Origin of the sequence: Billgrantia pellis, from assembly GCF_008297955.1 — a bacterium.
Classification (GTDB): domain Bacteria; phylum Pseudomonadota; class Gammaproteobacteria; order Pseudomonadales; family Halomonadaceae; genus Halomonas; species Halomonas pellis.
Window position 1 is genome coordinate 56,538 of the sequence record NZ_VTPY01000009.1, and the last position, 55,432, is coordinate 111,969.

Genomic DNA, 55,432 nt, shown 5'->3' on the forward strand with positions numbered 1-55,432 from the left:
AGCGCGCCACCGCGTCATGCAAGCTGAGGAACTCGGCCATGATGGAACCTCTTCTCTCTTTACATTTCCTTGTCCGCATAACGAACACAGGTTTGTGATACGAACAACAGTAATCACCCCTTTCGCGATCGTCAATCATGAAAAAGGGGGAAGCCATCGCTTCCCCCTGCACTTCGAAACCCCGCATTACGCCGATGGATCAACCCGTTACGACGCCATGAGCCAATCAATGGCACGCCGGACCTGCCTTTGGGCACTACCAAGGTATAAGGCGGGATCGGCGACACGCTCCAGCTCGGCACGCTCGATACGCCCTGTTATCTCGGTATGCTCGGTCAACACCGTGGCATAGGCACGCCGCTCGATGCGGGCCGTCTCGGCCGCTTCGGCGGAGATCCGCTTGGCGGCATCCTGGCCGACGACAGGTACCAGCAGGCGCGATACCGGTTCGGCCATGATCGCCCCGCCGGTGATCGCCAGGTTTCGCTGCATCGCCTCCGCATGCACTTCGAGCCCCTCGAGCAACCGCGCGAGTTGCTCCAAAGCACCCTCCAGTAGCAAGGCGCTGTCGACCAGCGGCGACCATTCCGCGTGCCATTCGCCCAGGCCACGTTCCAGCGGCTGGGCCGCCGCGTTCATGATCACCGTGGCATGCCCATGAATCTGACGGCAGGCGGCGCGAATCAGCGCGCAGCGCACCGGGTTACGCTTGTGCGGCATGGAGGAGGAGGCTCCCATGCCCTCACCACCCGGTTCGCTGACCTCGCCGATCTCGGTCTGGGTCAGCAGCGCCACGTCCAGCGCCGCTTTCTCGGCGGCCCCGGCCACGGCGTCCAGCGCCGTGGCCAACGCGTGGATCGGCTGACGGTCCGTATGCCAGGGCAGCACGGGAGCCGCGAGCTCCAGTCGCCCGGCCAGGCCGTCCATGAAGTCGAGACCCAGTTCTCCCCAGCCGGAATGCACACCCACGGCACCGCCAAACTGCACCGGCAGCTCGACCTGCGCCAGGCGGCGCCGCGACTGTTCGAGCCCGATGGCCCAATGCGCCACCTTGACGCCGAAGGTGATCGGCAGCGCCTGCTGCATCAGCGTGCGTCCCACCATGACCGTCTGGTCGTGTGTGTTCATCAACTCGACCGCAGCGGCACGACAGCGCAACAGCAGCGCATCCAGCGCGGCCAGGCGCGGCTTGAGCAACAGCATCAGCGCGCTGTCCACCACATCCTGGCTGGTGGCGCCCATGTGCCAGTAGCGCTTGAGCGGCTCGGGCAACGCCGCGCGCCCCTGCTTGACGAAGGGAATCGCCGCGTTACCGCCACTGGCGACTCCTTCCGCCATGGCAGCGAGATCGAAGGCATGCGACTCGAGAGGCTCGCGCATGGCGCGGTGGGTGCCGGCAGGCATAGCCCCATGACGCTCCTGCACCTCGGCCAGCGCCAGCTCGAAAGCCAGCATGGCCTGTACCATGGCCGCGGCGTTGCACTCGCTCAGCGCGGGGCCGTTCATGAAAGGGTGGCGAATCAGGGGTGCAGGCATGAGGGCGTCTCCGAGGCCGCGCTTCTTAACGTACCCGTGTTCGTATTTCGAACAAATGCTAGAGACTGTTCCGTCATCGAGCAACACTCGTCAGCCCGAGAGCCGGTATGTTGAAAGCTTAGACGTTGTCGCAACATCACCGCCGTCATTGAACGAAAGTCGCATTGTGACGATGGTGACGTGGCGCAACCATGTATCGCTTAACGAACTTATGTACGCATAGCGTACTGAAAGGATCCCACATGACCGAATCCTGTGCCATCGTCACCGGCGGCGCCCGCAACATCGGCCAGGCCATCGCCCTGCGCCTGCAACGCGACGGCTATCGCACCTTCGTGCTGGACATCGTCGAGCCCGAGGCCGAGTCGCTCAGGGAGGATGCGCGCCAGGTCGATCTTGCCGACGTGGATGCCACCCGCACGGTGCTGAACGAGATCGCCGAACATCATGCCGTTGACTGCCTGGTCAACAATGTGGGCATCGTCGTTCCCGCCCTGCTCGACGAAACCCATGTGGAGGATTTCGATCGCCTGATGCACCTCAACGTACGCTCGGCGCTGGTCTGCACCCAGGCACTGCTGCCGGGCATGCGCGAGCGCAACCATGGACGCATCGTGGTCAACGCCAGCCGCGTGGTGCTGGGCAAGGAAGCGCGCACGCTCTACAGCGCGACCAAGGGAGCCCTTCAGTCCATGGCGCGCACCTGGGCGCTGGAGCTGGCCGGCGACGGGATCACCGTCAATTGCGTGGCCCCTGGCCCCATCGCCACCACCGCCTTCTGGGAGAACAACCCGCCGGACTCCGAGCGGGCACGGCGCATCGTCGACAACATCCCGGTACAGCGCATGGGCCAGCCCGAGGACGTCGCCCAGGCGGTGAGTTTCTTCTGCGACGAGCGCAGCGGCTTCGTCACCGGCCAGACGCTGTTCGTCTGCGGCGGCGTCACCGTCGGTTGATCGTCAACCGGGGCGCGCGGCCCCGTCAACCTGCCGCTACACGATGCCCCGGTGCCGCAGTGCATCGATCTCGCCCGGCGCCTTGCCGAGCAGACGCGCCAGCACGGCGTCGGTATCCTCGCCCAGCGCCGGCGGCGCCTTGCGGTACTCGATCCGTGTCCGCGAATACTTGATCGGATTGGCCACCCCTGGCACCGGGCCATGAGCGGACTCGAGCTCGACCTTCATGCCCCTTGCCTTGACCTGGGGATCATCGAACACCTGGGCGATGTTCTGAATCGGTCCGCAGGGCACCGAGATCTCACGCAGCAGTGTCATCCAGTCGGCGGCGGTGCGGGAGCGAGTGATCTCGACCAGGATCGGCACCAACTCGAGGCGATGTCGCACCCGCTCCGGATTGGTGGCAAAGCGCGGATCCTCGGCCAGTTCGGGGCGCCCCACGGCCCGACAGAAGCGTTGGAACTGGCCGTCATTGCCGATGGCGATGATGACTTTCTCACCGTCGACGGTGGGGAACGGCTGATAGGGCACCAGATTGGGATGGTATTCGCCGGTGCGGGTGGGCGGCGTGCCGCTGCAGAAGTAGTTCTGCGCCTGGTTGGCCAGCCAGCTCACCTGGACATCGAGCAGCGCCATGTCGATATACTGACCCTCACCGGTGAGATGGCGGTGGTGCAGCGCACCGAGGATGGCGATGGCGGCGTTCATGCCGGTGGTCAGATCCGCCACCGCCATGCCTACCCGCTGCGGCCCGGCGCCCGGCTCGCCGTCGGCCGCTCCGGTGATGCTCATCAGCCCCCCTTGAGCCTGGATCAGGTAGTCGTAGCCGGCCATGGCGGCCATCGGCCCGGTTTGGCCGAACCCGGTGATCGAACAGTAGATCAATCCCGGATTGAGGGCCTCGAGAGCAGCGTAGTCGAGCCCCTTGCGCGCCAGGCCGCCGCTCTTGAAATTCTCCACCAGAATATCGCTTTCGGCGGCAAGTTCTCGGATCAGCGCCTGACCCTCGGGACGACCGATATCGACGGTCACCGAGTGCTTGCCACGGTTGGCTGAAAGGTAGTAGGCCGACTCGCGGGTCTCGTTGTCGTTGCGATCCTTGAGCCAGGGCGGCCCCCAATGGCGCGTATCGTCGCCACTCGTCGGGCGTTCGATCTTGATCACCTCCGCGCCCATGTCGGCAAGTATCTGGGTACACCAGGGCCCGGCCATCACCCGACTCAGGTCGAGCACCCGCAGGCCTGTCAGCGGTCCTGCCATCGTATCGTCTCCCTCAATTGTGATTCACGTCGCCACGGTCGGCGCAGACTCGTCACCCGCGCGCGATCGCCACCCGGTGCGGTGCGCACCGGGAGCGATCGGACAGACGGCGCGTAAAGAATCAGTTCCAGCTCAGCAGGAGCCTGCCCTGCTGCCGTCCGCCTCCCTCCTTCGTCGGCGCTGGATCAGGTACCGCAGCGACGGCCTTCCGGCGAGGCGGCTTCGTTGACCCTGCAGCTCATGGGGCATCCTGGGAGGTGTCGGCCCGGGTCGGCAGGCGCCGTGCGGTCACGTAGCGGTAGAGCGCCAGCACGATGGAGCCCAGCGTCAGGGCAATGAAGAACCAGGTGATGGGACCACGCATAAAGATCGACAGATCGTTACCGCCGATCAACAGCGAGCGGCGCAGGTTGTCCTCGAACATCGGTCCCAGAATGAAGCCGATCAGGAACGGGGCGGCGGGTATCGCCGCGCGATTGAAGATATACCCCAGCACGCCGAAGCCCAGCATCAGCCACACGTCGAAGGTGTCATTGTTCACGGCATAGGCGCCGTAGACGCAGAACATCAGCACGATGGGGAAGAGGATCGCCTTGGGAATGTCGGCGATCAGCGAGAAATACTTGATGGCGCCGTTGCCCACCACCAGCAGCACCAGCGAGCTGAACATGATGCCCATGAACAGCGCGTAGATCAGCGGCAGGTTCTCCTGGAACAAGATCGGACCGGGCGTCAGGCCGTGCACCATGAAGGCGCCCAGGATGATCGCGGTGATCACGTCGCCGGGAATGCCCAGCGACAGCAGTGGGATCATGGTCGCCCCCGCCACGCCATTGTTGCCCGCCTCCGAGGCGGCCACGCCTTCGACCTCGCCCTTGCCGAAGTTGTCGCGGCGGGGCGAGCGGCGCCGGGCGTCGCTGTAGGAGATGAAGGCCGCGGCGGTCGCCCCGGTACCGGGGATGGCGCCTATGATCACGCCGATCAGACTGCCGCGCACGATACTCTTGAGGCAACGCTTGAGTTCAGCCAGCGAAAGCCCGGCCCCGCTGGCCTTGGCCTTGATGTGCGGCACCGCCTTCTTGCGATAGAACTCGATGATCTCCGGAATCGCGAACAGCCCGATGAGCAGCGGGATGAACGAGATCGAGTCCATCAGGTTGTAGTTGCCGAAGGTCAGTCGCTGGGAGCCGAAGACTTCGTCCAGACCCACCAGCGAGAGCAGGATTCCCATCAACGCCGCCAGCAGTCCTTTGATCATCGAGCCGCTGGCCAACGAAATGATGATCGTCAGCGAGAAGCAGATCAGCCAGAAGAATTCAGGGGCGCCGAAGTTCAGGGCGATCTTGGCCAAGTAGGCGGCAAAAAAGATCAGCGCGATATTGGAGATGAAGTCGGCGATGACCGACGAGTAGAGCGCCGTCTTGAGCGCCTTCTTGGCGTGCCCCTGCTGGGCCATGGGATAGCCGTCGAGCAGGGTGCAGGCCGATGCGGGCGAACCGGGCGTGCGGATCAGGATCGCCGTAATCGAGCCCCCGTACATGCCGCCCTTGTAGATGCCGACCAGCAGCAGTATGGCGGCGACCGGCTCCATGGAGAAGGTGAACGGCAGGGCCAGTGCTACCGCCATGGTGGCGGTCAGGCCGGGAATGGAGCCCACCACCACGCCGATCACGACCCCCAGCGCGATGGCCAGGAAGTTCTCCGGATGAAGGAAGAGTTGCAGGACTTCCGAAACGATTTCCATACGTCACCTAGAACCTGGTTGAGCGGTCTGCATCAGAACGGCATCACCGGCAGTGGCACGTTCATGACGTTGACGAAGAGAAAGGTGACGAGCACCGGAAAGACGATGACCAGGCTGTACGCCCACCAGGTGCGCACCGGATGGGCGACGAACAGGATCAGCGTGGCCAGGATGCCGCTGATTACCGCGCCGAACGTCTCGAACAGCGCCACATAGACCAATAGCGCCACCACCATCAGGCCGAAGCGTCGCCGCGGCCCCTTCTCGATGCGTCGCCCGTCCTCCTTGCCGGTGTTGTCAACGAGCAAGCCCTGCATGATCAGCAGGGCGGAAAAGCCGAGCAACAGCCAGCCCACGATGCGTGGCAACCAGCGCGGCGACATCATGGGGTTCTGCAGGACCGGCGGTTCGCCGATGTAGTTGGGCACCAGATAGAACAGCAGGACGGCGGAGGCAATCAGCAGGACGGCGCCCGCCAGGACGTCGCCCGGGTCCCGGATCGGCCCGCCACGCTTGTGATCGGGTGTCGACATAGCCACCTCTCTGAGAAAACAGGTGAGGCGAGGACACGGCCCTCGCCTCATCGATCGCTGGGTCGGCCCAGGTGTTACTGGCGGATACCCGCCTCCTCGGCGACACCCTGCCAGCGCTCCACCTCGGCGGCGATGAACTGCTTGAACTCTTCACCGGCGACCTGGCCGGGCTCGGCGCCCAACTGGTTGGCGAAGTCGAGGAACTCTTCGCGCTGCATCACGGCCTCGAGAGCTTCCTGCATGGCATCCTGCGCCTCCTGCGGGAAGGATTCGTGCGCGATCAGGCCGAACCAGGCGGTGGTGACGAACTGGTCGAGATTATAATCGCCCACTTCGCGCAGGGTCGGCACGTCCGGCAGATGCTCGGAGCGCTCGGCGGAGGTCACGGCCAGTGCCTTGAGATCTCCGGACTTGATGTGCGAAAGCACGGTCGGCATGTTCTCGAACGACACGTCCACGTCACCGCCCAGCAGGGCCGGCAGCGCCGCGCCACTGCCGGCGAACGGCACGGCCGTCATGTTGGTCTCGGTCAGCGTCTTGAACAGTTCGCCCGACATGTGAATGGAACTGCCCACACCGCTGTGGCTGAAGGTCATGTTCTCTTCTCTTGCCGCCTCGACGAACGCTTCCACGCTGTCGTAGGGGCTGTCGGCCGGCACCACCATGACGTTGGGGATATCGATCAGGTTCTGCAGGAAAACGAAGTCCTCGACCGGATCGTAGGCCAGGTCGGGATAGATCGCCGCACCGATGGTATGACCCGGGGACGCCATCAGGATGGTGTGGTCGACATCGCGACCGCCTCGCGCCAGGCGCCCGGTCGCCACGGTGGAGCCCGCGCCGGGGCGGTTCTCGACCACGACGTTGGCGTCCAGCTCCTCTTGGAGCAGATCGGCAACGCGACGGGACAGCACGTCAGTGGTACCGCCCGGCGCGTAGGGCACCACCAGACGCACATCGTCGGACGGCCACTCGTCGGCGTGTACCGTGGAGATGGAAGCCGCCATCGCCAGGCCGCCGCTGCACACCGCCAGGCTCGCTGCTTTCAGGAAATTCTTCATCACGCCACCTTTACGATTGAAGCTTATTATCGATTGAGCCCGCTTGTATTGTTCGTTATACGGACATATATTCGCATTACAGACAGAGAGTACTTTGATCTCTCTTCGGCCAAAAACCCCGACTTTAGTCTTAACAGCACGCATCCCGCCGTTTTGGCGCTTTCTCGGCAAGCACCGTCCCTTTTCCGTTCGCATATCGAACACCGATGCGTTATCGTCTGCGCCGCCTGCCTGGCACGAACCAGCCGCTGGAAAGGAGGATGTCTCCCATGCAAGACGAAGTATTGAGCCCAGACGACCGCGACTTCGTGACCGCCCTGGCCAGTGGCCTGGAGGTCATTCTGGCGTTCGACGAGGCGCATCCGCGAATGACGCTGAGCGAGGTGGCCGCCCGCACCGGGATGAACCGCGCCAAGGCGCGCCGCTTTTTGCTGACGCTGAATGCGCTGGGCTACGTAAGAAAGCAGGGCCGCTCCTTCGAGCTGGCACCCAAGGTGCTGCAGCTCGGCTATGCCTTCCTTTCTTCCAACAACTACCGCAGCGTCATTCAGCAGGTGCTGGAAGATATCACGGCGGAAATCGGTGAGTCGTCTTCGCTGGGAATCATGGAGGGCAACGACGTCGTCTACGTGGCGCGCTCGGCGGCGCGACACCGCCTGCTGGCCATCACTCTTTCGGTGGGCACGCGCCTGCCGGCGGCTCACACCTCGCTAGGCCGGGTGCTGCTCGCTCAACTGCCCGATGCCGAACTCGACGTCTTTCTCGAGAATGTCGTGCTCGAGCGATATACCGACAGGACCATCACCGACAAGGCGGAGCTCAAGCGGCGCATTCTCGAAGTGCGCCAGCAGGGCTATGGCATCGTCGACCAGGAGCTCGACTCGGGGCTGCGCTCGCTGGCGGTACCGGCCTTCGACACCAACGGCAAGCTGCTCGGTGGCATTAACATCAGCACCAATGCGGCTCGCGTGGATTACGACACCTTGGTGAAGCGCTACCTGCCGCTGTTGCAGGAGAAGGCACGACAGATCCGCACCTCGGTCAGCTGACGCCGCGCCCCGATGATCAGCCTCTCCCCCCTGCTCGGGCTGCGCCAAGGCATGGAGGGAGTGACGACGGCCACGCTCATGGTGGCGACCCTCGCCTCCTTCCTTACCTTCAGCCTGCTCATCTGGAGCCTACAGGCTTCGGCCTGCTCGGGGCAGGTTAGGGAAAACACAACAGGCCGGGAGCCCTAATCGGTCGCCTCGTCGGTACGGCCGATGTCTCCGCCATCGCCTCGGCCGCCTTCCACCTCCTGCTCCATCTGCCCCGGCCGGATCGGCTGACGAGGCTCGTCGAGACCGGGATCCTCGACCCGATCGCGGGAAGTCGAATCGCCGTCGGCCGTCGTAGCGGAGCGATCACGGGAACCTTCGGCCTGGCGCTCCTGCGTGTCGGAGTCCGCGCCCGTGCCGTCCCCCGAGATCGGTTCGTCCACGGCACCGGTGCCGAGCATGTCTCGCTCCGGCGCATCCCGAGCGGTCCCGGCATCGTCCTCTCGCTCGGGCACCGTGCCGAGTGTCGGCTCACCCGGGGCCGAGCCGGAACCAGCGGAATTGCCCGGCGGCGGAGACGCATCCTGTGCCCATGCGCCCGAAGAGACACCGATAACGAGAACTGCGGCCAGGGGGCCTATCCATTTGCCTATGTACTTCATCCTTCGTCCTCCAGCCGAGCCCCGCTCGGCGCTTCATTCCCAGCCTTCGACGCCCGCCATGTCGGGAAGCTCATGGGCAATCCCCTTGTGACAGGTGATGCAAGTGGCGTCGCCATCAATCAGCCCGCGCCGATGCGCCGCGGCCGCCCTGGAACTCTGCCGGGTGAAGTCCATGGCACCTTCGTCGTGGCAGTTGCGGCATTCCAGCGAATCGTTGGCCTCGAAGCGACGCCACTCGCGCGAGGCCATCTCGAGACGGTGCTCAAGGAACTTCTCGCGGGTGTTGATGGTGCCGAAGATCTTGCCCCACACCTCCTTCGAGGCCTGCATCTTGCGCGCGATCTTGTCGGTCCAGTCGTGCGGCACGTGGCAGTCCGAGCAGACCGCCCTCACTCCCGAACGGTTGGTGAAGTGAATGGTCGGCTGGATCTCTTCATAAACGTTGGCCCGCATCTCGTGACAACTGATGCAGAACCGCTCGGTATTGGTCGCCTCCATGGCGGTGTTGAAGCCGCCCCAGAACAGCACCCCGCCGATGAAGCCCCCCACGGTGAGAAACCCGAGGCTGAAATAGCCGCTGGGCGAATGGAAGACGCGCCAGAAGACCGAGAACAGGGTCTTGATACGTTTTATCATTCAGCGGCCCTCACTCTTGCGTCTCGCGCCGCTGGCGGAGAATTTCGGCAACATCGACGAAACGGTTCTCGACCGCCAGCGGCGCGTCCGTCTGCGGCACGTGGCACTGGTTGCAGAAGTAGCGTCGCGGCGAGAGTTCGGCGAGGAAATTACCGTCTCGGTCCATGTAGTGGGTCACGCTGATCATCGGCGCCTGGGTGTCGCCGACCCGCTGCCGGCTGTGGCAGCTCATGCAGCGGTTGGCATTGAGATCGACCTGATAGTTGTCGATCTTGTGCGGGATGGTCGGCGGCTGCATCGGATAGGCCCGAATGCGCCGCAGGTCGTTGTTTTCGACGTTGTAGAGCGGCTCGGGAGTGCGCTCCTCGAGCAGCGGCACGTGGCCACGCATGGCATCGAGTTCGCCTTCCTGGGCGAGCGCCCCCAGGCTGGTTCCCAGGATGGCAATGGCGATAGCGATCGTTCGCATGGTTCCTCCCCCCTAGGCCGGTTCGATCCGGCAGGCGCACTTCTTGAAATCCGTCTGCTTGGAGATGGGATCGGTGGCGTCCAGCGTGACCTTGTTGATCAACTGACTGGCATCGAACCAGGGCACGAACACCAGTCCCCTCGGCATGCGGTTGCGCCCACGCGTCTCGACGCGGGAGAGCATCTCGCCGCGAGGGCTCACGATGCGCACCTCGCTGCCGCGACGCACGCCCAGTTCGCGGGCGTCCTGGGGATGCAGGTAGACCACCGCCTGGGGGAAGGCGCGGTGCAGTTCGGGCACGCGCCGGGTCATCGAGCCGGAGTGCCAATGCTCCAGCACCCGGCCGGTGACCAGCCACATGGGGAACTCTTCGTCAGGCGATTCGGCGGGCGGCTCGTAGGGCACGGCGTAGATGACGGCGCGGCCATCCTTGTGGCCGTAGAACTGGAAGTCGCGCCCCTCCTCCACATAGGGATCGTACTCGCCGTTGTAGCGCCATAGCGTCTCCTGCCCGTCGACCACCGGCCAGCGCAGGCCGCGCTCCTCGTGATAGCGATCGAACGGGGCCAGATCGTGGGCCTTGCCGCGGGTGAACTTGGCGTACTCCTCGAACAGCCCCTTCTGCACGTAGAAGCCGAAGTGTCGGGCCTCGTCGTTGTCGTACTCTTCGTCGAGCTCGTCGAGGCCGAAGGCATCCACCTGGCCGTTGCGGAACAGCACGTCGAACATCGACTTGCCGCGGTACGCCGGGTTGGCCTCGAGCAGTTTCTCCGGCCACACCTCCTCGATCTGGAAGCGCTTGGAGAATTCCATCAACTGCCACAGGTCGGAGCGCGCTTCACCGGGCGCCTTGACCAGCTGGTGCCAGAATTGGGTGCGCCGTTCGGCATTGCCGTAGGCGCCCTCCTTCTCGACCCACATCGCCGCGGGCAGGATCAGGTCGGCCAGCTCGGCGGTCACGGTGGGGTAGGCGTCGGAGACAACGATGAAGTTGTCGGGATTGCGGTAGCCGGGGTAGGTCTCTTCGACCAGGTTGGCCGCCGCCTGGACGTTGTTGTTGCACTGCACCCAGTAGACGTTGATATCGCCGTCCTTGAGCATGCGGTTTTGCAACACGGCATGCGCGCCTGGCTGCTCCTGGATGGTGCCCTCCGGCACCTTCCAGGCATTCTCGGCGAAGCGACGGTGATCGGCATTGGTCACGACCATGTCGGCCGGCAGCCGGTGAGAGAAGGTACCGACCTCCCGCGCGGTGCCGCACGCCGAAGGCTGACCGGTCAGGGAGAAGGGACTGTTGCCCGGCGTGGATATCTTCCCGGTGAGCAGATGGATGTTGTAGATCATGTTGTTCGCCCAGACCCCACGGGTGTGCTGGTTGAATCCCATGGTCCAGAACGACATCACGCGCGTGTCGGGGTCGGCGTAGAGTTCGGCCAACTGGTCGAGCTGACGCTTGGGCACGCCGGAAAGCTCGGTCACGGTGTCGGCATCGTACTGCTGCAGGAATTCGCGGTAGCGCTCGAAGTCGATGTCGCGGGCGCCGGCCACGTCCTTGGCGTTCTCGGCGGCCAGCTCCAGACGATGCTCGGGGCGCAGTCCATAGCCGATGTCGACGTTGCCCTCCATGAAGCGCACGTGCTTGTCGACGAATTCCCAGTTCACCCGGTCGTTCTCGATGATGTAGCGCTGGATATAGTTGAGGATCGCCAGGTCCGCCTGGGGCGTGAAGACCATCGGCATGTCCGCCAGCTCGAAGGAACGGTGCTCGAAGGTGGAGAGCACCGCCACCTTGACGTGCGACGCCGAGAGCCGACGGTCGGTCACCCGGGTCCACAGGATGGGGTGCATCTCGGCCATGTTGGACCCCCACAGCACGAAGGCATCGGCCGCCTCGATGTCGTCGTAGCAGCCCATCGGCTCGTCCATGCCAAAGGTTCGCATGAAGCCGAACACCGCCGACGCCATGCAGTGGCGCGCGTTGGGGTCGATATGGTTGGAGCGGAAACCGGCCTTCATCAGCTTATTGGCGGCGTAGCCCTCCCACACCGTCCACTGGCCGGAACCGAACATGCCGATGCCCTGCGGGCCCTTCTCGCGCAGCACCGCCTTGTATTTCTCGGCCATGACGTCGAAGGCCTCGTCCCAGCTCACCGGAGTGAACTCGCCGTTCTTGTCGTATTCGCCGTCGATCTTGCGCAGCAGCGGCTGGGTGAGCCGGTCCTCGCCATACAGGATCTTGGACAGGAAATAGCCCTTGATGCAGTTGACGCCGCGATTGACCGGGGCATTGATGTCGGCGTGGGTGGCGACCACCTGATTGTCGCGTGTCGCCACGTTGACCCCGCAGCCCACGCCGCAGAAACGGCACGGCGCCTTCGACCATTTCAACTGGGACTGGCTGGCGTCGGTCACGACGTTCTGCGCCTGGGCCGTTGCGCTGATTCCTGCCGCCGCGCTGGCCGTCGCCGCCGCCGAGGCCTTGATGAAGTCACGTCGCGTCAGCGTCATCGCTCACCTCCTCCCTCTCCTTATCCAGTTCCTCGGCGCTCTCCGCATGGTGATACACCAGACTCACCGACAGCACGCCGGGCGCTCGCTGAAGTCCCTCGATGAATGCCACTATCTCGCGCTGCCCCGCCGTCTCCAGCAGCACCACCATCTTGCCGCACGGGTCCGTGGCGTGAACCTCGACCCCATCATGCGCCTGGCAGTACAAGCCGATCTCCTCGATACGTTCAGGCCGGAGCTGCACGACGAGGCTCGATATATGCACCTGAGCGTTCATGTCTCATCCTGGGTACTGTGGTTGGCTGGTATGCGTGATAGCTGGACCGACTTCCATCGCCTGCGTGGGGCATACCGACACGCAGGCACCGCAGGCGGTGCATGCCTCGCCATCCACCGTAGGTTCGGGAACACGCTGCGCATTGAACGAAAAACGGATCGCGCCGGCTTCGCAGCTCTCACCGCAGCTTCGGCAGTAAACGCCTTGAAGACCCAGGCATGCCCGGCCGATCGTCGCGACATGTGACCAGGGCGGCTCCCGCTCGGCATCGCGAAAGACCGACTCTGCGCAGACATCCGCACAGGCACGGCAGAACGTGCACTCGCCGTGCTGAAAATCGATCCGGGGAAACCCGGCCTTGTCGCGCGTGATGATGCCCGTCTCACAGGCACGAATGCAGTCGCCGCATTGGCTGCAATTCTTCGTAAAGAGCGGCTCGTCATGTGCCCAGGGCGGGCGCAGTGCAGGGGAGCCATCGAGGTGTCCACGCAGCAGCGCCCGTCGTGATGGATTCACGCCCATGTCGTCTCCCCTGGAGCCCATTGCTTTTTCTTGCTGTCACGTAATGGATTCTTTTTTTCGCTGCTCTGTTGCCAGAGCCTTTAGGGAAGCCTCGTTACCCCGGCGGCCCGGGTGGCCCGGTAAACATCTGGAATATCCACACGGCAAAGCCGTAGCCAGCGACCACCAGCACGGCGAGGACCGGAAACAGGACGCCAGCGAGAAACAGAAAAACCAGTAATTCCCGCTTCTTCTGCTGACGGTCTTGATGAGGGTTAATTTCGTGCTGCGTGTCGCATTCGTCGGTCGTTCTTGGCATGAATTTGGCACCGAAGCGTGACGTCTTGTACTACCGTAGGAAGCAAAGACGATTCGCGCAAACCGGCGCATACCGAGCCCGTCACCGCGGAAAGAATCGGAGTGAGAAATGAAAGCTTTCTTGTCGAAGTGTTCGCTTTTCGCTAAGACGGCGTCGCTCTGCCTGCTGGGCGGACTGGCGCTGGCGAGCGATGATCGCAGCGAGACAAACGCCGCCCTGCGTGCCCTGCATCAACACCAGGCCGAGCTGGCGGAGCTGGGCGAGGAGCGGGCCGAGCATGATGAGATCGCGCAGTTGGCCGATACCCTGCGGCAGGATCATGCCATTCTCGATGAATGGCTGGCCGAGGCCGATGGTGGGGAGGCTTCAGTGGAAACGGGTGATATTGCCCATGACGCCGAGGCCTACGCAGCGCTGCAGCAGCAGGAGGGGGAAGCCTTCGACGCGGCCTACCTGGCGTATCAGGAGCGCCTGCACACCGCGGCGCTCGATTATCTTGAACGGCAGCGCTCTGAAGAGGAATCGGAGCTGACCGAATTCGACAACCACCTGCGGGTGACCCACGAAGCGCTACGCAAGCACCTGGCGCTGATCCAGGCGTTGCGCTAGGTCACCCATCGTGCGCTCGGTTGGCCACTTCGTATGGCAGACTTGCCGATCGGCTCCCTCGGCATCCCCCCTGCACCTGGCGAGGATTGCCTCAGGCGCGCTCGGCGGCCCGGATCACCGCGTCGAGTGCGGCCAGGTAACCTTGACTGCCGAGCCCGGCGATCACACCGTCGGCACGTAGCGAGACGTAAGAGTGATGACGGAAGCGCTCGCGCTTGTGCACGTTGGAGAGATGCACTTCGATCACCTTGCCCTCGAAGGCATTGAGGGCGTCGAGGATCGCCACCGAAGTATGGGTGTAAGCGGCAGGATTGATGATGATTGCCGCGGTACCGTCGTCACGCGCCGCGTGAATCGCGTCGATCAGCTCACCTTCATGGTGGCTCTGCAGCGCCCGGATGTCCCAGCCGTTGACCGCGGCCTTCTCGTACAGCGCATTGTTGATGTCATTCAGCGTCTCGCGGCCGTAGATTTCGGGCTGGCGGGTACCCAGCAGGTTGAGGTTGGGGCCGTGCAGTACCAATACCTTGTTCATCGTGGCTCCATCGGGTGGTGGCGGAATCGACATCCGATCATGATTCGGGCTCGAGCAGGCGCTGCCAGGCGTCTATGACCGCCTGGCGATGCGCCCTGAAGTCCGCGTCGCGGCCGCGGGCGGGCTCGCGTGTCAGCGAAGCGCGATGGGCGGCGCTGCGTAAGGCCAGATAGGCCTCGCGTAACCGTCGGCACTCCTCGGCGGGCAGACGAGCGGTTGCCTCCAAAGTCTCGAGGATACGCATGTTGTCGCTCCACTCGAGCAGCTCGGGGGTCTCGTGGCCCATGGAGAGCACCGCATACTGGCACAGGAACTCGATGTCGACCATGCCGCCGGGGTCGTGCTTGAGATCGAACTCGCCCTCTCCGCTCTTGCCGCTCAAGTGGTCGCGCATCTTCTGGCGCATCTTCACCACTTCAGCTCGCAGTGCCTCACGGTCGCGTTCGCGACCGAGAATCTCGCACCGAATCTCGGCGAAACCCTCCGCCAGTCGCGAATGACCGGCCACCACACGGGCACGCACCAGCGCCTGGTGCTCCCAGGTCCAGGCCTCGCGTCGCTGGTAGTCGGCGAAAGCGTCCAGCGACGCGACCAGCAACCCCGCGTTGCCCGAGGGGCGCAGACGCATGTCGACCTCGTAAAGGGCGCCGGCCGGAGTCACCGCGGTCAGCAGATGAATGATGCGCTGACCCAGACGCGTGAAGAAGACCGGAGCATCGAGGGGCCGAGGGCCATCGGTGCCGCCATGAGTATGGGCGTCGTGGAGGAAGACCAAGTCGAGATCGGAGCCGTAGCCCAGCTCGATGCCGCCCAGCTTGCCGTAACCGACGATCAGGAATTCGGGCTCGATGCCGGCGCGGCTGCCGTCGCGACGCTGCGGATGGCCATGCTTGCGCACCAGATGGCGCCAGGCCATGGTCAGCACCGCCTCGAGCAGTACCTCAGCGATATAGGTGAGGTAATCGCTGACGTTCATCAGGTGTCGGGTACCGGCGATGTCCGAGGCGGCGACCCGCAGCACGTGGGCATGCTTGAACACACGCAGCGCCTCGAGCTGAGCCTCTTCGTCATCTTCGGGAATGCGCGCCAGGGCCTGGCGCAGCTCGTCGGCCAGGCGCGCCTTGTCGGCGGGGGTGTACAGCGTCTCCGGCGTCAGCAGCTCGTCGAGCAACAGCGGATAACGGGCCAACTGCTCGGCGATCCATGGGCTTGCGCCGCACAGCCCCATCAAATGGCTCAACGCTTCGGGGTTCTCGCGCAACAGCGCCAGGTAGGCGGTGCGTCGCAGCACTGCCTCGATTAGCGGCAATACCCGCTCGAGCGCAATGTCGGGAGTGTCACTGCCGGCCACGGCATCCAACAGCAGCGGCATCAGGGCTTCGAGTCGCTCGTAGCCGATGCGCTGCATGGTCTGCACCTGGCGCGATTGGCGCAGGGTCGCCAGCCGCCGCAGCGCCGTCGCGGGGTCGGCGAAACCGGCCTCATCGAGCAGCGCGCAACCCTCGTCGCCGGCGAGTTCGGCCTGCCACAGCTCACGCCAATCGTCGAGCGACACATCGGCGCCGTTCGGCGCATTCTCCTCTTCGAGCTCCGTCTCCGGATCGGCGATCACCGCATCGAAATGTTGGCGCACCTGCGCCCGCACCTCCTCGAGCCGCGCCACCACCGCGGGCCAGTCCTCCATGCCCAGCGCCAGGGCGAGGCGCTCGCGCCCCAGATCGTCGTCGGGCAGGTTCTGGGTCTGGCGGTCCTCCTGCGCCTGCAACGCATGCTCGAGATCGCGCAGGAAGACGTAATCCGGAAGCAGCTCGTCGATCACCGCCGGCGGCAACAGGCCCAGTGCCGGCAGTCGCTCGAGGGCGGTGCGCAGCGAGGTGACCTGCAGTTCGGTATCGCGTCCTCCGCGGATGAGCTGGAAAGCCTGGACCACGAATTCCACTTCGCGAATGCCGCCGGGGCCGAGCTTGATATTGGCTTGCATGCCACGTCGCTTCACTTCGCGATTGATCAGTCCCTTCATCTCGCGCAGCGACTCGATGGCGCCGAAGTCAAGGTAACGACGATAGACGAAGGGGCGCAGATGGCCCAGCAGCTCGGTTCCAGCCTCCAGGTCGCCCGCCACCGGCCGCGCCTTGAGCATGGCATAGCGCTCCCACTCGCGACCCTGGTTCTGGTAATAGGCCGCCAGCGAGGCAAAGCTTCCCACCAGAGGGCCGCCGTCGCCCAGCGGGCGCAGGCGCATGTCGACACGGAAGACGAAACCCTCGGCAGTCACCGCATCGAGCGCGGCAATCAGTTTCTGCCCCAGGCGAGTGAAGTATTCCTGATGCTCGAGCGACTTTCGCCCGCCCTCGGTCTCGCCGTTCTCGGGGAAGGCAAAGATCAAATCGATGTCGGACGAGAGGTTGAGCTCGCCGGCGCCGAGCTTGCCCATACCCAGCACCACCAGCCGCTGCTCGCTACCGTCGGCACGCGCCGAGGGCCGCCCCCAGCGCGGCTCGAGATGCGTCTCGAGCCAGACGAGCGCCCCCTCCAGGCAGACCTCGGCGAGCCGGGACACCGAGGCGGCCGTCGACCACATGTCGATGCCCGTCGGCCGTGTCAGGTCGCGCCAGACGATACCCAGCATACGCGCTCGGCGAAAGCGACGCAGCGCGGCATGCAGCCCCGCCTCGTCCTCGGCGTCCTCCAGGCGATCGGCCAGCCAGGCGGTGAGCGCCTCGGCGGATGGCGGCGCCTCCAGCTCGCCGTTGGCATCGAGGTGCTGTAGCCAGTCGGGATGACGCACCAGGGTGTCGAGGGCGAAATCGGAGACGGTCAGCACCCGCGCCAGATCCCGGCGGCGCTGCAAATCCAGCGCCCGCCAGTTCTCCGATGGCGGTTCCTGGCCGGTCAACTCGGCGAGATTGTCGGCCTGCGCCAGGCTCTCGCTCAAGCACTGCCTGGCCTTCTGCAGGGCAGAGGCAAGCTGAGGAGGGATGTCAGCGGCGGGCAGAAAGTCGTCGGGCAGAGCCATTGGCAGCACGTCTCGTCGCGGCGTATAGAGTCCCAGCATATCGGAGGCGCCGGTTCTCCGGCACCCCCCGAAACGCATCACTCAGCCGACGAACTTTTGCCAGGCGAGAAGCCCCCAGGCCAGCCCGGCCGCCATCAGCGCCAGCATCACTGCGGCCGACCCGATGTCCTTGGCCTTGCCCGACAGCTCGTGATGCTCGGTGCCGATGCGATCCACCACGCTCTCGATGGCGCTGTTGATCAACTCGACGATCAGTACCAGCAGGCAGCTGCCCACCAGCAGGATCCACTCCACCGGCCCCGAGCCGATCCACCAGGCCAGCGGTATCAGCACTGCACAAAGGGCGAGTTCCTGACGAAACGCCGTCTCGTGACGAAAGGCGATCCTGAGCCCCTTGAGCGAGTAGCCGGTGGCATCGATCAGGTGCCGCCAGCCGGTATGTTCCGGTTTCATCGCGCTGCCATCCTCACGTTGGCCATCCCTCTTCCCGAAAGGTGCGAAATCGCTCATCAGTGTGCCTCAACCATGCGCTCCAAATCCCGCGCCAAGGGATCGAGCACCTGGGTCCAGTTGAGCCATGGCGTGTTCGCGGTCCCGTTGACCAGCACCGTGAAGACGCCCCAGCGGCCCGAGCGGGTACGAAAATAGCCGCTGGCGGCACGCACGGCGAACGGCTGGTTGAGCGTGCCGGTCTTGAGCATGACATGATGCTGGAACAGCGAGGACCCGCGGCGGATGAAGCGCGAGACGCCATTGGCCGGCGCCTGGAAACTGGCGACGAAACTAGGAAACAGCGCCGGTCGGTGGAACATGCTCTCCAGCAGGACGTTGGCACCGTGGGCCGAGGTGCGATTCTCGGTGGTCAGGCCGCTGCCGCTGAGCATGACCAGCGGGCCGTGATCGGGCAGCCCGGCGACGTAATGCTGGATCGCCTCGCCCGCCTGCAGCAGGTTGGCTCTGGGCGTATCGACCAGGCCGAGGGCCAGCACGTCGGCCATGAAATTGTTGGAGTAGTTCATGGTCCGCAGCAGCAGCTCCTGCAGTGGCTTGCCCTCCACCTTCGCCAGTGAGCGCGATACTGTCGGCGGTTCGGCGACGGTCGTCACGTAACCTTCGCGGACCGCAATACCGGCCTGCCTCAGCAAGGCCGTCAGGGTATGTGCCGTTTGCCGAGCGGGATCGCCGCTGGCCCGATGAACATCACGAGGCACGGCGTCGAGCGCCATGTGGCCGCGCAGCAGCAGCGTATCGGTTTCGTCGCGGGTGATGCGCTCGGCGCTGAATTCGGTACCGCTTCCCGCCGCCCGCGTCTCGATCCGGTTGTCGACGTCAACGATCAGCGCCTGGCTGTCGCAACTGGTGATCCGGGCCGGCTGGCCGTTCGCCGCCCCCGGCGCCACGTTGACGCACCAGTTGCCGTGATTGACGCCGGCCGAAGAGAGCAACGCGCTGTAGCTGTTGCTCGCCCGCGATTGCGCCTGGCAGCGGTCGGTGGTGATGCAGGCCACCGGCCCGAAACGCCACTGGCTGACCACCACACGCCCCGCCACCTCGCGCACACCGCGCTGATGCAGCCGCTGTACCAACCGCCACAGGTCTTCGCTGGCCAGCGCCGGATCGCCGCCGCCGTCGAGCACCAGGTCGCCTTGCAGCACCCCGTGTTCGTCAAGTTCCGCGTCGCTGACCAGGCGAGTCGTGAAACGATGCTGTGGGCCCCAGCGACCGAGCGCCGCCGCCGCCAGATAAGCCTTGGTCACCGACGCCGGCGACAACTGGCGATGGGGCTCGATGGCGCCGAGCACCTCGCCGGGACGGGCGCCGTCACCCAGCAGGCGGGCCTCGGCCCCCACCTGGAAACCCCGCTCAAGCAGCCCCTTCAACTCGGTAAATCCCGATCCCGACGCCACCAGGGGCAGCGCCAGCCCGACCAGCAGCAGCAGACAGCGCAGCGTGGTCATCCCCTTACCTGTCATGCCAACGGCTCCGTTTGTGAATTCACGATGTCCTCAGTGAGCGGTAACGCGCGAAAAGAGCTGTATCACCAACACGCCGGCCACGATCAGCGCGATACCCAGCACCGCCGGCAGGTCGGGGCGCTGGCCGTACATCAGGACGCCGACCAGGGCCACCAGGACGATACCCAAGCCGGCCCAGAGGGCGTAGGCAATGCCCACCGGAACGGTACGAAGTACCAGCGACAGCAGGAAGAAAGCCACACCGTAACCGACCACCGACACCAGGCTGGGGCCGAGACGACTGAAACCGTCGCTGGCCTTGAGGGCGCTGGTGGCGATGACTTCCGCCACGATGGCCAGTGCCAGGTAGAGATAGGCCATCACGCCTCCCCCTCCGTCGCCGCGGGCACCAGATCGGGCGCGTGCGGTAGCGTCGCCACCAAGCGCCAGAGCGACTGACCGCTGCCATGGTACTTGGTCTCGAAGGGAGTCAGGCAATTCGTGCCGGGGGCATGGGGCTCCACCGTGGCCGTGACACCGGTGGCCTGTGCCAGCGCCAGGGCGAATTCCTCCAGATAGAGTCGCCAGTTGGAGCGCAGTTCCAGTCGTCCCCCCAGCGCCAGCAGCACCGGGAAGACCGGATGGCCATGCCAGCGCAGCTTGAGGCGCGCCGACTTGGGGTAGGGGTTGGGATAGAGCAGATAGTGCCGGGCCGGCTGCCAACCGGCCTCCAGCGCCAGGCGCCAGAAGTCCACCAGATCGGCGCGCACCAGCAAGGCGTTGTCGGCGATGGCGCCATGATCGCGCGACAGGCGGGCGGCGCTGCGGTCCACCCCGATTACCGCGTGGTCGGGATAGCGCTCCGCCAGGCGGCGAGTGGAGAGCCCCACCCCGCAGCCGGCATCGAGAATCAGCGGGCGCGCCCCATTCGCGTCCTGCCGCGCACGCCAGCTCAGGCAGTTGGCGAACGCCTCGCGGGTATGCGCCGCCACGGGCTTGCGCAGCGGATGGCGCAGAGCGCGCTCGACGCGGCGCGCCAGATCCTTGTGTGGGCCGAGCTGATTGGTCGTGATGGTGCGGGACGTGGCATGCATGGCGTTGGGTTCGGTGTGGACGACGAACTGGCCATTCTAGCAGCCGTGACGGGCGACGCGAGGAGGCGAGAAGAGCGGGCGAAAAAAAGGCGCGCTCCAGGGAGCGCGCCCACATACCCACTCGTATGACTCAAACAGCGTGTTCAGCATAGCGCTTCGCGCGACACAGTTCAAACGTTCGTTTCACAATTGTCGATGGTCACGTCACCGGGCGCCCATGACGACGTCCCGAGCCGGGTGCTATGATCGCCACTCTCATACCTACAATATGACTCGCACGAACAGCATACGAGGAAAGCGGCTTGTCACACTTACCGGTGATCGTCGGCATGGGCGGCGTCAATGCCGCCGGTCGTACGTCTGGCCATCAAGCATTTCGTCGCACCGTGATCGACGCCCTTCCCGAAGCCGAGCAGGAGGCCCTACTGCTCGGGCTGGCCGCCCTGATGGGACTGGGCAGTCATCGGGAAGGGGGCTGGTTCGATGCCACCGGCGAGCGCATCGAGGCCAGCCGCCTGGTGGAACGCTGCCGCGGACAGGTGCTCGACCATACCCTGATCCGACGCATCGAGGACCCTCGCTTCAACGACGAGGGGCTGCCGGCCAACCGGCGTGCCAGCCTCGAACTCGGCGCCGAGCTTGTCTTTCGTATCCGCCGTCGCCAGCTTCCCGAGCGTCTACCGCCGACCTGGCAGGTGCGGGAGCTGGATCGTCATACACTGGAAGTCACGGTACCTCCCGGTGAACTCGACGTAATGCTGCCCGAGGCCCGTCCGGCCCAGGTGCGAGCCGCTGGACAACTGCCCAGCGGCTTCGACCCCAGCCGCTACTATCGCAGCGTGCACCACCCTCGTGGGCTGTCGATGTCGATCTTCGCCGCCAGCGATTGCCTGGCCGGCAGCGGCCTGTCCTGGGAGAGCCTGCGCGACCGCCTCGATCCCGACGAGGTCGCCGTCTACGCCGGTAACTCCATCGGCCAGCTCGACGACGAGGGCTGGGGGGGATTGCTCAAGAGCTTCGTCTCGGGCAATCGCGCCACGTCCAAGCAGATGCCGCTGGGCTACGGCCAGATGCCCGCCGATTTTCTCAACGCCTACGTGCTGGGCAGCGTCGGCGGTACCGGCGCGGCGCTGGGCGCTTGTGCCAGCTTTCTCTACAACCTGCGCCTGGGTGTCGAAGACATCCGCAGCGGCCAGCGCCGCGCTGTGATGGTGGGGACCTCCGACGCCCCGGTGACGCCGGAGATCATCGAAGGCTTCCGCGCCATGGGGGCCCTGGCCGATGACGAGAGCCTCAAGGCGCTGGACGCCCTGGAGCTGCTCACCGACGCCGACTATCAGCGCGCTTGCCGCCCCTTCGCGCGCAATTGCGGCTTCACCATCGCCGAATCCAGCCAGTTCGTTCTGCTACTCGACGACACGCTGGCGCTGGAAGTCGGCGCCGAGATACTGGGCAGTGTACCCGGCGTCTTCGTCAATGCCGACGGCTGGAAGCGTTCGATCTCCGCCCCCGGCATCGGCAACTACATCACCCTGGGCAAGGCGGCCGCGCTGACGCGCGACATGCTCGGCGAGCGGGCGCTGCGCGAACGTACCTTTCTCCACGCCCACGGCACCAGTACGCCAAAGAACCGCGTCACCGAATCCCACGTCTTCGATCTGGTGGCTCGCGCCCACGGTATCGAGGCGTGGCCTGTGGTCGCGGTGAAGGCCTACGTCGGCCACTCCCAGGGCAGCGCCGCCGGCGATCAACTAACCAACGCACTGGGCAGCTTCGCCTATGGCCTGCTGCCGGGCATTCCCACTCTCGATGCCGTCGCCGATGACGTCTATGCCGAGCGGCTGCGCTTCTCGCGTGAGCCGATGCCCTTCGCCGCCGATGCCGCTTTCATCAACGCCAAGGGCTTCGGGGGCAACAACGCCACCGGCGTGGTACTGTCGCCGGCCGTCACCGAGCGCCTGCTGGAGAAACGCCACGGCGAAGCCGCCATCGAGGCCTGGCGGGAGCGGCGCGCGACGACCCGTGACGCGACCCGGGCCTATCTGGCCGACGCCGACCGCGGCGTCTACCAGGCACGCTACCGCTTCGGCGAGGGAGTCCTGGAAGGGTCCGAGCTCGACGTCAACGCCGAAGACATCCGTATCCCCGGCTATGCCCGTCCGGTGTCACTCAGGGTGGACAATCCCTTCGGCAAACTGGAAGACTGATACCCCGTCCGGCCGGCATTGTCGGCTGGCTCGCCGACGTTTACCCTAGGTTTCCTTTTCAGATGAAGCCTAGCCTTCTTGAGCTGTGCAAGTGAGCCAAGCGCCATGAAAATCGCGGTCTACCCCGGCACTTTCGATCCTATTACCCATGGCCATTTCGACCTGATCGAGCGCGCCTCGCTGCTGTTCGACAAGGTGGTAGTGGCGATCTCGGCCAGCCCCGGCAAGAATCCCGCGCTGGACCTCGATACTCGCATCGCCCTGGCCCGTGAGGTCGCAGCCAAGCTCGACAACGTCGAAGTCATCGGCTTTTCGGGCCTGCTCACCGACCTGATGACCGAACAGGGCGCGCGCATCATCCTGCGCGGCCTGCGCGCGGTCTCGGACTTCGAATACGAGCTGCAACTGGCCAACATGTACCGCGCCCAGGCCCCCGAGCTGGAGAGCGTCTTTCTCACTCCGGCAGTGGAGAATTCCTATATCTCTTCCACCATCGTGCGCGAAATCGCCAAGCTCGGCGGCGATGTGTCGCGCCTGGTGCATCCCAGGGTCGCCGAAACGCTGCGCAAGCATTACAATACCTGACCGCATTACTCGGTATTCCCGAGCCGCTTTATCTTGGGCACGGCCGGACGCGGCCCGCCCGATCGCGAGGTAGCCCTCATGGCCCTGATGATCACCGACGAGTGCATCAACTGCGACGTCTGCGAACCCGAATGCCCCAATAGCGCCATCTCGGCGGGCGAGGAGATCTACGTCATCGACCCCAACCTGTGTACCGAGTGTGTCGGCCACTACGACGAACCGCAGTGCCAACAGGTATGTCCGGTCGACTGCATCCCCCTCGACCCGGAGCGTCGTGAAACCCAGGATGAGCTGATAGTGAAGTACCGCCTGATCACCGCCGCCTGAGGTGTCCGATCGCAAGGAAAGCCGCCGAGCCTTTGCCGCCGTGGCCATGGCTGTACGCATGCCTCCGAGATAGCGCGTGACCGCCCAACCTCCCGAGACTCTCCGTTCGGCCCGCCGGCGCATCTGGACGCTGGCCTGGCCGATCATTCTTTCCAATATCACCGTGCCGCTGCTGGGCCTGGTGGATACCGCAGTGGTCGGCCACCTGCCGGATGCGCGTTATCTCGCCGCCGTCACCCTGGGAGCGACCCTGTTCGGCTTCCTCTATTGGGGCTTCGGCTTTCTGCGCATGGGCACCACCGGCCTCACGTCCCAGGCGGCGGGTCGCGAGGACGACAGCGAGGTGCGCAACCTGCTGGGCCAGTCGCTGCTGCTTGCTGCCGGTATCGGTACCCTGCTGATTCTGTTTTCCAAGCCGCTGATCGCCTTCGGCCTGTGGCTGCTCGACGGTAGCGCGACCGCCACCCAGCTTGCCGCCGAGTATGCCCAGATCCGCATACTGTCGGCCCCCGCGGTGCTGGCCAACTACGCCATCCTCGGCTGGTTCCTGGGTCAGCAGAATTCTCGCGTCACGCTGGCCCTGCTGGTCCTGACCAACGGCGTCAACATCGTCCTCGACCTGCTGTTCGTGGTCGGCCTGGGCATGACCAGTAACGGCGTCGCCTGGGCCACGGTGATCGCCGACTACACGGCGCTGGCCTTCGGCGCATGGCGGGTCGCCCATCAGTTGCGTCTGTTGCAGGGCCGCTTCCTTCGTCAACGTCTGCTCGGGCTGGCCGCCTACGGCGAGCTGCTCCAAGTCAACGCCAACCTCTTCGTGCGCACGCTGGGGCTGCTGTTCGCCATGGCCTTCTTCACTTCGCGTGGCGCGGCGCAGGGCGACACCGTACTCGCCGCCAATGCGGTGCTGCTGCAGTTCATCATGCTGACCAGCTATGGGCTCGATGGCTTCGCTCATGCCGCCGAAGCCATCGCCGGGCGCGCCGTGGGGCGCCGTCGCTGGGACGAGTTCGGCGTCGCCGTGCGCACCGCCGCCGAGTTCTCGCTGCTTACGGCAGGGGCCGCCGCGCTGGCCTTCGCGCTGGGTGGAAACCACCTGATCGCCCTGCTGACCGGCCTACCGGAGGTGCGCGCCACGGCAGGCCATTACCTGCCATGGATGGTGGCGATGCCGTTGATCGCGGTCTGGAGCTATCTGCTCGACGGCGTCTTCATCGGCGCCACGGCGATTCGCGAGATGCGCAACAGCATCTTCATTGCGTTGGCGGCCTACCTGCCGACATGGTGGCTGGGCCAGCAGCTCGCACCCCATGGCTACGAGAATCATGCGCTGTGGCTGGCCTTTCTCTCCTTCGCCGTGGTGCGCTCGGCAGTGCTCGTCGGCTACTATCTTCACCACCGACGCACCCGCTGGCGCCATCGCGAACGCCAACGGGACGTCACGATGACCTTCGATCGCCGTGCCTGAAACGGTAACGTACTGAGGGATCGTTAGGGGAAGCCGATACGTTTGCGCTACCTTTCCTAGACGCTCCCAAGACAACCAGAAGAAGCGACTGCCATGCTCAGATTCCTCTCAAGACCCGCCGTCCGGCTGGTCGACCGCTACCTGCCGGACCCGTTCATCTTCGTGCTACTGTTGACGGTCATCGCCGCCGCCGCCGCGATCGCTGTCGAACGCCAGACACCGCTGGCCGTGATGCGCTATTGGGGCGACGGTTTCTGGAACCTGCTGACGTTCTCCATGCAGATGCTGCTGATCCTGGTGACCGGCTTCATGCTGGCCAGCTCGCCGCCGATCAAGCGTCTCCTGCAGCGGCTCGCCGGGCTGGCGAAGCATGCCGGCCACGCCATTCTGCTGGTCACGCTGGTCTCACTGGTCGCCAGTTGGATCAATTGGGGCTTCGGCCTGGTGGTCGGCGCATTGTTCGCCAAGGAGCTGGCGCGGCTGGTGCGGGTCGATTATCGCCTGCTGGTAGCCAGCGCCTACTCCGGCTTCGTGGTCTGGCACGGCGGTCTGGCGGGCTCGATACCGCTGACCATTGCCACCGAAGGTCACTTCACCGCCGAGCAGATCGGCGTGATCGGCACCGGATCGACCATCTTCGCCTTTTTCAACCTGGCGATCGTGCTCTGCCTGTTCATCGCGATTCCGCTGGTCAACCGGGCGATGCTGCCCGACGACAAGGAGAGCATCTACGTCGACCCCCAACTGCTCGACGATGGCCCGGCCACCCGAGCGCGCATCACTCGCCCCGCCGAACGACTGGAGAACAGCGTCACTCTCGCCTGGCTGGTCGGCATCCCCGGGGTGATCTTTCTGCTCGATCACTTCGTGCTACGCGGGGGCGGTCTGAACCTGAACATCGTCAATTTCATGTTCCTGTTCCTGGCCATCGTGCTGCATCGCACGCCACGCAGCCTGCTGGAGAGCCTCAACGAGGCGATCAAGGGCGGGGCCGGCATCGTCATCCAGTTTCCCTTCTATGCCGGCATCATGGCGATCATGGTGGAGTCCGGCCTGGCCCAGAGCATGTCCGAGGCACTGATCTCCTTCGCCACCGACATGTCGTTGCCGTTCTGGTCGTTCATCAGCGCCGGCATCGTCAACCTCTTCGTGCCCTCGGGCGGCGGCCAGTGGGCGGTCCAGGCGCCCGTCATGCTACCGGCGGCCGAGGCGCTGGGCGTGGATGTCTCCCGTGTGGCCATGGCCGTGGCCTGGGGTGACGCCTGGACCAACCTGCTGCAGCCCTTCTGGGCACTGCCGGTGCTAGCCATCGCCGGCCTCAAGGCGAAGGACATCATGGGCTACTGCCTGATTCAGTTGGTCATTACCGGGGTAATCATCTCGGTGGGCCTGACCTGGTTCTGAGCGCGAGGCTGACCCCTATCGCTCTCACCAACGCGGGCTCCGGCATGCCGGGGCCCGCGGTCATTCCCGACCTGGCGAATCGTCAGGCCGATTCCCGGCGTAACGAAAAGGATCGATGAGGACCCCGCATATGGCCGATTCCGGCAACCTGCCCCATGATTTCCCCGGCCAGCACGAATTGAGCATGACCGTGCTGATGACGCCCGACATGGCCAACTTCAGCGGCAAGGTACACGGCGGCGCCATTCTCAAGAAGCTCGACGAGGTGGCCTATGCCTGCGCCAGCCGCTACTCCGGCCACTACGTGGTGACGCTTTCCGTCGATCAGGTGCTGTTCAAGCAGCCGATTCATGTCGGCGAACTGGTCACCTTCCTCGCCAGCGTCAACCACGTGGGCCGCTCGTCTATGGAGATCGGCATCAAAGTGGTAGCCGAGAACATCCGCGACAAAGTGATCCGCCACACCAACAGTTGCTACCTGACCATGGTGGCGGTGGATATCCATGGCCAGCCGGCACCGGTGCCGCCGCTCAAGCTGGAAACGCCGCTACAGAAGCTGCGCTACGAGAAGGCCGCCTTGCGCAAGGCGATGCGCAAGCAGGCCGAGGAAGCCGAACGCCGAACTCAGGCCGAACATGGCGGCACTCCCCGGCAGGAAGGAAGGGATAGACAAGGTTGAAGACGTTGGCGCCGGTTAGCCACAACCGATGTCGGTAATGGTTCCGCCGTCATCGAGGCGGAGATTGAGCCGATCGGCGCGATACTCCAGCGTATGCGCCTCTCCCGGGCGCATCACGCGCAGCACGGTCGCACCGCTCTCGCGACGGATCGCCTCTCCCAGCGCCTCGTCGTAGCGCCGCCCGACCCGATCCTGCACACGATTCGCGCCGCAGGCATCCTCGCCCTCACTGGTGACACGAGGCGGCTTGGGAGCAGGTTCATGGGAGACGTTCGATTGATTCATCGGGGAACAACCGGCTAGCAGCATCAACCCGGCGACGGCCAGGCACGACCTCAAGGGGTTCGACATTCGGGAAGTCTCGGGGGTAGCGAAGTGAGCGTGACGATCGTACAGGCGGCACACGGGGAGACTGCCAGGTCGCCCGTGCGCCGCCAGGCCGGACCGCGTGATTTACTCGGCGGCGTCCTGCACGGCTTGACCGCCGCGCTCGACGTCCTCGCCAGCGCCCTCCATGGTATTACAACCCGCCAGGGCGCCTGCGGTCATCAACAGGGCGAAACTCAGAGCAATCGCTTTCTTCATGGTGGTTTCTCCTTGAACGTTTCTGGATTTCCATTCCTTGCCGTGAAGCAATGGCCTGCTTCAGCGTAACAGTCATCGTCTGGCTTTGCATAACCGCGCCCGGAAATCAGCTTGCCTCGCGCTGGATCGCTTCGCCGCCTTGTTCGATATCCTCGCCCATGCCGCGCATGGTGTTGCAGCCGCTGAGCAGCGTCAGGCCGAACAGCGCGATCAACATCAGAGACACGGTCCGCTTCATGATGCACTCCTCCGGTAGGTTTCGTTCTTACACTCTAGCATTATCGGATCGCAAGCGCGGACCGCATCAGCATGCGCCGAGCGCTTGTGTCATCATTAGCCGACCAGCGCCACAAGGAAGAAGCCCATGACCATCGTCGAACTCGATGAACGCCTGGCGAGGGACAGCTACCCGATCGCCGAGTTGCCGTTGTGCCAGCTGCGGCTGATGGATGACGCCCGCTTCCCCTGGCTGCTGCTGATACCGCGGCGCTCCGGCGTGAGCGAGTTCTACGAGCTTGACGAGGCCGACCAGCACCAGCTCTGGCATGAAGCCGCCGAGGTCGGACACATGCTCAAGACGCTGGCGGAGGGCGACAAGCTCAACGTGGCCAGCCTGGGCAACATGGTGCCCCAGCTGCACGTCCACCTGGTCGCCCGGCGCCACGGCGACGAGGCATGGCCGGGACCGGTGTGGGGACACGGCAAGGCCCGACCCTACGATCTCGATGCGCTGGCTGCCATGCGCGACCGACTGCTGGCGCAGCTCGACGCCCTGACACTCTAGGCCTGGCGGCGCTCAGCCGCCAAAGGGGTGGTCGTCAGGCGCCTTCGACGGGATGCTGCGCGCGGGAGGCTCGCCGAGCAGGGGCACCGAGGCGGGCTGTGTCGCACCGGCGATCGACAGCGACACGCCCAGGGCCAGAATGGCTAGCCCGCCTCCCAGGGAGGCCCAGCCCAGCAGGCGGCCGGCACGCCGCATGCTGCGCTGGTGCGCCAGCCGGCGCTCCGCCCAGCCACGCGCCAGCACGCTGGCCAGCGCCAGCCCCGAGACGGTCAGCGCCGTACCCAGCGACATCACCAGCACCGCCGCCACGCCGATCGGAAATCGCCCCAGCAGCGTCGCCGCGCCCAGCAGCAGCACACCGCCACTGCAGGGACGCATGCCAATGGCCATAACCGTCCCCAGCGCCGTGCGCCAGTCGCCGGCCTGCCGTGGATCGACGTGATGTTGCCCACCGCAGCAGTGGCCGTGATGGTCATGGTGGTCGTGCAGTTCGTCAGCCTGCCGATGGCGAGGGGCAGTCGCGTGAACGCGCGCATCGCGAGTCCGACGCAGCTGGCGAATCGCCCTCAGGCAGAGCCAGGCACCCAGCCCCGCCACCATCAGGTAACTGGCCTGCTCGACCCAGGCCACGCTGCCCATGGCGCGGCGCGTCACCCAGCCCAGCCCATGCATCAGTACCACCACCAAGCCGATGGCCGCCAGACCCTGCAGCAGCGAAGCAGCGAAGGAGAGCATCAATGCCCGACGAATGGCGCCACCCTGCGAGAGCAGGTACGTAGTCAGCACCGCTTTACCGTGCCCCGGCCCGGCGGCATGGAAGACGCCGTAGCCGAAGCTGATGCCGAGCAGCACGGCCCAAGCGGAAGGTGACGAAGTGGCGGAGAATTCGGTAATGGCCAGCGTCAGCAGGCGGTGAAAATCCCGCTGCCAGGTGACCAGTTGAAAGCTCAGCGTCTGCAGACCGCCCTGGGCCAAGAACAGCATCACGACCGTCGTCAACGCCAACAACAGCCCCCAACCGATCAACCGCCCCCGGGGGTGGGTGCCGACGGTCAGTCGCATGTCACCACTCCTGTCTCGGCAAAATGACGGCCCAGCCCGGGCTCGGCCTCGTCAGTGACGTCCAGCATCGATGCCGCCATGATCCGTTCGGGATCGGGATTCGCCGGCTCGATGCGCGTCCTGCAGGCCAGGTCGCCGCTCACACGCAGGGCGTCGTCCCGCGGCATTTCGCCCTCGGCTTCGTGGACCATTTCCAAGTAGTAGCTGGGGTCGAAGACGCGATACTCCAGCGTCCGTTCGCGCAATGAACGCGGCGTGTCCAACGGCAGCAGGAAGACGAACTCCACCCGGCCCCCGCGTTCCATCACGGTATATTCACTGACTTCCCCCAGTATCAGCGCTTGATCGTCCAGCCGCGCCTCGGTGAAATACCCCTGCGGCTCTAGGTTGGCAAGGATTTCCGCTCCCAACTGGTCGAGCCCCGCCTCCAGGCCACCCTCCGCCTGGGCCAGTTCCTCGAGCAGAATGAGGCTATAGAAGGGATCCATGCGCCAGGCCTGATGCAGCGCTTCGAGACGTCCTTGCTCGTCCACGACCAAGCGAACGCTGAAGTCGATCCAGGCGTGCGGATGGGCCTGAAGCGCCCCTGGGATCAGCGCGAGCCCCCACAGCCCCAGACACCCGGCGTGGGCCTTCGCACGCGTGAGATCGAGTGAAAACCTCATGACGTTGCATGCCTTTCGGTATTGAAGGAATCGTTTAACACCTTGGGCTCAAGGAGCCAGTCCCAGTCTCCGCTGCAGCTCTGCCAGCACGGGATCGAGCAGGTGGGGCGGTAGAGGCCGACCGCCCCGGGTCGCTGTCAGCGAGAGACGCGCGCCTTGGGCCTCAGGAGTCGCCGTGACGCGAATACGATAGCCCGGCCAGCGTGCCAGCGCCGCCTCGGCCCGCCCCAGGTCGGCATCGGCCTGCCGGATCACATAGCCCTGGTCCATCAGAAGGGCCATGGTTTCCTGTAGTACTATGCGAGGCGGCGCGGCCAGTGACAGCTCGCGGGGCTCGGGCGTCGCCGGGGTGACGGCGCATCCGCCCAGCAGAGTCAGCAGCATCGCCAGGACAAGGATTCGCATCAGCGCACCTCCTCTGCCGTGCGGGCCGAAATGGCCTGACGCAGCCGACCGCAGAAACCGGCGTCGCTGCCGCTGCGCGTCTCGCGCAGCTCACCACGCCAGTCGATCACCTGGATATCGCGGCTGGCACGAACCCAACCGTCATTGGCGACCAGCGACACACGCTCCAACTCAGTGGCGTCCTGGGTGAAACCACCGCCCCCCCCGAAGCCGATCATCATACCAGTGGCAAAACCGCCGCGGCTGCCCAACCCGAAACCACCGAAGAGGCCGGGGTGTTCCCAGCGATCATAGCGATCGCCGTAGTACGGCAAATCACGGGTACGCTCGGCGCTGATCACCCCCAGTTCCAGCTCGGTATCGCGTACCACGAAATCCTCCGCCTCCAGGGCTCCAAGCGCCCGTTGCGCCCAGTCACGCACGTCGACATCACCGATTTCCCAGCGGCATTCGTCGGCCGGGAGCGGTTCCGCCGTTGGCAGCGTCGTCGGCGTGGTCTCGCAGCCAACCAGCAGAATCAGGCAGGGCATCAACCAGGACAGGCGCATGGGACGTCTCCGTTCGTCGTTTGCCCGCAGTCTACGCCGCCCGTGAAACCGCGCAAGGAGAACCGTAGGGAAGTGGCGACACGGGCCATACGTTATCAGAGCCCCTTGCCTTCCGCGGGTTCCCTCGACCGGGCGTGTAACCTGCGACGCTCGACCTTGCCCCAGGCGACAAATGCCTGCCTGCGATGGAGTTCCTCTATCGGTTCGATGGCCAGAAATGGCTTAATCATTGCCTTTCCAGACCCTACACTAAGGGCAGTATCCCAACACGCGGCAAGGAGCGAACACATGAGCGACACCAACGCCATCGGCCTGCATCAGGACAGCGCCAACCAACTGGCGGAGAGACTCAACGGACTGCTGGCCAATTATCAGATCTTCTACATGAACGTTCGCGGCTATCACTGGAACGTGAAGGGGCCTCAGTTCTTCGAGCTACACGAGAAATTCGAGGAGTTTTATACCGATCTGCTTGCCAAGGTCGACGAGGTAGCTGAGCGTATCCTCACTCTGGGTCACAAGCCGGTCCACGCTTATAGCGACTACGTGGCGATGGCGCAGATCCAGGAAGACAAGAACGTGCATGACGGTCAGGCCTGCGTGCGCGGCGTGCTCAAAGGCTACCAGACCCTGATCGAGCTTCAGCGCGACATCCTCTCTCTCGCCTCGGACGCCGACGACGAAGGCACGGCCGCCCAGGTCGGCGATTATATCCGCGAACAGGAAAAGACCGTCTGGATGCTCAACGCCTACCTCGGCTGAAGCCTCCTGGCATGGAGCCGGACGACGTCCGGCTTTTCCCGTCACGCATCGAAACCTCGCGTGACGTTTTCCAACACCTATCGCCTTGTGATCTCCCCTCTTCGCCACAACGCTTGGTGGAGCAATAGATGCAACTCGCACTTGCCGCCCGATTGGCGGCCACGTTTGCAAGGAGGTAATCATGAGCGAGAAGTTGAACGGCAAAACCGTCGCCATTCTGGCCACCGACGGCTTCGAGGAGTCGGAACTCACCGAACCCAAGGCTGCCCTCGAGCGCGCGGGTGCCATCGTGCACATAATCGCTCCCGAGAAGGACAGCATTCGCGCCTGGGCCAAGACCGACTGGGGCCCGTCATATGACGTGGATCGCAAGTTGGAACAGGCCAATGCCGATGACTACGACGCCCTCGAACTGCCTGGCGGACTGTTCAATCCGGATGCTCTGCGCCAGAATCCGAAGGCGCTCGAATTCACCCGCCGCTTCTTCGAGGCGAAAAAGCCGGTCGGCGCGATCTGCCATGGCCCATGGGTGTTGATCAATGCCGGCGTCGTCAAGGGTCGCCGCATGACGTCCTATCCCTCGGTCGAGCAGGACCTGCGCAACGCCGGTGCCGAGTGGGTCGATCAGGAAGTGGTGGTCGACAGCGGCTTGGTCACCAGCCGTAAGCCCGACGACCTGGAGGCGTTCTGCAGCAAGCTGGTCGAGGAAATCGCCGAAGGCAAGCACAGCCGTCAGCATACCTGAGACCAGCGGTAGCCCCGCTACGACGGCTGCCTGATCCTGCCGCCCGCCGTTTCTCGGCGGGCGGCGTCGTTCTGCCGTCGCTCAACCCTCTGGCGTCGCGAGATCCTCGATCAAGCCACGCAGCAGCCGCCAGAACTCGCTCACCGAGTCGAGTTCCACCCGCTCGTCGGGTGAGTGAGCGCCACGAATCGAGGGGCCGAAGGAAATCATGTCCAACTGCGGATATTTGCCGGCGAGGATGCCGCACTCGAGTCCGGCATGGATCACCTTGACTGCCGGATCGCTGCCGACGAGCTGGCGATGAAGGCGTCGGAAGCGCGCCAGCAGCGAACTGTCCGGGTTCGGTGTCCAGCCGGGGTAGGCGTGCTCGACACGCGTGCGCGCTCCGATCAGCTCGAACAGACCGCGGAAACGATCGGCGATATCGGTCGTCGCGCTGTCGCGCAACGATCTCACCAAGGCGCACAGGTGGAAGCGTCCCTTCTCAAGATTGACCACGCCCAGATTGTTCGAGGTTTCCACCACCCCCGGCACGTCGGTGCTCATCCGCTCCACACCGTAGGGCGCCGCATTCAGCGCCGCGAGCAGCAAGCGGCTGGCATGGGCATTGAGGGCCTGTTCCGGCAATGCCGGTAGCGGCGTCATGGTCAGCGCAAGCCCCTCGTCGATACCGGCCAGCTCGGCACGCAGCGTCTTCTGCAGTTCCGCCACACGCCGCTTTGCCGCCGCCACTTCATCGGCCGGCAGCGCCAGGGTGGCAAAGGCTTCACGCGGAATCGCGTTGCGCAGGGTGCCGCCACGGTAGCTCACCAGGCGGATATCGAAAGCTTCCAGCACCCGCAGCACCCGAATCAACAGGCGGTTGGCATTGCCCCGGCCGCGATGGATGTCGATGCCCGAGTGTCCGCCGACCAGCCCCGTGAGCGATAGCTGTACAGCCACTTCCCCGGCGCACAGTTCGGCCGTGGGCAGCTGTGCCTCCACCACGATATCGGCGCCACCGGCACAGCCGATGAAGACTTCGCCGCGATCCTCCGAGTCGAGGTTGAGCAGCACGTCCCCCTCGAGCCAGCCCTCCGCCAAGTGCATGGCCCCCCCCATGGAGGTTTCCTCCTCCAGGGTAAACAGCGCTTCCAGCGGGCCGTGCACCAGCTCGTCATCCTCCAGAATCGCCAGCGCGGCGGCCACACCCAGGCCATTGTCGGCGCCCAGCGTGGTGTGACGCGCGCGCAGCCAGCCATCATCCACGTAGGTCTCGATGGGGTCGCGGGTGAAATCGTGCGGGTGATCGGCGTTGGCCTGGGCCACCATGTCAAGATGGCCTTGCAGGATTACGCCGGGGGCGGTCTCGCGGCCCGCCGTGGCCGGCTTGCGAATGCGCAGGTTGCCGAAGTCGTCACGATCGTGCGCCAGGCCCCGGCCATCCGCCCAGCGCTCCAGGATGGCCACCAGCTCGGCCTCGTGGCCCGATGGCCGGGGCGTATTGCACAGCGTACGGAAGTGACGCCAGAGCGGCTGCGGCGTGAGGTGCTCGAGATGTTCGTTCATGGTGGGTCTTCTTGGGAATAACCGAGCTACCTTACCGGGCCGTCGCTCCGGGGAAAAGTCATTCGTCCTCCGCCGCCCCGTGCGCATAGAGCGCTGCGACACTCTCCCTCAAGCACTTGTCGACCTCGCGGCGCCCGCTCAGCCCCCGCCGAGAGGCCAGCCAGGCCGAATCGCGTCCCTGAAAGGCCCAGGCCACCAGCCAATCGAGCCCCACCTGCGTCCCGCCGGCTGCCGCCCGACGCAGCAGCGCCTGCAGCGCAGGACGCGCCAATGCCGGCTCGCGACGCGCGAAGGCGACATCGGTGATGTCTCGCCGCTCGCTATCACTTAGCGCCGGACGAGGCCCTTCGCTCAGCAGCGAGACCGTCACGGCGGGGTCGAGCGTAGCAAGTTCGAAGGCCAGCAGCGCGGGAAGCAACTGGTGGAAACGAGCCGTGAGCTCGGTGACGATCGCCTCTCCCCATGGACTCAGCGGAGCGAGCACCATCACCGCATGCTCGCCGGTCGAGGTTTCGCGCGACAACCCTAGCCGCACCGTGCGAAAGCCCAGCGCCTGCCAGAACGCCAGCAGCCCCGGCTCGGCGCCAAAGCTCGCCCCCAGCAGATCGACCCCCGCCTCACGTGCCGCGTCACGTTCGCCTTCCAGCAAATGGCGTCCCAGCCCCTCGCGACGACGTTCGGGATGCACGGCAATGCGCTGCACCCGGCGCAGGCGTGCCTTCAATGCCTCGCGACAGCCGCCATGGGCCGCCAGTGATTGGGCCAGCAGGTGGCCCCGCAGGCGGCGCTCTCCGCGGGCCACTCGCTCCGCCAGTTCCGCATCGAAGCCCCCCTCATCACCACTCACCGCCACGGCCTGGGTACGGTCGCGAGCGACCAGCGTGGCGATGCGTAGCCCCGGCTCATCGAGCAAGCGGCGAAGATCGGCGGGCGTGGTGCGGTAGTGCGCCTGCACCAGCAGGCCGTAGATGTCGCGCAGCGCCGTCTCGTTGCACGCCAGCATATCGCGCGACCACAGCTGCGAGTTAGCCTTCTCTCCCCGCACTGCCGGCGGCGGTACGGCGTCGAGCAGCAGCAGGTCGTCGACCAGGCGCTCGAGCGGGTCGCCTTCGGACCAGCGCACCGGTGCCGAGAGATGGAACTCGCGCCAATCGGGGGTCCGACGCTCGAGTCGCTCGCGAAAGCGCAGGGCGAAACCGCGTCCCGAGCCTTCGTATCCGTGCAATGTGGTGGCAAAGGCGATACGCGGAAAAGCCTCGAGCCAGTGAGCGAGCAGCGCGGCGGGAATGGCCGCCGCCTCGTCCACCAGCAGCCAGGCGCCTGGTCCGCCCGCTTCGCCGCGCTCGATCCGGTCGCTGAGATCGTCAGGGGCGACGAATGCCACCCACTTGCCGTGCGCATCGACGAAGCGGTTGCCCTGACGACTCCCCCGTGGGCACAGCACTGCCAGACGTTCGAACAGCGACGCTACCGCCTCCGGACGCGGCGCCGTGACATGGATCGACTCCAGGCCCGCCGCGAGCAGGCGAGCGCAGGCAATGCCCAGCGCCGCCGTCTTGCCCCGTCCCCGGTCGGCCGTCAGCACCAGCGGGCGGCGACGTCGAAGAGCGACCAGCCGCGCCACGGCTTCCGCCTGGTCACGCGTTCGGCACGCCGGGTCGTCAACCGCCTCGGTTGCCTCGGATGTGCAGCCGGGTGGCTCGGGAAGCGTCGGCACGGCACCGGCCGGCCAGTGGGCGATATCGGCCATCCGGGACAGCCGATCGAGCAGACGTGCCTGATAGCGGCTCGTCGCGGCAACTCCGGCGATCCCGGGCGGTGCCGTCAGCAGGACCAGGAGCCCACCGGCACGCAGCGTACCGCTGATGGCACCGAAGGCATCCGGATCGAACTCCGCCCCTTCGCTGACCGCATCGACGACGACCAGGTCATGTTCCTGCCCCAGTCGCGTTCGGGCGCGGCCGATCGACAGCCAGGTCGACGCGTCGATTTCGGCGGGTGGCGTCGAAGATAGCCAGCAGGGCGTTCGCCAACACCCTTCGCGCCACAGCGTCAACGCCTGTGACCGGGCCAGCTCGGGATCGGCGGTAAGCCATACCAGGCCGCGCCATCCGCAGATCGCCATCTGCCGGGACCAACCCATCAGCCGTTGGACGCTACGGTTCTCCACTTCTTTCCCCTGTCTCACTCGGTTAGGTGCTGCGTGGCCCGCCCATGAGTTCATTCATTAACGCGAGTTCGCGGCGCACGCCACTATAACCATCATCGTCAGTGCCATATTCACGGCAGTATCCGGAAGCCGGGAGGCGATCACCCACCTCGATTTCGTACCGTTATGTCGCCGGTACCACGATGGGCTGGGGAGCAGGTCGTCCGGCACAACGCCGTTAAGACTTTGGTATTGCCAGAGATCACCTTGGTCGGCTAGTGGCGAATCCCCCGCCTGTCGTAGATTGCCTTTCATTACAGCCACATCTTGATGGTCGTTTTCTTAATTAAGCGTCGTCGATAACCGATACGATGCGCTTCCAGTCGCTACGCTAAGCCGAGCGGACTATCGATTCCTGACACATCAACATGCTAGCTTGTCGAGGTTTGCCGAGCGGTCGCACCGGTGATCCCCGAAGCCAAGGTCTCCCAGTGCACGTCGGCATGGCTCTTCTATCGAGGCAATACAACAAGACCCAATGTAAGGGAGCACGACATGAACAAAATGAAAACGAAATTCGCCCTCACCGGCCTGGCTGCCGGCGTCGCCCTGGCGGCGTTCACTTCCACTGCCCAGGCCCAGGAACAGTGGACCATGACCACGACCTGGCCGGACAACCTCGACCTGATCGAGATCGACCGCCACTGGGCGGAGCTGGTCAACAAGCTGGCTGGCGACGAGCTTCAGATAGAGTTCCGTGCGGGCGGTACCCTGATGCCCGGCACCGAGGTGTTCGACGCCACCGAGACCGGCAGCATCGAGGCCGCCGGCGACTGGCCCGGCTACTGGGCCGGCCGCTCGCCCGCCTTCTCGCCGCTGGCGACCACCACCAGCCTGTTCAACGGCATCGATTACCTGAACTGGATCAACCAATGGGGCGGCTGGGAGCTCTACCAGGAGGTCTATGGCCAGTACAACATGGTCTACCTGCCCTACGGTATCACCAACAACGAGTCCGGCTTCATGGGGCGCACGCCGATCGAGAGCCTGGCCGATCTTGAAGGCAAGCGCCTGCGCCTCTCCGGCCGTGACCAGGGCCGTGTGCTCGAGGAACTGGGCGGCTCCCAGGTGACGCTGGCGGGAGGCGAAGTCTACCAGGCCATCGAGCGTGGCGTGATCGATGCCGGTGAGTTCTCCACCCCGGGCGTCGATTTCCAGGCCGGCTTCGCCGAAGTGGCCGACCACTGGTCCGTACCGGGCTGGCATCAGTCCGCCAGCGTATTCGGCGTCATGATCAACAAGGACGCCTGGGACGCCCTCTCCGAGGAGACCCAGGAGAAGCTGAAGATCGCCGCCGAGGCTACCATGACTTGGTCGCTGGCCTGGTCTGAACGCGGTTCCACCGAAGGCACCCAGTCGTTCATCGACGCCGGCGTGGAGATCCACCAGCTTTCCGAGGAGGAACTGGCCCAGATCCAGGACATTACCAACGAGGTAATCCTGCGCGGTGCCTGCGAGGACCCGATGCACGCCAAGGTCTATCACTCCATGGTTAGCTACCTGGAAGAGTACGCTACCTGGCGCGACATCTCCGCTCCCTTCAACATGAGCCGCACCATGGACAACCTGCCTTCCCTGGAGGAGCTCGAGTCCTGCATGAACCAGTAAAGCGGCACCGGACGGGCCCCGCGGGCCCGTCCTCCCAGAGCGGCGGCGCACCAAGCGCGGCCGTCGTGCTATACCGCTAGATGTCGTTCTATACGCCCGATTCCGAGATCCTTGCCATGAATGCCATTGCCAGGGCCATCGACGCCCTCAACGAAGGGTTCGGACGCCTGATTGCCCCACTGCTCGCGGTGATCACATTGATCGTGATCTATGACGTGGGCATGCGCTTCTTCGCCGGTCGCCCCAGCGACTGGGCCTTTGATGTGACCAAAATGCTGTTCGGCGCCCATTTCATGCTGATGGCGGCCTACGGCCTGCGCCACCACGCCCACGTCGAGGTCGACGTCCTCAAGCGCCTGCTGTCGCGCCGCAGGCAAGCCGTCATCGATCTTCTCGGCTACCTGATCTTCTTCGTCCCCTTCATCTGGATGCTGCTGACCTACGGCTGGAGCTTCTTCGCACGCTCGTTCAGCCGTAGCGAGACCACCTACGGCATGGTGGCGCTCCCCGTCTACCCGGTAAAGGGGGTCATCGTGGTCGCCGCCGTGCTGTTGCTGCTCCAGGCCGTCGCCATCGTGATCCGTGCGGTGCAGGCATTGAACGAGAAGGAGGCCGCATGAGCCCCGAAATGCTCACGCTGTTCATGTTCGGTGGCCTGCTCGTCGGCCTGTTCATGGGTCATCCGCTGGCCTTCGTGCTGGGCGGCGTCGCCGTGATGGGGGCTGTGCTCGGCCCCGGCATCAAGGTGCTCGGCACCCTGATCAACAATATCTACGGCAACTCCATGGACAACTACGTCCTGGTGGCGATTCCGCTGTTCGTGCTGATGGCGCGCTTCCTCAACGATTCGGGCGTCACCGAGAAGATGTTCGAGTCGATGCGCCTGCTGCTGGCCAACCTGCGCGGCGGTCTGGCGCTGACCGTGGTCATTGTGTCGGTGCTGCTCGCCGCGACCACCGGCATCGTCGGCGCCTCGATTGCGGTGATGGGCATGATCGCGCTGGTCCCCATGCTCAAGTACTCCTACAACAAGGAACTCAGCACCGGGGTGATCATGGCCAGCGGCTGCCTGGGCATTCTGATCCCGCCCAGCATCATGCTGATCCTGATGGCGAGCTATTCACCGGTTTCGGTGGGCGCCCTGTTCGCCGGGGCCCTGGTGCCCGGGGTGATGCTTGGCGTGATGTATGCCCTCTATGTGCTGGTGATCTGCTACGTCAAGCCGAGCTATGGCCCGCCGGTTCCGCCTGAAGAACGCGCCGACGTTTCCACCGGCGAGCTGCTGGGCATGCTGGCCAAGTACGTGCTGCCCCCGATGTCGCTGATCCTGGGCGTTCTCGGCTCCCTGTTCCTGGGCATCGCGACGGCCACCGAGGCATCCGCCATCGGCGTGGCCATCGCCTTCGTGCTGTTCCTGATCTTCGGCGACCGTAAACTCTCGACCTGCTACCGCACCCTGATCGATGCCAGCAAGACCACCACCATGGTCATGCTGGTGCTGGTAGGCGCCACCGCCTTCACCGGCGTGTTCTCGCGCGGCGGCGGCATGGCGGTGATCAGCGATGTGGTCATGGCGATGCCCGGCGGTACCACCGGCGCGCTGATCCTGATGCTGTTCCTGGTTTTCGTTCTGGGCATGTTCCTGGACTGGACCGGCATCGTGCTGCTCAGCTTCCCGATCATGCTGCCGATCGTCGCCGACATGGGCGTCGACGTGCTGTGGTTCGTGGTGATGGTGGCGGTGGTGCTGCAGACCTCCTTCCTGACCCCGCCGTTCGGCTATGCGCTGTTCTATCTCAAGGGCGTGGCGCCACCTGGCGTGGAGATCGTCGACCTCTATCGGGCGGTGATTCCCTTCTGCGCCCTGATCGTGCTGGCCTGCGTGCTGATGGCCTTCTTCCCGGTGCTGGTGACGGGACTGCCGTCGATCATGCTCGGCTACTAGCCGGGATCCTGCCCTCTCACCAAGGCGCCTGTATCCCAGGATGCGGGCGCCTTGCCTTGATTCCGATCAGGCGAGCTCGGCTGCAGGTCTCGTCCTCGACTGGTATCATTCGCGGTTGTTACCGCCTCGCATTCCTACCCCCGCGAGCCGGGTCAGTGGAGGGAGTTACCGCTTGTTCCGATCCGCCGCTACCGGGCTGTCCGACGTGACGCGCCGCCTTTCGCATCGCCTGAGCCCTTGGTCCCTGCTGGTCCTTGCCATCGCCCTGTTCGTAGCGCTGCCGGTCATCGCCATCCTCGCCCATGTCTTCATGCCCACCCAGGGCATCTGGCAGCATCTGGCCAGCACGGTACTGAGTCGTTATTTGAGCAATACCTTCCTACTCGCCGTCACCGTGGGGCTCGGCACGATGGTGATCGGCACCGGCACGGCTTGGCTGGTGGTAATGTGCCGCTTTCCCGGGCGGCGGTTGTTCGAATGGGCGCTGCTGCTGCCGCTGGCGGTGCCCACCTACGTGATCGCCTACGCCTACACCGACTTCCTGCAGTTCGCGGGCCCGCTGCAGAGCTGGCTTCGCGAACTCTTCGGCTGGAGCCACGGCGATTACTATTTCCCCAACATACGCTCGCTGGGCGGTGCCGCCACGCTGATGACTCTGGTGCTCTATCCCTATGTCTACCTGCTGGCGCGGGCGGCCTTTCTCGAGCAATCGGTGTGCGTGCTCGACGTGGGCCGTACCCTGGGTCGCGGCCCCTGGCGCCTGTTCGTCAGCGTCGCCGTGCCGCTCGCCCGCCCGGCCATCGTCGGCGGCGTCTCGCTGGTGCTGATGGAAACGCTCAACGAGTTCGGCGCCGTGCAGTTCTTCGGTGTCGACACCTTCACCACTGGTATCTATCGCACCTGGTTCGGCCTGGGCGAGCAGGTCGCCGCGGCCCAGCTCGCCGCCTGCCTGTTGCTCTTCGTCATCGCCTTGGTACTGCTGGAGCGCTGGTCGCGCGGCAAGCGCAGGTATTTCCATACCACCAACCGTTACCAGCAGCTTCCCGAGTATCGTCTGCACGGCTGGCGTGCCGCCGGCGCCCTGCTCGCGTGCCTCCTGCCGGTACTGATCGGCTTCCTGCTCCCCAGCGGCCTGCTGGCTCACATGGCCATGGCCAAGGGCGATGCGCTGTTCGGCACCCGTTTCCTAGGATTCGCATGGAACAGCCTGACCCTGGCCACCTTGGCGGCTGTGATCGCCGTGGCATTGGCCGTGGTGCTCAGCTATGGCGTGCGCCTGCACGACAGCCCCCCGATCCGCTTCGCCACGCGCATTGCCGCCATGGGCTACGCCATACCGGGTTCGGTGGTTGCCGTCGGCATCCTGATCCCCTTCGCCTGGCTCGACAGTACCCTCAACAATTGGCTGCACGCCCACTACGGCAAGGTCGTGGGGCTGATCTTCAGCGGCTCGGCGTTCATCCTGATCTATGCCTACGTGGTGCGCTTCCTGGCCGTCTCCTTCAATACCGTGGAGGCGAGCCTGGGCAAGGTGACACCGAGTATGGACGCCGCCTCACGCACCCTGGGCCAGACGCCAGCCGGCACGCTCAAGCGCATCCACACGCCGATCATGCGCGGCAGTCTGATGGCAGCGGGAATCCTGGTATTCGTTGACGTGATGAAGGAACTGCCGGCGACGGTCATCCTGCGCCCTTTCAACTTCGACACCTTGGCGGTGCGAGCCTACAGCCTGGCCTCTGACGAGCGCCTCGCCGAGGCCTCGACGGCGTCACTCGCCATCGTGGCCGTCGGTATCATCCCCGTGGTTCTGCTCAGCATGGCGATGCGCCGCTCACGTCCCGGTTCCGGCAACCGTTGAGGGGAAGACGAAGACCTGCGACAGGTCGAGGTGAATATCGATCCGCTGCCCTTCGGCGGGCAGAAACACGCCGGGCACACGCGCATGCAGGTGAGCCTCGCGGCCATCCTCGCCGTGGGCGCAGATATGCAGCAGGCTGCTGCGGCCCAGCAGTTTGGCCATGACCACGTGACTGTAGCGATGCTCGGGAGCAGGATCGAAGTGTTCGGTGATGCGCAGCGCCTCGGGGCGGATCATGACCAGCGCCTGGCTGCCCTCGGGTAGCCAGCCGGCCTCGACCGGCCCGACCGGGGTCTGCACCCGCCCGTCACGCACCACGCCCTGTATTTCGTTGACTTCTCCGAAGAAGGCTACCACGAAGGGGTCGCAAGGGGCGCAGTAGAGCTCCCGCGGAGTGCCCACCTGCACGATGCTTCCTTCCCGCATCAGGGCGATGCGATCGGCCATGAACATCGCTTCCTCGGGATCGTGAGTGACCAGCAGCGTCGCCGCGCCGACCTTCTTCAGCACGTGCAGGGTGTCGTCGCGGATGCGATCGCGCAGGCGCGCGTCGAGGCTCGAAAAGGGTTCGTCGAGCAACATCAGTTGCGGCGCCGGAGCCAGCGCCCGGGCCAGCGCCACTCGCTGCTGCTGCCCGCCGGACAGCATGTGCGGGTAACTTTCGGCGTAGGCCGCCATGCCCAACTGCTCCAGCAGCGTCATGGCTCGCTCGCGGCGCTGGTGCGCGGGTTGCCCCTTGAGGCCGAAGGTGACGTTTTCGAGCACCGTGAGATGCGGAAACAATGCCGAATCCTGAAATGCCAGGCCGACATTGCGTTTCTCCGGCGGCACGTGCCGCCCCTTGGGCACAGCGATCTCCCCGCCATCGAGAGTCACGCGCCCACGCTGAAGAACTTCGAGCCCCGCAGCGATGCGCAGCAAGGTGGTCTTGCCGCAGCCGGAAGGCCCTAGCAGACAGACCACCTCGCCAGGCGCAATGTCGAGATCGACCTCCCGTACGGCGGGTTGGTTGCCGAAGCTATGATGCACCCCTTCCATGGTCAGCGCGGTAGCCTGACGGTAGGCGGTCGTTCCAGCGTCCATTGGCTTCAATTGGCTTGTCATAGGGCAGACGACACGAAATAAAGGATAGGCCGTCTCATCCTACCCGAAATGGCCGGCCGATGCGTTTGGAATCCCCTCGCATTCGCCATCTTCTTCGCATTTGGTTGCCTGGGATCATGGCGTTGCCCTACCGTTCGTTGCCGCCTCGCGCCGAGTGCTTGACGCCCCTTGGACAAAACGCTTCAATAGCGTCTACTTAATGCAACGTATTATCATTCAGCCGCATCTCTCTCAGGCACGCGAGGAATAAGAACCATGCTACAGCGCAACCGTCTCGTCGCTCCACTCGCCGTCGTGCTGGCCGGCTCAGCCTTTGCCACCACGGTTATGGCCGAGGAGGTCAACCTCTACTCGGCCCGCCATTATGACTCGGACGAGACGCTCTATCAGGCTTTCACCGAGCAGACCGGTATCAAGGTCAACCTGCTGGAGGGCGAGTCCGACCAGCTGATCGAGCGTATCCAGCGCGAAGGCGTGGCCAGCCCCGCCGATGTGATGATTACCGTCGACGCCGGTCGCCTGTGGCGCGCCGAGCAGGAGGGGATCTTCCAGAGCGTCGAGTCCGACGTGCTCGACGAGCGTCTGCCCGAGTCCATGCGTCACCCGGAAGGCAAGTGGTTCGGCTTCAGCCAGCGCGTCCGGGCGATCCTCTACAATCCCGAGAACATCGACCCCAGCGAGATCACCTCCTACGAGGATCTGGCCGACCCGCAGCTCGAGGGCGAAGTGTGCATTCGCTCCTCGAACAACATCTACAACCAGTCGCTGCTGGCTTCGATGATCGAGCACCATGGCGCCGAGGCCGCCGAGGAATGGGCGCAGGGCATCGTCAACAACATGGCGCGCGACCCCGAGGGCGGCGACACCGATCAGATCAAGGCAGTGGCAAGCGGTGAATGCGATCTGGCCGTGGCCAACCACTACTACTACGTGCGCCTGCTCGAGTCCGACGACGCCGCCGAGCGTGAAGTGGCCGAGAAGGTGGATATCCTGTTCCCGAATCAAGGGGACCGCGGCACTCACGTCAACGTCGGCGGCGCCGGCGTGGTCGAGGGCGCCCCCAACCGCGAGAACGCCATCCGCTTCCTCGAGTTCCTGGCCTCCGACGAGGCGCAGAAGATCTTCGCCGCCGGCAACTATGAGTTCCCCGTCGTCGAAGGCGTAAAGTTGAGCGAGACGCTGGAGTCCTGGGGCGAGTTCAAGAAGGACGACCTCAACGTCAGCATCCTGGGCGAGAACAATCCGGAAGCGATCCGCATCTTCGATCGCGTCGGCTGGCGCTAAGCCTAACCCGACATGAGCAAATGCCCGCGGCCATGGCCGCGGGCATTTTCGTCGAGGTGGAAGTGACTTGAGTCAGTCGGCCAACAGCGTCGGTGTCGAAGCGGCCCCCATGGCCTCGGCCAGGTCCCGTGCGGTCATGCCGCGGCTATCGCGCGCTTCGCGGCTGGCGCCGTGGGCGAGCAGTAAGCCGACAACCTCGACGCGGTCGAACATGGCGGCGAACATCAGCGCCGTCTTGCCATCCGGGGCGCAGCCGTTCACGTCGGCACCATGCGCGAGCAGCAGCTCCACCATCGCCAGGTCGCCCTTGTAGGCGGCCCCGGCCAGCGGGTTCTGGCCCTGGTCATTGCCAAGTTCGGGATCGGCACCGTGTTCGAGCAAGACCCGAGCGGTTTCCCGATGGCCGTGATAGCTGGCCAGCATCAGCAGGCTGTCGCCCTTGTGGTTGCGCAGGTTGGGCGGAAGCCCCTGGGGCAGGAGTTCGCGAAAGGTCTCGGCATCGCCCTGGCGGGCGCAGTTGAACAGCTTGGTGGCAAACTGAATCGTCTCCTCGTCCGGCTCGGCGTGCATATGCTGCGGTGCATCGGCCATGTCGTCTCCCGTCGCGGTATCCTTCCAACAGCATAGCGTGTCGCCATCCGTCTGGCAGCGGCGGCGCTGCTAATCGCCCCGATTGAGCGATTGAATCGACAAGCGGACGATCTCAATGCGCCTCGTCCCAGTTACCGCCGCTTTCGGCCTCGACAATCAACGGCACGCTGAGCTCGGCGGCGGCCTGCATGCGCATCTTCACCTCGTCGAGGAAGGCAACCACCTGGCCTTCCGCCACTTCGAACACTAGCTCGTCGTGAACCTGCATCACCATGCAGGCATCGAATTCGTCTCCCTGCAGCCAACCGTCGACCTCGATCATGGCGCGCTTGATGATGTCCGCTGCGGTGCCCTGCATCGGCGCGTTGATCGCGGTGCGCTCGGCGGCTTGGCGCCGGGCGTGGTTCTGGGCACGAATCTCCGGCAGGTAGAGGCGCCGGCCGAATACGGTTTCGACGAAACCGTCCTCGGCGGCCTGGGCGCGGATGCGTTCCATGTAGCGCGCCACGCCGGGGTAGCGATCGAAGTAGCGATCGATATAGGTTTGCGCCTGGCCGCGCTCGATGCGCAGCTGTTTGCCCAGGCCCCAGGCGCTCATGCCGTAGATCAGCCCGAAGTTGATCGCCTTGGCGCTGCGCCGCTGCTCGCCAGAAACCTTTTCCAGCGGTACGCCGAACACCTCGGCGGCGGTAGCGGTGTGGATGTCGCGATTCTCGGCAAAAGCGTCGAGCAGCCCCTTGTCCTCGGAAAGGTGCGCCATGATGCGCAGCTCGATCTGCGAATAGTCGGCGGCCACGATGCGATAGCCGGGCCGGGCGATAAAGGCCTGCCGGATCTTGCGCCCCTCCTCGGTGCGGATCGGGATATTTTGCAGGTTGGGATCAGATGACGACAACCGCCCGGTGGCGGCCACCGCCTGGTGGTAGCTGGTATGGAGCCGCCCGGTACGAGCATTGACCAGGCGCGGCAGCTTGTCGGTGTAGGTCGACCTGAGCTTGGCCAGCCCGCGATGCTCCATGATCACCTTGGGCAGCGGATAATCCAGTGCCAGCTCCTCGAGTACGGCTTCGGCGGTGGAAGGCGCGCCCTTGGGGGTTTTCTTGATCACCGGAATCTTCAATTCCTCGAACAGGATCTGACCCAATTGCTTGGGCGAGCCGAGGTTGAACTCGCGTCCAGCCAGTTCGAAGGCGCGGGCTTCCAGTTCACGGATGCGCTCGGCGAGTTCCCGGCTCTGGACGTGTAACCGCTCGGCATCGATCGCCACCCCGGTGCGCTCCATGCGCGAGAGCACCGGGATCAGCGGCCGCTCGATGCTATCGAGCACTTCGGCCAGTCGCCCCTCGGACTCGATTCGCGGCCTCAGTTCGCAATGCAGGCGCAAGGTCACGTCGACGTCCTCACAGGCGTAGGGAACGGCGTGTTCGAAATCGATCTGGTTGAAGGTGAGCTGCTTGGCGCCCTTGCCGGCGATCTCCTCGAAGCTGACCGTTTTCTGTCCCAGGTACTTCAGCGCCAGCGAATCCATGTCGTGGCGAGTGGCGGTGGAGTTGAGCACGTAGGATTCGAGCATGGTGTCGGTGAGCGGCCCGCGCACCTGGATGTCATAGTTGGCCAGTACCGAGATGTCGTACTTGAGGTTCTGACCGATCTTACCTCGGCAGGGGTCTTCCAGCAGCGGCTTGAGGGCTGCCAGGACGCTGGCCCTATCGAGCTGGTCGGGCACGTCGAGGTAATCGTGGGCGAGCGGCACGTACGCCGCTTCGCCGGGCTCGAGCGCGAGTCCCACGCCGACGATCTCGGCCTCCATGTAATCGAGGCTGTTGGTTTCGAGGTCGAAGCAGAAGGCCTCGCAGGCGCCGAGCCGCGAAAGCCAGGCATCGAGCTCGGCCTGGGTCAGGATCAGGTGATTCTTGCATGCCGCGACGCTTGCCGGCGGCGCGTCCGGGTCGAGGTTGCCCGCGGCAGCCGTGCCGGCGACCCCGGCGCCGCGGGCGATATCGTCGACGCCTTCGTCCTTGCCGGCCAGTAATTCGGAGAGCCAGGCCTTGAACTCGAGCTCGGTATAGAGCCGCTTGAGCGCCTCGCGATCGGGATGGGCGATGTCGAGATCGTCGAGCCCCACCGGCAGATCGCAGTCGGTCTTGATGGTGGCCAACTGATACGAGAGGTAGGCCATCTCGCGGTGCGCCTCGAGCTTCTTGGGCAGTGTCTTGGCACCACGAAAATCGAGGGCGGCGACACGATCGAGGGCGGCATAGATGGCATCGAGCCCGCCACCGATACCCTGCAGCAGGCCCAGTGCGGTCTTCTCGCCCACTCCCGGCACCCCGGGTATGTTGTCCACCTTGTCGCCCATCAGCGCCAGGAAGTCGATGATCAGCTCCGGCGGCAGGCCGAACTTGTCCTTGACGCCGGCAACGTCCAGGGTCTCATCCTTCATGGTGTTGACCAGGGTGATATGCCCATTGACCAGTTGCGCCATGTCCTTGTCACCGGTGGAAATCACCGCATCGCGCCCGGCCTCGGTGGCAAGCCGGGCCAGCGTGCCGATGACGTCGTCGGCCTCGACGCCCTCGACGCACAGCAGCGGCAACCCCAGCGCGCGTACGCAAGCGTAGAGCGGTTCCACCTGGCTACGCAGGTCGTCGGGCATCGGCGGACGCTGCGCCTTGTACTCCTCGAAAAGCGCGTCGCGGAAGGTCTTGCCCTTGGCGTCGAACACCACCGCCATGGGGCTGTCGGGGTAGTCCTTGATCAGCCGCTTGAGCATGTTGAGCACCCCCTTGATCGCACCGGTGGGCTGGCCCGACGAGGTGGTCAGCGGCGGCAGGGCGTGGAAGGCGCGGTAAAGGTAGGACGAACCGTCGACGAGAACGATAGGCGTGTCGGCCATGTATCGGCATCCGTTGGTCTGGGCTGAAAGCGTGATCCTGGTCAGCCATGATACGCATTGCGCGCCGCTTTTGCCGCCATCGTTGGGATCGTGTCGGTCAACGTCATACACTAGAGACAGCCACGCCGTGGCAGCGATCGTCGCAAGCGGTCTTCGGAGGCCAACATGAACCTTTCTCGACACATCCTGGCGACTACCTTGTTTATCCTCGGGCTCACTGCGGCCGTTCCGGCTCTGGCGCAATCTTCCGCCGAGGTTGAGCCAGACATCACCATCCGCCAGGAGGAAGATCGCACCATCCGCGAGTACCGCATCAACGGACAGCTCTATGCCATCGAGATTCGTCCGCGCAGCGGCCCCGGCTACTTTCTCGTCGATCATGATGGCGACGGCAATTTCGAGCGCCAGGAGGGCGACCGGATCGCCATCCCGGAGTGGGTGTTGATCCGCTGGTGACGTTCGCCATACACGGCACCGAATCGCATTCGCGGGCGTGCATCGAGATGCCAAGTCGCTACAATAGGCGGCTTGGCAAGCTGGGCGAGAGACACATGGCCGTATTCACCCCGTTAAGCGACGCACAGGTCGTAGAGTTCCTGAAGCGCTTCGATGTTGGCACTCTGGTGTCCCTTGAGGGGGTCGCCGGCGGCACGGAGAACACCACGTTCTTCCTCACCACCGACCGCCGCGAGCTGGTGTTGACGCTGTTCGAACAGGGCGAGCACGAGGAGCTGCCGTTCTTCGTCGATCTGCTCGACTACCTGGCCGAGCATCGCCTCCCGGTACCGGGACCGGTACACGATCGCGAGGGCATCGCCCTGCACAGTCTGGCCGGCAAACCGTCGTTGCTGTTTCCACGCCTGCCCGGCCGGCACCCGATGGCACCCAGCCTGGCCCAGTGCCGAGCGCTGGGCGACGCGCTGGGACGCATGCATCTCGTGTCACAACACTTTCCCGGCCATCGCCCCAACCCCCGCGACCTGAACTGGCTGTCGGCCATGCATCACAGAGTGCTGGTCTACCTGTCGCCCGAGGATCAGGCGCTGATGAAGGACGAGGTGGAGATCTACCAGGACGTCTTCGGCAACGCTCCCGAGCTGCCCCAGGGCGCCTTGCACGGCGACTTGTTCCGCGACAATACCTTGTTCGAGACAGATCGCCTCGGCGGCATCATCGACTTTTACAATGGATGCACCGGCGATCTGCTGTTCGACCTGGCCATCGTTATCAATGATTGGGCGTCCGGCCCCGATGGACGGCTCGATCGCGAGCGCCACGACACGCTGCTGAGCGCCTACCAGGCCCGCCGGCCGCTGACCCTCGCCGAGCGTGAGGTATGGCCGACGATGCTGCGCATGACGGCGCTGCGCTACTGGCTGTCACGCTTGTTGGTCGTCTACGTGGACCCTCCGGCCCACGACCTGACGCCGCACGATCCGGCCCGGTTTCACACCATCCTTGCGGCGCGCCTCAAGCACGGCGCCCTGCCACTGCCCGAAGCGAGCAACACATGAGCCTATCCATGGGAGCTGCCTCCGGCCCTGCCCAGCGTGCCCGCCGCACCTGGAACATCGATCAATGGGGCAGCGGCTATTTCGATGTCGACGACAGCGGCCATGCCCTGGTACGCCCTCTCGGCAGCGAGGCTGAAGGACCGGCACTTCCCCTCGCCCCGCTGGTGGACGAGTTGCGCGACGCCGGCCTGCGGCTGCCGGTGCTGGTGCGCTTCAGCGATATCCTGCACGACCGCGTCGAGCAGCTGTGCGACGCCTTCGACCTCGCCATGCAGGAGGAGGAGTACATAGGCGGCTACACCGCGGTCTACCCGATCAAGGTCAACCAGCAGCGCCGCGTGGTGGAAGAGATACTCGCCACCCGCGAGCGCGGGCGTGGGCGGGTCGGCCTGGAGGCCGGCAGCAAGCCGGAGCTGCTCGCCGTCCTGGCGCTCTCCGCCGACGGCCCCTCGCTGATCGTCTGCAACGGCTACAAGGATCGCGAGTACATCCGCCTGGCGCTGATGGGCGAGAAGCTCGGTCACCGCGTCTATCTGGTGGTGGAGAAGTTCTCCGAGCTGCCGCTGATCCTGGAGGAAGCCGAAAACCTGGGCGTCACCCCGCGCATCGGCCTGCGCGCACGCCTGGCTTCGGTGGGCATGGGCAAGTGGCAGGATACCGGTGGCGAAAAGTCCAAGTTCGGCCTGACCGCCTCGCAGATGCTGGCAGTGATCGAGCGACTGCGCGAGGCCGACTCGCTGGCCAGCCTGCAGCTGGTGCATTTTCACCTGGGCTCGCAGATTGCCAACATTCGCGACATCCATTCCGGTCTACGCGAGTGCGCACGCTTCTACCAGAGCCTGCTGGCACTCGGCGCGCCGATCGATACCGTCGATGTCGGCGGCGGACTGGGCATCGACTACGAGGGCACACGCTCGCGCAGCTTCTGCTCGATCAACTACTCGATGCGCGAGTACGCGCGTAACGTGGTCAGCGCCTTCGCCCAGGCCTGCGCCGAGGCCGAGATACCTCATCCGCACCTGATCAGCGAGTCCGGCCGCGCACTGACCGCCCATCACGCGGTGCTGATCGCCAACGTGATCGGCGAGGAGCGGGTCAACGACCAGCCTCCCGCGCGCCAGGCCGAGGACGACCCGCAGCTCGACGAGCTGTGGCGGGTTCACGAGTTGCTTCAGGGTGGCGTCGAACCGCGCGAACTGGTCGAGGCGTGGCACGACCTGCTGCAGGCGATGAGCGAGCTGCACGATCGCTTCATCATGGGCCTGGCCGATATCACCGTGCGCGCCGAGGCCGAAGGCGTCTACTTCGCCACCTGCGCGCGGCTGCGCGAACGTCTCGACAGCCGCAACCGCGCCCATCGCGAGATCATCGACGAACTGGCCGAGAAGCTCGCCGACAAGCTGTTCGTCAACTTCTCACTGTTCCAGTCGGTGCCAGACGTCTGGGGCATCGACCAGATCTTCCCCGTACTGCCGCTGACCGGGCTCAATCGCGAGCCCACCCGCCGCGGTGTGATCCAGGATATCACCTGCGACAGCGACGGCCGCATCGACGGTTATGTCGATGGCCAGGGCGTCGAGACCACCCTGCCGTTGCCCGAGTGGCACGAGGACGAGGAACGCCTGCTGGGCTTCTTCCTGGTCGGCGCCTACCAGGAGATTCTCGGTGACCTGCATAACCTGTTCGGCGACACCGATTCGGTCGACGCCGCGCTCAGCGAGAATGGCGAATGGGTGCTCAGCCACGCCCAGCAGGGCGATCGCGTCTCCGACGTGCTCGCCTACGTCAATTTCGACGCCACGATACTGCGCGATCGGCTCGCCGGCCAGTTGCAGGAGAGCGGCCTCTCCGCCGAGGAGCAGGGGCAGTTCCTCGACGATCTCTCCGCCGGCCTGCAGGGCTACACCTATCTGGAGTGACCGAGCCCGCTAGCGCCCTGTCGCGAAACGCCCCCTTGGCCCAGGCCGTGGGGGCGTTCTTCATTGAATCGAATGCGAATGAACCGTCTACTCCGCCACTCGACCACTGACCTCCAGTCCGCCGGTCAGGGTCAGGCGCAGGCTGGCACCGCGCGGCAACTCGCCCACGCCGGCGGGGGTGCCAGTCAACACCACGTCACCGGGCTCCAAGGTGAAATGACGGCTCATCTCGGCCACCAAGGTGGGTATCGGAAACAACATGTCGGCGCCCTCGCCATGCTGGCGCAGCTCGCCGTTGATCTCCAGTTCGAAGGTCAGCGCGCTCCAGTTCGGTACCCGATCCAGGGGCAGGAAGTCGGTCAACGGACAGGCGCCGTCAAAGGCTTTGGCCACCTCCCAGGGATGGCCCTTCTCCTTGAGGCGCGCCTGCAGGTCGCGCAAAGTCAGGTCGAGAGCCAGGCCGATGCCGGCAATGGCCCGCTCGGCCTCGCTGGTCGTCGCATGGCTGAGCCGCTCGCCGATCAATAGCGCCAGCTCCGCCTCGTAGTGCACTTCACCGCGCGAGAACGGGGCCTCCAGGGGTTCATCGAAGCTTGCTGCACTGGTGGCGGGCTTGATGAACAGTAGCGGCTCGCTGGGTACCGGGTTATTCAGTTCCTTGGCGTGATCGGCGTAGTTGCGTCCGACGCAGACAATTTTGCCAAGCGGATGAGGAAATGCCTGACCATCGATAAAACGGGGGACAAAGCGCATGGCGGGTCTTCTCCTTCTCGTTATGCGTGCCGCATCTCGACGACAAGGCTAACAGTCTACCGCACCATGCGCCCTGTTCCATCCACTCACCGCGCTGAGCACCGGGATCAGCCTTGCGGCGTCCACGCCTCATCCGGCTTATGGGCCAGGAAGCTGGGACGCCGACGGTGTGCGGCGAAGGGCTCGACGCAGGCATTATCACGCCGGTTGTAGACGAAGAAGACATTGCTGCGCGGATCCGGCGACATGTTGGCGTTCGAGCCGTGCAACGTGTTGCAGTCGAACAGCAGCAGGCCGCCTGCGGCTCCCTTCGGCGCCTCGATACCGTGGCGCGCGACCAGCTCACGCAGTGCCTCGCGTCCGGGCACACCGAACTCCTGGCGCTTCAGCGACTGGCGGTGGTGATTCTCAGGCGTCTCGCCCAGGCACGGCACGAAGACCTTGTGCGAGCCGGGAATCAGCATCAGCGGGCCATTGAACTCGTGATTGTCGGTCAGCACGATCGAGGCGCTGACGGCATGCATGGCCGGCATACCGTCCTCGGCGTGCCAGGTCTCGAAGTCGGAGTGCCAGCTGAAGCCCTTGCCCTCGAAGCCCGGCTTGTAGTTGATGCGCGACTGATGCACATAGGCGTCGCCGCCGAGTATCTGGCGCACACGGCCCACCAGGCGCTCGTCGCACGCCAGGGCGGCGAAGCGCTCGGACAGGTAATGCACCGCGAATAGCGAGCGGATCTCCTGGCTGTCGGGCTCGGTGATGCTGAAATCGCGACCACGGAAGTCGTCGCGACTAAGCAACTCACTCAGCTCCCGACACAGCTCGTCGAGCTCCTCTCCATTAATAAAATCGGGCTCGAACAGGAAGCCTTTACGCTCGAACTCATCGAGTTGCGCCGGACCCAGCGGCCCCTGCTCAGCGCGGCCGCGCACCACGCCCTCCCGACGCGCCACCCACAGGGTGTCGAGCGGCTTGGCGAGTCGGGTGGGGTAAGGATCGGGATCGCGTGTATTGTCGACCTGGGCGGTCATGGTATCGGCACCGACATAATCGGTCACCTGTTTCAGCTTACGGTTGGACGATGTCTTCACTGTCATCCAATCACCTCCTGTGTATCCGTGATCAGGTTCAGTCCCAACTCGTTCCAACGGCGTGCAGCCGTGGCGGCAGTCTCCCTAGGGAGCTTGCAACATAGATATGGCGATGCTGCATTGCGCTTTCAAGAGCAACAAAAAAACCGCCTTCATGGCGGTTTCGAATCACTGCAAGTCGCTGATTGTCCCAGCCGTCTCGAAGGGCTGAAGGTGCCGGCACTAGGGTCGACTCCGTGGCCTGTTAACAAGTCGGCCAAGGATAATGGTTGCGCTTTTACATTGAGGGTTAGCTTCGTTGCTTGTGCCGCGCGAATAGGGGCTCGGGTCTCGGAGTGACATGCAGTTTATCACCACCTGCCAATAATCCCCCCTGAGCCTGCGCTTCTAGCCGTTCGCTGTCGAGCCGGCGGATGTCAGCCGTTATCGCCTCGACATCGAGCGCGGTCATGCCGAGTGCGCGAAGACCGGCACCGCCGAAAGCCAGCGCCGATTCGAATGTCTCACGAAGCTCATAGTCAACCCCTGCTCCGCGCAGGCTGATCGAGTGCCCTCGGTCATAAGAGCGAACGAGAAGGCGAGCTGCGGGGAAATGGGATGCTGCTAGTTCGACGATGTGATCGGTCACCTTTCGTTCGTCGACGCAGACCATGATCGTATCCGCTGTCGCCGCACCGGACTGGCGCAACATGTCGAGTCGCGCTCCATCGCCATAATAGACCTTGAAACCGAATTTCTCGGCTTCGCGGATACGTTTGGGATTGTTGTCGATCAGCGTTACCGCGATACCTTGTGAGAGCAGCAACTGCGAGGCGATCTGGCCGAAGCGGCCAAAGCCGATCATCAGTACACGGCCTTTCAATCCTTTAGGCATTTCGATTCCCTCCGTCGATACCGCCTCGCCTTTCAGGAAGCGGTCGGAAGCAATCAAGATCAGCGGTGTGAGCGCCATTGAGAGAATAATGGCAGACGAGAAAACGGCATGCTCCGCAGCGCCGATCACACCTTCGCCGGCGGCCGCCGAATAGAGCACAAAGGCAAATTCACCGCCCTGGGCAAACAAAGCCATGCGGCGAAGAGCCTGCCTGCTCGTGGCGCCGAAGAGCCGCGCGATGGTGTAGATGCCAATCGACTTCACGGCGACATAAATCAACAGAAGCGCCAGGACTTTCTGCCATTCCGCTACGACCAACCTGAGATCCAGGGACATGCCGACCGCTAGAAAGAACAGGCCCATCAGCAGGCCTTTGAAGGGTTCCACATCGGTTTCTATTTGATGACGATAACTCGATCCCGACAGCATCACGCCGGCTAAAAATGCCCCCATGGCCATTGAAAGGCCACTTTGCTCCATCAGCAGAGCCGCCCCCAGAACCACAAGAAGCGCACCCGCTGTCAGCACCTCAGTCGTGCGAGCTCGGGCAAGCAGAGCGAAAAATGGATCGAGTAGCCACCGGCCAACCGCAATCACGAAGGCGATGGAACTGACCGCGAGCAGAACTCCCGTCAGGTCGATGCCGTTCCCGCCTCCGTCGGCCGCCGCGCTCATGAATGCGACGATCGCCAGCAGCGGCACGATCATAAGATCTTCCAGCAGCAGGATCGACATTGCCTGCTGCCCCTGTGAACTGGCAAGCTCGCCGCGCTCCTTGAGAGTCGACATGATGACGGCGGTCGATGACAGGACGAAACCTGAACCGGCAACGAAAGCGACTGCCGGTGACAGACCGAGAATCAGGCCTGCTCCGGTCAGAAGAGCAATGCAGAACAGCACCTGCGCCAGGCCAAGGCCAAATATCTGGGTTCGCAGCGCCCAGAGTTTTTGCGGTCGCATTTCGATGCCGATCAGGAACAGGAACATTACGACGCCGAGCTCGGAAATATGCAGGACGGTCGAAGGGTCGGAGAAGATTCCCAGCACTGAGGGACCGACCAGAAGACCGCCCGCGAAGTAACCAAGCACAGATCCCAATCCGAGTTTGCGAAACAGGGGTACCGCGATTACCGCCGAACTGAGAAGAACGACGGCCGACCCGAGCGTTTCGGCGATGCCTGCCTCTGCCATGATCTCCCTCCGCAATGAAGTGTCGTCTGGGCTTGTGCTTTTCGATTTCGCCTCCCCCTGCCACCCATGGCTAAGCTTGGAAGGACAGCAAGACGCGGAAGCGACAGTCTGGC

At 64.6% G+C, this 55,432-nt stretch carries 54 protein-coding genes (1 of these 54 running past the window's edge); 20 read left to right on the forward strand and 34 right to left on the reverse strand.

Going from position 1 to position 55,432, the window contains the following annotated elements:
- Together F0A17_RS19920 and F0A17_RS19925 are read right to left on the reverse strand one after the other, a co-directional pair.
- Positions 1 to 40: the 5' end (the start) of a CoA transferase subunit A gene (locus F0A17_RS19920; protein ID WP_149330122.1), read on the reverse strand. It extends 791 nt beyond the left edge of the window; 40 of the gene's 831 nt are visible here — the first part of the coding sequence; the start codon lies at positions 38 to 40; its stop codon lies beyond the left edge, outside the window.
- 167 nt (positions 41 to 207) lie between these two features.
- Entirely contained in the window at positions 208 to 1,536 is a 1,329-nt protein-coding gene (locus F0A17_RS19925) for a class-II fumarase/aspartase family protein (protein ID WP_149330123.1), read from the reverse strand.
- A 242-nt stretch (positions 1,537 to 1,778) separates the two neighbouring features.
- Here F0A17_RS19925 and F0A17_RS19930 point away from each other — a divergent pair, with 242 nt between their 5' ends.
- Positions 1,779 to 2,492, forward strand: coding sequence for an SDR family NAD(P)-dependent oxidoreductase (locus F0A17_RS19930; protein ID WP_149330124.1), 714 nt, complete (start codon positions 1,779 to 1,781; stop codon positions 2,490 to 2,492).
- Positions 2,493 to 2,528: 36 nt separating this feature from the next.
- Here the strand turns inward: F0A17_RS19930 and F0A17_RS19935 are convergent, their stop codons facing one another.
- From F0A17_RS19935 to F0A17_RS19950, 4 genes are all read right to left on the reverse strand, one after another.
- Entirely contained in the window at positions 2,529 to 3,752 is a 1,224-nt protein-coding gene (locus F0A17_RS19935) for a CaiB/BaiF CoA transferase family protein (protein ID WP_149330125.1), read from the reverse strand.
- Between the two features lie 238 nt (positions 3,753 to 3,990).
- On the reverse strand, positions 3,991 to 5,496 hold the full coding sequence (locus F0A17_RS19940) for a tripartite tricarboxylate transporter permease (RefSeq protein WP_149330126.1): 1,506 nt from the start codon (positions 5,494 to 5,496) through the stop codon (positions 3,991 to 3,993).
- Positions 5,497 to 5,528: 32 nt separating this feature from the next.
- Positions 5,529 to 6,029 (reverse strand): tripartite tricarboxylate transporter TctB family protein, encoded by a 501-nt coding sequence (locus tag F0A17_RS19945; RefSeq protein WP_149330127.1) that lies wholly within the window; start codon positions 6,027 to 6,029, stop codon positions 5,529 to 5,531.
- Positions 6,030 to 6,103: 74 nt separating this feature from the next.
- Positions 6,104 to 7,090 (reverse strand): Bug family tripartite tricarboxylate transporter substrate binding protein, encoded by a 987-nt coding sequence (locus F0A17_RS19950; RefSeq protein ID WP_149330128.1) that lies wholly within the window; start codon positions 7,088 to 7,090, stop codon positions 6,104 to 6,106.
- Positions 7,091 to 7,359: 269 nt separating this feature from the next.
- Between F0A17_RS19950 and F0A17_RS19955 the strand changes: the two genes are divergently transcribed.
- Positions 7,360 to 8,139: an IclR family transcriptional regulator domain-containing protein gene (locus F0A17_RS19955; RefSeq protein ID WP_149330129.1), complete on the forward strand. Its 780-nt coding sequence runs from the start codon at positions 7,360 to 7,362 to the stop codon at positions 8,137 to 8,139.
- 185 nt (positions 8,140 to 8,324) lie between these two features.
- On the opposite strand, the gene F0A17_RS19960 is transcribed toward F0A17_RS19955, so the two are convergent.
- The 7 genes from F0A17_RS19960 to napE all read right to left on the reverse strand — a co-directional run bounded on the left by F0A17_RS19960 (position 8,325) and on the right by napE (position 13,499).
- Positions 8,325 to 8,789, reverse strand: coding sequence for a hypothetical protein (locus tag F0A17_RS19960; protein WP_149330130.1), 465 nt, complete (start codon positions 8,787 to 8,789; stop codon positions 8,325 to 8,327).
- Between the two features lie 33 nt (positions 8,790 to 8,822).
- On the reverse strand, positions 8,823 to 9,425 hold the full coding sequence (locus F0A17_RS19965; protein WP_149330131.1) for a NapC/NirT family cytochrome c: 603 nt from the start codon (positions 9,423 to 9,425) through the stop codon (positions 8,823 to 8,825).
- 10 nt (positions 9,426 to 9,435) lie between these two features.
- Positions 9,436 to 9,894, reverse strand: a complete 459-nt coding sequence (locus F0A17_RS19970; protein ID WP_149330132.1) for a nitrate reductase cytochrome c-type subunit — start codon at positions 9,892 to 9,894, stop codon at positions 9,436 to 9,438.
- 12 nt (positions 9,895 to 9,906) lie between these two features.
- Positions 9,907 to 12,402 (reverse strand): nitrate reductase catalytic subunit NapA, encoded by a 2,496-nt coding sequence (gene napA / locus F0A17_RS19975; protein WP_149330133.1) that lies wholly within the window; start codon positions 12,400 to 12,402, stop codon positions 9,907 to 9,909.
- Positions 12,383 to 12,679, reverse strand: coding sequence for a chaperone NapD (locus F0A17_RS19980; RefSeq protein ID WP_149330134.1), 297 nt, complete (start codon positions 12,677 to 12,679; stop codon positions 12,383 to 12,385). The genes napA and F0A17_RS19980 overlap by 20 nt, the downstream gene beginning before the upstream one ends.
- 3 nt (positions 12,680 to 12,682) lie before the next feature.
- A complete protein-coding gene (gene napF, locus F0A17_RS19985; RefSeq protein ID WP_149330135.1) occupies positions 12,683 to 13,201 on the reverse strand; it encodes a ferredoxin-type protein NapF in 519 nt (172 codons plus the stop codon).
- Positions 13,202 to 13,295: 94 nt separating this feature from the next.
- On the reverse strand, positions 13,296 to 13,499 hold the full coding sequence (gene napE / locus F0A17_RS19990; RefSeq protein ID WP_149330136.1) for a periplasmic nitrate reductase, NapE protein: 204 nt from the start codon (positions 13,497 to 13,499) through the stop codon (positions 13,296 to 13,298).
- 108 nt (positions 13,500 to 13,607) lie between these two features.
- Here napE and F0A17_RS19995 point away from each other — a divergent pair, with 108 nt between their 5' ends.
- Positions 13,608 to 14,108 (forward strand): DUF4142 domain-containing protein, encoded by a 501-nt coding sequence (locus F0A17_RS19995; protein WP_149330137.1) that lies wholly within the window; start codon positions 13,608 to 13,610, stop codon positions 14,106 to 14,108.
- Positions 14,109 to 14,199: 91 nt separating this feature from the next.
- Here the strand turns inward: F0A17_RS19995 and aroQ are convergent, their stop codons facing one another.
- The 6 genes from aroQ to trmB form a co-directional block, all read right to left on the reverse strand.
- Positions 14,200 to 14,643: a type II 3-dehydroquinate dehydratase gene (gene aroQ, locus F0A17_RS20000; protein ID WP_149330138.1), complete on the reverse strand. Its 444-nt coding sequence runs from the start codon at positions 14,641 to 14,643 to the stop codon at positions 14,200 to 14,202.
- Positions 14,644 to 14,680: 37 nt separating this feature from the next.
- Positions 14,681 to 17,659 carry a bifunctional [glutamate--ammonia ligase]-adenylyl-L-tyrosine phosphorylase/[glutamate--ammonia-ligase] adenylyltransferase gene (gene glnE / locus F0A17_RS20005; protein ID WP_149330187.1) on the reverse strand — a complete coding sequence of 993 codons (2,979 nt, stop codon included), beginning with the start codon at positions 17,657 to 17,659 and terminating at the stop codon, positions 14,681 to 14,683.
- Positions 17,660 to 17,740: 81 nt separating this feature from the next.
- Positions 17,741 to 18,112, reverse strand: a complete 372-nt coding sequence (locus F0A17_RS20010; protein ID WP_149330139.1) for a diacylglycerol kinase — start codon at positions 18,110 to 18,112, stop codon at positions 17,741 to 17,743.
- A 56-nt stretch (positions 18,113 to 18,168) separates the two neighbouring features.
- The gene (gene dacB / locus F0A17_RS20015) at positions 18,169 to 19,632 is read right to left on the reverse strand and encodes a D-alanyl-D-alanine carboxypeptidase/D-alanyl-D-alanine endopeptidase (RefSeq protein WP_228716978.1); all 1,464 of its coding nucleotides are present in this window, start codon (positions 19,630 to 19,632) and stop codon (positions 18,169 to 18,171) included.
- 33 nt (positions 19,633 to 19,665) lie between these two features.
- Positions 19,666 to 19,998, reverse strand: coding sequence for a DMT family transporter (locus tag F0A17_RS20020; RefSeq protein ID WP_187774752.1), 333 nt, complete (start codon positions 19,996 to 19,998; stop codon positions 19,666 to 19,668).
- A complete protein-coding gene (trmB, locus tag F0A17_RS20025; protein ID WP_149330141.1) occupies positions 19,995 to 20,708 on the reverse strand; it encodes a tRNA (guanine(46)-N(7))-methyltransferase TrmB in 714 nt (237 codons plus the stop codon). Before trmB ends, F0A17_RS20020 begins: the two co-directional genes overlap by 4 nt.
- 329 nt (positions 20,709 to 21,037) lie before the next feature.
- Here trmB and F0A17_RS20030 point away from each other — a divergent pair, with 329 nt between their 5' ends.
- From F0A17_RS20030 to F0A17_RS20055, 6 genes are all read left to right on the forward strand, one after another.
- Positions 21,038 to 22,915, forward strand: coding sequence for a beta-ketoacyl synthase (locus F0A17_RS20030; protein ID WP_149330189.1), 1,878 nt, complete (start codon positions 21,038 to 21,040; stop codon positions 22,913 to 22,915).
- A gap of 105 nt (positions 22,916 to 23,020) precedes the next feature.
- Positions 23,021 to 23,500: a pantetheine-phosphate adenylyltransferase gene (coaD, locus tag F0A17_RS20035; RefSeq protein ID WP_149330142.1), complete on the forward strand. Its 480-nt coding sequence runs from the start codon at positions 23,021 to 23,023 to the stop codon at positions 23,498 to 23,500.
- A gap of 78 nt (positions 23,501 to 23,578) precedes the next feature.
- A complete protein-coding gene (locus F0A17_RS20040; RefSeq protein WP_149330143.1) occupies positions 23,579 to 23,827 on the forward strand; it encodes a YfhL family 4Fe-4S dicluster ferredoxin in 249 nt (82 codons plus the stop codon).
- A 76-nt stretch (positions 23,828 to 23,903) separates the two neighbouring features.
- Positions 23,904 to 25,295 carry an MATE family efflux transporter gene (locus tag F0A17_RS20045; RefSeq protein WP_149330144.1) on the forward strand — a complete coding sequence of 464 codons (1,392 nt, stop codon included), beginning with the start codon at positions 23,904 to 23,906 and terminating at the stop codon, positions 25,293 to 25,295.
- Positions 25,296 to 25,388: 93 nt separating this feature from the next.
- Positions 25,389 to 26,699 (forward strand): short-chain fatty acid transporter, encoded by a 1,311-nt coding sequence (locus F0A17_RS20050; RefSeq protein WP_149330145.1) that lies wholly within the window; start codon positions 25,389 to 25,391, stop codon positions 26,697 to 26,699.
- Between the two features lie 115 nt (positions 26,700 to 26,814).
- Complete coding sequence (locus tag F0A17_RS20055) at positions 26,815 to 27,378, forward strand: acyl-CoA thioesterase (protein WP_422671198.1); 564 nt, start codon at positions 26,815 to 26,817, stop codon at positions 27,376 to 27,378.
- 15 nt (positions 27,379 to 27,393) lie between these two features.
- Here F0A17_RS20055 and F0A17_RS20060 read toward each other — a convergent pair whose 3' ends face one another.
- The 3 genes from F0A17_RS20060 to F0A17_RS20070 form a co-directional block, all read right to left on the reverse strand.
- Complete coding sequence (locus F0A17_RS20060) at positions 27,394 to 27,663, reverse strand: I78 family peptidase inhibitor (protein ID WP_149330146.1); 270 nt, start codon at positions 27,661 to 27,663, stop codon at positions 27,394 to 27,396.
- 168 nt (positions 27,664 to 27,831) lie between these two features.
- Complete coding sequence (locus F0A17_RS20065) at positions 27,832 to 27,963, reverse strand: entericidin A/B family lipoprotein (RefSeq protein ID WP_104204325.1); 132 nt, start codon at positions 27,961 to 27,963, stop codon at positions 27,832 to 27,834.
- Between the two features lie 106 nt (positions 27,964 to 28,069).
- Positions 28,070 to 28,201: an entericidin A/B family lipoprotein gene (locus F0A17_RS20070; RefSeq protein ID WP_104204324.1), complete on the reverse strand. Its 132-nt coding sequence runs from the start codon at positions 28,199 to 28,201 to the stop codon at positions 28,070 to 28,072.
- A 126-nt stretch (positions 28,202 to 28,327) separates the two neighbouring features.
- Here F0A17_RS20070 and F0A17_RS20075 point away from each other — a divergent pair, with 126 nt between their 5' ends.
- Complete coding sequence (locus F0A17_RS20075) at positions 28,328 to 28,747, forward strand: HIT domain-containing protein (RefSeq protein ID WP_149330147.1); 420 nt, start codon at positions 28,328 to 28,330, stop codon at positions 28,745 to 28,747.
- A gap of 12 nt (positions 28,748 to 28,759) precedes the next feature.
- Here the strand turns inward: F0A17_RS20075 and F0A17_RS20080 are convergent, their stop codons facing one another.
- Genes F0A17_RS20080 through F0A17_RS20095 form a run of 4 tightly spaced genes read right to left on the reverse strand, consistent with a single transcriptional unit; the run spans position 28,760 to position 31,427 of the window.
- Complete coding sequence (locus F0A17_RS20080) at positions 28,760 to 29,809, reverse strand: nickel/cobalt transporter (protein WP_149330148.1); 1,050 nt, start codon at positions 29,807 to 29,809, stop codon at positions 28,760 to 28,762.
- Positions 29,800 to 30,474: a DUF1007 family protein gene (locus tag F0A17_RS20085; RefSeq protein ID WP_149330149.1), complete on the reverse strand. Its 675-nt coding sequence runs from the start codon at positions 30,472 to 30,474 to the stop codon at positions 29,800 to 29,802. The genes F0A17_RS20080 and F0A17_RS20085 overlap by 10 nt, the downstream gene beginning before the upstream one ends.
- A 48-nt stretch (positions 30,475 to 30,522) precedes the next feature.
- Positions 30,523 to 30,879: a hypothetical protein gene (locus F0A17_RS20090; protein ID WP_187774753.1), complete on the reverse strand. Its 357-nt coding sequence runs from the start codon at positions 30,877 to 30,879 to the stop codon at positions 30,523 to 30,525.
- Positions 30,879 to 31,427 (reverse strand): hypothetical protein, encoded by a 549-nt coding sequence (locus F0A17_RS20095; RefSeq protein WP_149330151.1) that lies wholly within the window; start codon positions 31,425 to 31,427, stop codon positions 30,879 to 30,881. The genes F0A17_RS20090 and F0A17_RS20095 overlap by 1 nt, the downstream gene beginning before the upstream one ends.
- Before the next feature lie 288 nt (positions 31,428 to 31,715).
- On the opposite strand from F0A17_RS20095, the gene F0A17_RS20100 reads away from it, so the two are divergent.
- On the forward strand, positions 31,716 to 32,189 hold the full coding sequence (locus F0A17_RS20100; RefSeq protein ID WP_149330152.1) for a Dps family protein: 474 nt from the start codon (positions 31,716 to 31,718) through the stop codon (positions 32,187 to 32,189).
- Positions 32,190 to 32,370: 181 nt separating this feature from the next.
- The gene (locus F0A17_RS20105) at positions 32,371 to 32,934 is read left to right on the forward strand and encodes a type 1 glutamine amidotransferase domain-containing protein (protein ID WP_149330153.1); all 564 of its coding nucleotides are present in this window, start codon (positions 32,371 to 32,373) and stop codon (positions 32,932 to 32,934) included.
- 81 nt (positions 32,935 to 33,015) lie between these two features.
- On the opposite strand, the gene F0A17_RS20110 is transcribed toward F0A17_RS20105, so the two are convergent.
- Together F0A17_RS20110 and F0A17_RS20115 are read right to left on the reverse strand one after the other, a co-directional pair.
- A complete protein-coding gene (locus tag F0A17_RS20110; protein WP_149330154.1) occupies positions 33,016 to 34,482 on the reverse strand; it encodes an aminoacyl-histidine dipeptidase in 1,467 nt (488 codons plus the stop codon).
- A gap of 58 nt (positions 34,483 to 34,540) precedes the next feature.
- A complete protein-coding gene (locus tag F0A17_RS20115; RefSeq protein WP_228716979.1) occupies positions 34,541 to 36,652 on the reverse strand; it encodes a GNAT family N-acetyltransferase in 2,112 nt (703 codons plus the stop codon).
- 534 nt (positions 36,653 to 37,186) lie between these two features.
- Here F0A17_RS20115 and dctP point away from each other — a divergent pair.
- From dctP to F0A17_RS20135, 4 genes are all read left to right on the forward strand, one after another.
- The gene (gene dctP, locus F0A17_RS20120) at positions 37,187 to 38,299 is read left to right on the forward strand and encodes a TRAP transporter substrate-binding protein DctP (RefSeq protein ID WP_149330155.1); all 1,113 of its coding nucleotides are present in this window, start codon (positions 37,187 to 37,189) and stop codon (positions 38,297 to 38,299) included.
- Positions 38,300 to 38,415: 116 nt separating this feature from the next.
- Positions 38,416 to 38,919 (forward strand): TRAP transporter small permease subunit, encoded by a 504-nt coding sequence (locus tag F0A17_RS20125; RefSeq protein ID WP_149330192.1) that lies wholly within the window; start codon positions 38,416 to 38,418, stop codon positions 38,917 to 38,919.
- On the forward strand, positions 38,916 to 40,244 hold the full coding sequence (locus F0A17_RS20130; RefSeq protein WP_149330156.1) for a TRAP transporter large permease: 1,329 nt from the start codon (positions 38,916 to 38,918) through the stop codon (positions 40,242 to 40,244). Before F0A17_RS20125 ends, F0A17_RS20130 begins: the two co-directional genes overlap by 4 nt.
- 172 nt (positions 40,245 to 40,416) lie before the next feature.
- A complete protein-coding gene (locus F0A17_RS20135; RefSeq protein WP_187774754.1) occupies positions 40,417 to 42,105 on the forward strand; it encodes an ABC transporter permease in 1,689 nt (562 codons plus the stop codon).
- On the opposite strand, the gene F0A17_RS20140 is transcribed toward F0A17_RS20135, so the two are convergent.
- The gene (locus F0A17_RS20140) at positions 42,079 to 43,209 is read right to left on the reverse strand and encodes an ABC transporter ATP-binding protein (RefSeq protein ID WP_422671203.1); all 1,131 of its coding nucleotides are present in this window, start codon (positions 43,207 to 43,209) and stop codon (positions 42,079 to 42,081) included. The genes F0A17_RS20135 and F0A17_RS20140 overlap by 27 nt on opposite strands.
- A 255-nt stretch (positions 43,210 to 43,464) precedes the next feature.
- Between F0A17_RS20140 and F0A17_RS20145 the strand changes: the two genes are divergently transcribed.
- Positions 43,465 to 44,493 (forward strand): Fe(3+) ABC transporter substrate-binding protein, encoded by a 1,029-nt coding sequence (locus tag F0A17_RS20145; RefSeq protein WP_149330159.1) that lies wholly within the window; start codon positions 43,465 to 43,467, stop codon positions 44,491 to 44,493.
- Between the two features lie 72 nt (positions 44,494 to 44,565).
- Here the strand turns inward: F0A17_RS20145 and F0A17_RS20150 are convergent, their stop codons facing one another.
- Positions 44,566 to 45,084 carry an ankyrin repeat domain-containing protein gene (locus tag F0A17_RS20150; protein ID WP_149330160.1) on the reverse strand — a complete coding sequence of 173 codons (519 nt, stop codon included), beginning with the start codon at positions 45,082 to 45,084 and terminating at the stop codon, positions 44,566 to 44,568.
- 112 nt (positions 45,085 to 45,196) lie between these two features.
- Positions 45,197 to 47,980 carry a DNA polymerase I gene (gene polA, locus F0A17_RS20155; RefSeq protein WP_149330161.1) on the reverse strand — a complete coding sequence of 928 codons (2,784 nt, stop codon included), beginning with the start codon at positions 47,978 to 47,980 and terminating at the stop codon, positions 45,197 to 45,199.
- A 165-nt stretch (positions 47,981 to 48,145) separates the two neighbouring features.
- Here polA and F0A17_RS20160 point away from each other — a divergent pair, with 165 nt between their 5' ends.
- From F0A17_RS20160 to speA, 3 genes are all read left to right on the forward strand, one after another.
- Positions 48,146 to 48,436 carry a DUF2782 domain-containing protein gene (locus tag F0A17_RS20160; RefSeq protein ID WP_149330162.1) on the forward strand — a complete coding sequence of 97 codons (291 nt, stop codon included), beginning with the start codon at positions 48,146 to 48,148 and terminating at the stop codon, positions 48,434 to 48,436.
- A 95-nt stretch (positions 48,437 to 48,531) separates the two neighbouring features.
- A complete protein-coding gene (locus tag F0A17_RS20165; RefSeq protein WP_149330163.1) occupies positions 48,532 to 49,494 on the forward strand; it encodes a homoserine kinase in 963 nt (320 codons plus the stop codon).
- Positions 49,491 to 51,413, forward strand: a complete 1,923-nt coding sequence (speA, locus tag F0A17_RS20170) for a biosynthetic arginine decarboxylase (RefSeq protein ID WP_228716980.1) — start codon at positions 49,491 to 49,493, stop codon at positions 51,411 to 51,413. The genes F0A17_RS20165 and speA overlap by 4 nt, the downstream gene beginning before the upstream one ends.
- Before the next feature lie 87 nt (positions 51,414 to 51,500).
- Here speA and F0A17_RS20175 read toward each other — a convergent pair whose 3' ends face one another.
- The 3 genes from F0A17_RS20175 to F0A17_RS20185 form a co-directional block, all read right to left on the reverse strand.
- Positions 51,501 to 52,166, reverse strand: a complete 666-nt coding sequence (locus F0A17_RS20175; RefSeq protein WP_149330164.1) for a fumarylacetoacetate hydrolase family protein — start codon at positions 52,164 to 52,166, stop codon at positions 51,501 to 51,503.
- Positions 52,167 to 52,273: 107 nt separating this feature from the next.
- The gene (gene thpD, locus F0A17_RS20180) at positions 52,274 to 53,260 is read right to left on the reverse strand and encodes an ectoine hydroxylase (protein WP_149330165.1); all 987 of its coding nucleotides are present in this window, start codon (positions 53,258 to 53,260) and stop codon (positions 52,274 to 52,276) included.
- 283 nt (positions 53,261 to 53,543) lie between these two features.
- A complete protein-coding gene (locus F0A17_RS20185; protein ID WP_149330166.1) occupies positions 53,544 to 55,319 on the reverse strand; it encodes a monovalent cation:proton antiporter-2 (CPA2) family protein in 1,776 nt (591 codons plus the stop codon).
- Between the last annotated feature and the right edge of the window lie 113 nt (positions 55,320 to 55,432).

Excerpts from the sequence above, each read along its gene's own strand:
- F0A17_RS19925 (WP_149330123.1), bottom strand. The coding sequence starts at position 1,536 with ATGCCTGCACCCCTGATTCGCCACCCTTTCATGAACGGCCCCGCGCTG.
- F0A17_RS19930 (WP_149330124.1), top strand. The coding sequence starts at position 1,779 with ATGACCGAATCCTGTGCCATCGTCACCGGCGGCGCCCGCAACATCGGC.
- F0A17_RS19935 (WP_149330125.1), bottom strand. The coding sequence starts at position 3,752 with ATGGCAGGACCGCTGACAGGCCTGCGGGTGCTCGACCTGAGTCGGGTG.
- F0A17_RS19940 (WP_149330126.1), bottom strand. The coding sequence starts at position 5,496 with ATGGAAATCGTTTCGGAAGTCCTGCAACTCTTCCTTCATCCGGAGAAC.
- F0A17_RS19945 (WP_149330127.1), bottom strand. The coding sequence starts at position 6,029 with ATGTCGACACCCGATCACAAGCGTGGCGGGCCGATCCGGGACCCGGGC.
- F0A17_RS19950 (WP_149330128.1), bottom strand. The coding sequence starts at position 7,090 with ATGAAGAATTTCCTGAAAGCAGCGAGCCTGGCGGTGTGCAGCGGCGGC.
- F0A17_RS19955 (WP_149330129.1), top strand. The coding sequence starts at position 7,360 with ATGCAAGACGAAGTATTGAGCCCAGACGACCGCGACTTCGTGACCGCC.
- F0A17_RS19960 (WP_149330130.1), bottom strand. The coding sequence starts at position 8,789 with ATGAAGTACATAGGCAAATGGATAGGCCCCCTGGCCGCAGTTCTCGTT.
- F0A17_RS19965 (WP_149330131.1), bottom strand. The coding sequence starts at position 9,425 with ATGATAAAACGTATCAAGACCCTGTTCTCGGTCTTCTGGCGCGTCTTC.
- F0A17_RS19970 (WP_149330132.1), bottom strand. The coding sequence starts at position 9,894 with ATGCGAACGATCGCTATCGCCATTGCCATCCTGGGAACCAGCCTGGGG.
- napA (WP_149330133.1), bottom strand. The coding sequence starts at position 12,402 with ATGACGCTGACGCGACGTGACTTCATCAAGGCCTCGGCGGCGGCGACG.
- F0A17_RS19980 (WP_149330134.1), bottom strand. The coding sequence starts at position 12,679 with ATGAACGCTCAGGTGCATATATCGAGCCTCGTCGTGCAGCTCCGGCCT.
- napF (WP_149330135.1), bottom strand. The coding sequence starts at position 13,201 with ATGGGCGTGAATCCATCACGACGGGCGCTGCTGCGTGGACACCTCGAT.
- napE (WP_149330136.1), bottom strand. The coding sequence starts at position 13,499 with ATGCCAAGAACGACCGACGAATGCGACACGCAGCACGAAATTAACCCT.
- F0A17_RS19995 (WP_149330137.1), top strand. The coding sequence starts at position 13,608 with ATGAAAGCTTTCTTGTCGAAGTGTTCGCTTTTCGCTAAGACGGCGTCG.
- aroQ (WP_149330138.1), bottom strand. The coding sequence starts at position 14,643 with ATGAACAAGGTATTGGTACTGCACGGCCCCAACCTCAACCTGCTGGGT.
- glnE (WP_149330187.1), bottom strand. The coding sequence starts at position 17,659 with ATGGCTCTGCCCGACGACTTTCTGCCCGCCGCTGACATCCCTCCTCAG.
- F0A17_RS20010 (WP_149330139.1), bottom strand. The coding sequence starts at position 18,112 with ATGAAACCGGAACATACCGGCTGGCGGCACCTGATCGATGCCACCGGC.
- dacB (WP_228716978.1), bottom strand. The coding sequence starts at position 19,632 with ATGACAGGTAAGGGGATGACCACGCTGCGCTGTCTGCTGCTGCTGGTC.
- trmB (WP_149330141.1), bottom strand. The coding sequence starts at position 20,708 with ATGCATGCCACGTCCCGCACCATCACGACCAATCAGCTCGGCCCACAC.
- F0A17_RS20030 (WP_149330189.1), top strand. The coding sequence starts at position 21,038 with ATGGGCGGCGTCAATGCCGCCGGTCGTACGTCTGGCCATCAAGCATTT.
- coaD (WP_149330142.1), top strand. The coding sequence starts at position 23,021 with ATGAAAATCGCGGTCTACCCCGGCACTTTCGATCCTATTACCCATGGC.
- F0A17_RS20040 (WP_149330143.1), top strand. The coding sequence starts at position 23,579 with ATGGCCCTGATGATCACCGACGAGTGCATCAACTGCGACGTCTGCGAA.
- F0A17_RS20050 (WP_149330145.1), top strand. The coding sequence starts at position 25,389 with ATGCTCAGATTCCTCTCAAGACCCGCCGTCCGGCTGGTCGACCGCTAC.
- F0A17_RS20055 (WP_422671198.1), top strand. The coding sequence starts at position 26,815 with ATGAGGACCCCGCATATGGCCGATTCCGGCAACCTGCCCCATGATTTC.
- F0A17_RS20060 (WP_149330146.1), bottom strand. The coding sequence starts at position 27,663 with ATGAATCAATCGAACGTCTCCCATGAACCTGCTCCCAAGCCGCCTCGT.
- F0A17_RS20065 (WP_104204325.1), bottom strand. The coding sequence starts at position 27,963 with ATGAAGAAAGCGATTGCTCTGAGTTTCGCCCTGTTGATGACCGCAGGC.
- F0A17_RS20070 (WP_104204324.1), bottom strand. The coding sequence starts at position 28,201 with ATGAAGCGGACCGTGTCTCTGATGTTGATCGCGCTGTTCGGCCTGACG.
- F0A17_RS20075 (WP_149330147.1), top strand. The coding sequence starts at position 28,328 with ATGACCATCGTCGAACTCGATGAACGCCTGGCGAGGGACAGCTACCCG.
- F0A17_RS20080 (WP_149330148.1), bottom strand. The coding sequence starts at position 29,809 with ATGCGACTGACCGTCGGCACCCACCCCCGGGGGCGGTTGATCGGTTGG.
- F0A17_RS20085 (WP_149330149.1), bottom strand. The coding sequence starts at position 30,474 with ATGAGGTTTTCACTCGATCTCACGCGTGCGAAGGCCCACGCCGGGTGT.
- F0A17_RS20090 (WP_187774753.1), bottom strand. The coding sequence starts at position 30,879 with ATGCGAATCCTTGTCCTGGCGATGCTGCTGACTCTGCTGGGCGGATGC.
- F0A17_RS20095 (WP_149330151.1), bottom strand. The coding sequence starts at position 31,427 with ATGCGCCTGTCCTGGTTGATGCCCTGCCTGATTCTGCTGGTTGGCTGC.
- F0A17_RS20100 (WP_149330152.1), top strand. The coding sequence starts at position 31,716 with ATGAGCGACACCAACGCCATCGGCCTGCATCAGGACAGCGCCAACCAA.
- F0A17_RS20105 (WP_149330153.1), top strand. The coding sequence starts at position 32,371 with ATGAGCGAGAAGTTGAACGGCAAAACCGTCGCCATTCTGGCCACCGAC.
- F0A17_RS20110 (WP_149330154.1), bottom strand. The coding sequence starts at position 34,482 with ATGAACGAACATCTCGAGCACCTCACGCCGCAGCCGCTCTGGCGTCAC.
- dctP (WP_149330155.1), top strand. The coding sequence starts at position 37,187 with ATGAACAAAATGAAAACGAAATTCGCCCTCACCGGCCTGGCTGCCGGC.
- F0A17_RS20125 (WP_149330192.1), top strand. The coding sequence starts at position 38,416 with ATGAATGCCATTGCCAGGGCCATCGACGCCCTCAACGAAGGGTTCGGA.
- F0A17_RS20130 (WP_149330156.1), top strand. The coding sequence starts at position 38,916 with ATGAGCCCCGAAATGCTCACGCTGTTCATGTTCGGTGGCCTGCTCGTC.
- F0A17_RS20140 (WP_422671203.1), bottom strand. The coding sequence starts at position 43,209 with ATGACAAGCCAATTGAAGCCAATGGACGCTGGAACGACCGCCTACCGT.
- F0A17_RS20145 (WP_149330159.1), top strand. The coding sequence starts at position 43,465 with ATGCTACAGCGCAACCGTCTCGTCGCTCCACTCGCCGTCGTGCTGGCC.
- F0A17_RS20150 (WP_149330160.1), bottom strand. The coding sequence starts at position 45,084 with ATGGCCGATGCACCGCAGCATATGCACGCCGAGCCGGACGAGGAGACG.
- polA (WP_149330161.1), bottom strand. The coding sequence starts at position 47,980 with ATGGCCGACACGCCTATCGTTCTCGTCGACGGTTCGTCCTACCTTTAC.
- F0A17_RS20160 (WP_149330162.1), top strand. The coding sequence starts at position 48,146 with ATGAACCTTTCTCGACACATCCTGGCGACTACCTTGTTTATCCTCGGG.
- F0A17_RS20165 (WP_149330163.1), top strand. The coding sequence starts at position 48,532 with ATGGCCGTATTCACCCCGTTAAGCGACGCACAGGTCGTAGAGTTCCTG.
- speA (WP_228716980.1), top strand. The coding sequence starts at position 49,491 with ATGAGCCTATCCATGGGAGCTGCCTCCGGCCCTGCCCAGCGTGCCCGC.
- F0A17_RS20175 (WP_149330164.1), bottom strand. The coding sequence starts at position 52,166 with ATGCGCTTTGTCCCCCGTTTTATCGATGGTCAGGCATTTCCTCATCCG.
- thpD (WP_149330165.1), bottom strand. The coding sequence starts at position 53,260 with ATGACAGTGAAGACATCGTCCAACCGTAAGCTGAAACAGGTGACCGAT.
- F0A17_RS20185 (WP_149330166.1), bottom strand. The coding sequence starts at position 55,319 with ATGGCAGAGGCAGGCATCGCCGAAACGCTCGGGTCGGCCGTCGTTCTT.